Raw genomic sequence first — 54,877 nt, forward strand, 5'->3', positions numbered from 1 at the left:
TAGCCCGTGTACGACGTCGCGCAACGTGTCCAGCGCCAGTTCGTTCTCTCTCCTGACCGCCTCCAGCGACTCCAGCGCCGAGTCCTGCTCCGGCCCTGGCGGGAGCATCTCTCGTACTTCCAGTTCGAGCATGCCCAGGCGCATCGCCGAAGTGGCCAGGTGCTGCTGGGTGCCGTCGTGCAGGTCGCGTTCGATCCGCTGCCGCTCGCCCTCGAATCGTTCCAGCTCGGCGATGTTGGCCCTGGCCAACGACGCCACCTGCGCCTGCAGTTCTTCGGCCCGGGGCGAAAGCAATGCCATGGCCAGCGCTCCCTGCGCGTAGGCCGCCAGCGTCACCACGTACGGCGAGGCGACCACGATCAGCAGCCCCACCAGCGCCAGCAACGGCGCTTGTGAGGGCTCCCGCATCAGCGGCACATCCACGCCCGCCAGCACGAACACTGACACCATCGCCGCGAAGACCAAGACGGGCCCTACCAAGAGGGCGACGAAGGAGACCCAGCCGATCAGCATGTGCGCCAGCGCGAACGCGATCTCACGCCACAGCAACGGCTCCTGCAGGCCGGGGAGCCCGGCTCCCGGCGGGCGGCTGGGAATCGGCCGGAACCCGGCCAGCCGCACCCAGCGGCGCTCAGCGGTGGCGAGCCAGTGCACCCAGTAGGGAATGGTGCCGATGAAGGTGAAGGCCAACAAGGTCACGAGGCAAAGTGCGGCGCCGATCGCCAGATATTTCAGCGACATCCAGGGCCAGCGCGTGAACCAGAACCGCACGGGAGAGCTTCGCAACGCGGCCAGCGCCGCCGATTCGTACATAACGGGAGATGCTACGCATTTCGTGATCTACGAGCAGTGAGGGCACCAGGACTCTTCTGGGTGGGCTTTTGCCTACCTCGGCCCTCGACGTACCTGCAGTGACCTCGGGCGGAGCCGTACGGTGCGATGTAAATCACGACCTCCACACCTGCGGTCACACCAGTACGGTCACCGTGCCCGGCGACGCTCCCGGCAAGACCTCTGCCGGGACCGGATCGGTTTCGTACGATCACGGCTCCTGGCCCTGCGCGACAAACTCCAGAGCGAACCCTTCAAGATCGACGGCGGCAAGGTCGCCGGCAGCGACTTCACCGCCCTCGCCATCCAGTCCTCCGACATCTGGCCGCTCACGGCACGGCTCATCGCCGGCATCGCCGCAGGTGACCGCTCGGCCGTCACCGACGCAGTCCCCGACGTCTCCAACGCGATGCGTCGGAGACGTCGGCTGAGTTCAGCGAGCGTTACAACGCCAAGATGGGCCTGGCCACCGCCTGCAACCTGGACATGACGCCACGAGACTTCGAGCAGGTATGGGCGATCCACAAGCCCCTCGTACGCCAGTTTTCGAGAGCCGGGCCGATGAGCCCCGAATACAGCGAGTGCACCGGCTGGCCGTACCAGGCACAGTCAGGGGCAAGCCTGGCCGACCTGAAGGCGCGCATGGGACACGACAGCGACCGAGCGGCGCTGATTTACCAGCACGCCACACGCGACGCGGACCAGAGAATCGCCGATGCCCAGAGCGCCCGCGTAGAAGCCGAACAAAAGAAGATCGCCATAGGCTAATGGCACGTTAATGGCACGAACGCCGCTTCTCATGATCAGAGAAGCGGCGTTTTGGCTGGTGGAGCCTAGGAGATTCGAACTCCTGACATCCTGCTTGCAAAGACGCACGCAGATCATGCTCGACCTGCGAAGACGCAGCTCCACGCTCTGATCGCGTTCCCCGTGACTCCCCGCTGTTCCCCCCCGTTTCCCATCCCATCGGGCACGCAACGGGCACGCCGTGCGAGTAGGGGGTGTGCCTAGGACCTGCGTCTGTCTCCAAGCTCCTTCATCTGACGACCCGCGCGGTTGACCGTTTTGAGAATGGCTTGGATCTCGTCTCTGTGGAAGCCCATGCGCGTATGCAGGTCGGCGTCATCTAGGTGGATGCCGTTACAGACCTCGTTGAGCGCGTTGTTGATCAGGGAGACATCGTCGCGGCTCAGAATGACGACGATCTCATCCTCGGTTATTGCGTTGATCTCCACATCCGAAGCATCGCAGACCTGCCCTGTCCGATCTTCCCGGTTACTGTCGCCTTCGGAGCGGTCTTCTTCTCTGGGGCGGATGACGGGAATCGAACCGTGCTGTCAGCTCGGGCACTGCATCGATCACAGCTTGATGAGGCGCTGAGCTGAGTCCTGAGAGACCGTGGTTGACCCCTCGTCGCCCCTCCCAATGGCCCGCTGATGGCCCTGTGCTTGCGGCGGGTGGCCTCACCGCGGCCATGACAAAGTGAGCAGTGTGGACAGGCCGACGAACGATCAGGACATAGTGGGGATCTTGAGGGCGGTTCGGGTCGGCGACAGCGTCTCGGGGACAATCACGCAGGTGGGACGTCCTCACGGGGTCTCGGTGAGGCTCGACGGGCGGCTGGGTCTGGCATCGGCGGACATCGGGCCTTTGGACGTCTCCTGGTATCGCAGGTCGGATGAGGTCATACAGGTCGGCCGGCGCGTCACCGCCGAAGCGATCGATGTCGATGAGGAACGGGGAAGGATCGGCCTGTCCCTGGCCGCGACCGAGAATCCCAAACTCTGGGCATTCCTGAAAGGACTCCGCCCTGGCCAGGTACTCGGCGGCGAAGTGGCGGACGTGCAGCGGTTCGGTGTGTTCGTGGCGCTGGATGATGGGCCGCCCCATCCCATCTATCCAGGAGTAGGTTTCATCACGATCCCCGAGCTGTCCTGGCGACATTTCGATGAGGTCTCTGAGGTCGTCGAGGTAGGGCAGCGGGTCACCTGTTCCGTTCTCTGCTCCGATACCCACCAGGGCGAAGCCAGGCTCTCCCTTCGCGCACTTCAGCCTGATCCTTTCCAGGAGTTCGCCGACGCGGCTCGCGAGGGACAAGAGTTCTGCGGAACCGTAACCAAGCTCGTCCCGTTCGGAGTCTTCGTCAGAGTCGTAGAAGGCATCGAGGGCCTGGTGCCCTTGGATGAGCTCGTCTCCATGCCTGTCGAGGCTCCCGAACAGGTCGTTCAGGTCGGCGACCACGTCACGGTGACCATCATCAGCCTGGATCGCGACGCCCGCCGATTGCTCCTCTCCCGTAAGAAGGCTGGTTCTGATCCTCTGTCGCCTTGATGGCACCTGAACGGGGGACAGCGCGCTCCGGGACCGATACGAGCGCGCCGGCCTCTCTGAAAGGGTGGGGTACGTACAGACAGGTGCCCGCTATCCGGTGGGCCGGGGCTGAGGAACGAAGTCCTGGACCTTCGATCGCCCCCAGCCAGCGTCGATGCTCAGCCATGCTGTGGCGATCGTAGGGCTGCATCTGTGCGGCGGCGTGGCAACTCTGATCGGCGCGTTCGGTTGGTACGGCGGGGTCGGCGTGCGGTGCCCGGCCCGGTGTCCCGCCGCCGTCCGGGACCGGCCCCCAGGCCGCACGCCCGGACGGCGGGCGGGCGGAGGGCCGGGGGTACGGCGGCGCGCCGCGCCGCCGCTTGATACCTAAAAGAACAACTCGGCAGTGCACGGTCTATGACGAGACATGCGACCTTGGCGCTATTCAAAGCGATGTGCGTTACGGGACTGCCCACTTTCAAGCGGACCGACTGCCCTGGCTAGATGTTCTGTCCTGTGAGGGTGGGGACGCGACTGGCGGCTGGTAGTCCGTTCAGCGCCGTGTGGCCGCGGTGGTGATTTTAGGTGTGCAACCAGGTCGGCAAGGCCCGATGAAGAAGGCCACGGCAGCCGATCGCCCCAGCCCGGAAAGCGAGCACCGAAGTGAGCGGTCACCACGGCTCTAGCTCACTTCGACGCAGTTCCTGATCGAAACCATGCGTGCCATCGAGTACCAACTCTGCCATCCGTCCGTCACGCTCATATCACTCTCATCATGCTTGGAGTCATTCTCTACAGAGGAGTAGCTGAGTCCATGCTTGCACAAGGCTCTCCACCGCCAACTCCTCTCCGCTTTATGCCAGAGTGACCCGCCCCGTGATCCACCCGTTACTGAACTCGCTTACTGTGTCGATCGTTATCGAACGGAGAGGCGTGAAGATCATGAGCACATCCACCAACAGGAATGGGCCCGATGCTGATGGACTCGACTTGCCGCCTCACGAGTCACAAGATAGCCCGATACGCCAGCTGAGAAGGTTGGTCGGCGTTCTCCTCCTATGTATATGCATACTCGGAGCTTACTTACTTTATACAAATCAGGACCCCCCACCACGGGTGGCACGGGAGTGGAAGCCAGAGCCTTTTGATCCACCCGTACAATACGCGTTTATTCCCGATGATTCGAAATGCCCTAGCCAACCTTCCAATCCAACGGACGAAGAAGTCAAGTCTCCGTTGATAGCTTGCACCGAGTGGCGGTTGCGCGTCAATTACAAGCTCGGCAGAGGAAGGCAAGATATTGGCATCCCGCATGGGGCAGGCTGCGGCGGTTACCGAAGAGGAGTTAGCGTCAGCGATGACGATTGCACAAGCGACATCACGCTTTATGACGCGGCAAGCCAGGTACAGCTAAGTGATACCGAGGGCCGCAACGTCGCACTCCGAATCACTCGCGATGGCCACCGCATTGCTTATTTGAGCAAGAAATACATGCAGTTTATAAGTTGGGATCTGCCGACAGCACAGCTAAAGCCGATCTCCCCGCGCCTCGACGCCCAAGCACTAGATGACTTACGCAGCCTAGAAATCTCACCGGACGGTGAATTTTTTGCTGTGTCCTTCGCCGGGGACCAACCTCGCGTGCTTGTCACAGAGTTCGCCACTGGCCAGACCACCAGCATTCAAGGATTCTGTGCAATCCTCGGCATAAGCCAGGATGCAGCCCGGATAGCGGCACAACGAACGTGCTCCGACTCCAACGAGGCGAGCACAGTAACCATTTTGAAGCGCAATGGCGCCGCCATCAGCGAATGGAGAGCCGACTTCACCGGAAGCCTCTCCCCCGATGGCCAATCCATCGTTCAGATACAGGCCAACTTCGACGATGGCGATGAGTATATTGTCGCCCGCGACGCCATGACCGGCAAGGTTACCAAGAAGCTCAAGCTTCATCTTCTGTCGGAACCGAGCGATGCGACTGGCCACGCCTGGCTGACTAATGACGAATACATCGTCGAAGCCGATACTCCTGAGTCGAGCGAATCATTCGGCTATTATCGAGTCAATGTCAAATCCGGAACCTCGCACAGAATTCGCGATCTCGGGCTAAACCCTGGCGACACCGTTTCTCTGGGGAGCGTCCTGATTCGCGATTAAGACCGTTACCGACTTGCCCGGCTCTCCGTGGGGCCGGCAGATTCCTGGCGCACAGTTCTGCGTGCGTTCATTGGTGCGGCGGGGTGGCCGAGCGGGACCGGCTAGAGAGGCCGCACGCCCGCCCGGACCGCCGGGTCGCCCAGCGGGCGGCTGGCCTCTGTGGAGACATTGATCATCTGTGCATGTGTCGGCGCTTCGAGCTGGGCGGGTGGTAGAACGCTCCCTGTGGATGAGCGGCGGGATCGGTTGAGGGCTCTGGGTGAGTTGCTGCGGAGGCTACGGCGGGAGGCCGGCCTCACTGGCAAGGATCTCGCGGTGCGGGTACAGGTAGCACAGCCTACGATCTCTCGGATTGAGACCGGGCAGTTGCTTCCGACACCCGAGACGGTAGAGCGCCTGGTCGGTGCACTCGGCTTGGATGGTGCTGGTAGGGCCGAGCTCGATGCTCTTCTCCTTCGGCTTCGGGAGGAGATCTCCCAGTTGAAGGGTGGGCTCGCCGGCCGGGAGGCAGCGAACGCTGCACGGCTGAGGACGGGGCGGCAACTCGTTTGCTTCCAGGCGGCCATGATTCCTGCCCCATTGCAGACTGCTGAGTACGCGCGGTTGGCGCTCGCTGTGGGCCATCACGCCGAAGAGAGCGAGGTCGCCAAGGCCGCGTCTGTGCGGGTGGAGGCTCAGGCCCTGCTCTTCGATGCAGGCCGGGAGTTCTCGTTTCTGCTGACCGAAGGTGCCGTGCGAACGTGGCCAGGGCCGCCCTCGTTGATGCTGGCACAGCTTGATCGGTTAGCTCAGGTGTCCACGCTCTCGCATGTGAAGCTCGGGGTCGTGCCGTGGTCCGTGCAGGTGCCGGCGTTTCCACTGCACGGGTTCACGATCTATGACGGAGCTGTGAGCGTGGTGGAGAGCCTGACCGGGGATCTGACTATGACCGATCCCGCTGAGCTGGCCACCCATCTCCGGACGTTCGAGGCGTTCGCCGGTGTGGCGGTGTACGGGGACGAACTCCGCGAACTACTACGAACCATCGCCGACGACTACCGGGAGCTGGTCAAGCGGCTAGAGAAGTGACGCATTTATGCGTCGAATAGCTTGAGGTACTTCTAGGCTCGCTCATACTCTGACGCCATCCGATGTATAGCCCCCTAGACGACGGAGCTCCTTCATGTCGGCTTGGCGCTTCTCCCGCTACTTCCTCGGCTCCGCCCCATCCATCACGGAAGCGCGGCGCTTCGTCACCGCGCTCCTGCAAGGCTCCCCGACCATCGACGAGGCAGAGCTTGTCGTCAGCGAGCTGGCCACGAACGCGATACGACACTCCGCGAGCGGACGCTTCGGCGGCCGGTTCCTGGTCACCGTCCAAGCCCACCCGGACCGGCTCTGGCTCGGCGTCCTCGACGAGGGAGGGTCATCCTCGCCAGAGGTCTCCTGTCCGTCGATGGGAGCGGAGGGTGGGCGTGGCCTGCTGCTCGTTTCCGCTCTGGCGCTCGACTGGGGTGTGTGGGGTGATGACGGCGGCCGGACAGTCTGGGCAGTGCTGCGGTACCAGACGCAGACGGCCTCCTGCTCATGAGCCTCTGTCCGTCCCCGCATGTGCCGCAGCCACAGAGTGATTGCGCAAAGCTCAACTGGTACCCGTCTCGGTGGGACGAGCGGTGCCGCGTGATGGACTGGACCTGCTCCTGCCAGAGGGTCTACTACGAGCTGTGCCAGGCCGGCGGGTTGGGCTACGTCCGGCGCATCACCCAAGGTGGAGACCTGGCGGCCGCAGAGACCCGGCGAGTGCGGCTCGCCCAAGCCCACGCAATGTGGCACGCACTGCTCACGGGCCTGGCACGATGAGCCCGAGAGGCGTCCCCAAGCGGCGATCAGCGATTCGTGCAGTCAGTTCAAAAACTGGCGAACCACTACAATTCGTTCTGTCAAGGGGGATAGACGGCATACCGTCTAGGGGCCTAGACTCGCGTGCAGTGATCAAGGGGGGACCTGTGCCGTCGAGCGACGTGGAACGCATTGCCGCGATCGAAGACCCGTTCCAACTGCTGCGGGTCGCGACCGAACGCCTCAATGCTGCACAGCAGGAGGTCACCGAGCTGGCCCGGCTGCGCCGCCGCGTGATCCAGGACCTCCACGCCCAGGGTTTGTCGTACGCCCAGATCGCCAAGGAAGCCGGACTCACCCGAGGACGCATCCACCAGATCCGCCACACCGGGCCGGCCCCTGAGGGCGCCTTCCTCGGAACAGGCACCGTCACCCTGGCCATCCCCCTCAAGCGCGAGGCGAACAACGCCCGCCCCGTGGTCGCGATGGAGGACGTCACCGCCGCCAAGCGCCTGGAAGACCTCGTCCGCGGCTTCGACCTGGCGATGGATCTGGAACACGTCCCACTCAACGGCGAACTCAACCTCAACCGCCCAAACCTCCTGGTCCTCTGCGGCCCTCGCCTCTCCCCTGTCACCGGTGCGCTGTACGAGTCCGACCCGGTCCTGAAATGGGTCAAGGACGACGTCTGGACGCTGCATGACACCCGTACCGACACGATCTACCGCTCCGGCTCCGACAGCGAACCCGCCCGGCCCGTCGACTACGCCTACCTGGGACGGCTTGCACGGCCGGACAACAACGGCAGCCTGCTCATCTTCACCGGCATCCACCCACAGGGCTCGCTCGGCGTGGTGCAGCTCCTCCAGACCGAGATCGCCACTCTGTGGGGACAGGTCAGCGATAAGCGCTTCTCCACGGTGGTCAGCGTCGAGTACGACCCGTCCACCGGCGAACCCATCAAGGCCGAGCTGGCCAGCCCGCTCTACCGGCACGAAGAGGAGTAAGCCGTGCGGGTCACCTTCGCCACCCAAGCAGCCCCCGGCCGGGCGAACGAAGACTTCGTCGCCGCCACCCCGGACGCCGCCGTACTCCTCGATGGCGCAGGCACACCCCCCGGCTCCGACTCCGGCTGCTCCCATGGCGTGGCCTGGTACTCCCTCACCCTCGGCTCCACCCTCATCGCCTCGATCAGCAAAAGTCCCAGCCCCCTGCCCGAACTGCTGACCGAAGCGATCAAGACGGTCAACTCACTCCACGACGACACCTGCGACCTGACCCACCCCGGCTCCCCCTCGGCCACCGTCGTCATGCTCCGCCGCAGGAACGAGCTGATCGAATGGCTCGTCCTGGCCGACTCCGTTCTCGTCCTGGACGTCATCGGCGCCCCGGAGCCGGTGGTCATCTGCGATGACCGGGAAGCCCAGGTCGGCGCCCACTACAGGGCCGAGATGGACGCCCTCGACTCCGGCAGCGACGCACACGTCTCCGCCCATCGGCGTTACGTCGAGACCCTGCGCTCCTACCGCAACCGAGACGGCGGCTTCTGGGTGGCCGCCACCGACCCTCTCGCCGCCGACCAGGCCCTTACCGGCAACATGCCCGCCGACCGAGTCCGCACGGCCGCTCTCCTCAGCGACGGCGCCTCCCGCCTCGTCGACCGCTTCCACCTGGCCACATGGCGCGAAACCCTGGACGCACTCGACCAGCACGGGCCGGCGGACCTCATCTCCAGAGTCCGCGCCGCCGAGCACTCCGACCCGCACGGGGAGCGCTGGCCGCGCGGCAAGACCTACGACGACGCCACCGCTGCTCATGTCTCATTCACTGCGGCGGAATAGGCATGTGATGTTGTCGTGGAGGTTGAAGGCGGATGGCAGGACGCTGGTGGCCATGTGCTCCAAGCGCCACCCGTGAGCCTCGATCGCCTCGATGAGCGAACCGATCTCGGGCAGGCTCCTCCCCTGAGACGCCTTATCCAGAGAGGCGCTGAGCCGGGCGACGAAGACGCGCCGCCCCGCTGCATGGGCTTGCCCGGCATCCTCGACGATCTGCTGCTGGCTGGGGTTAGGACCACCACGAAGCACCATTAATGGCACACCTTTCTGTCATTCACGGAGAGCTGCCTCGATATAGATGCAACGGGCATAATCCCAGCACAGGGCCCAGAACATAGCGGAAATTTCGACCATTTCACCGCAGCGTTCCAATCGCCATTCCGAAAACTCGCCCCATGGCGTTTACCCCCCTAGACAGTTGGGGGAGACTCTGGCTATCGTCCTCTGCATAGCCCCCTAGACAGTCCTTCAAAGCGAACCAGTCGCAACTGTCTAGGGGGATAGACGAAGGAGGTGGTGGACGATGGCACTCCAGGGACCGATCCCGGTGACGTTCAACATGGTCTTCCCGTACGGCTGCTACATCGTCGGGGACGTCGAGCCGGTCAAGGACTTCGACGCCTCGACGAACGGGCGATTCGTCCAGGCCCGTGACAAGCAGACCGCCGAACTGGTCTGGCAGGTCTCGGTCATGGACGCGGACCCGTCGCTCAAGGCCGCACAGAAGACGCTGGCGGTGAAGATCCTCAGCCCGGTGCAGCCGGCTCCCCTGCCCGCGATGCCGGGGCTGCCGTTCACCCCGGTCGAGTTCGACCACATGACCGTCACCCCGTACGTCAACGCCAACGGCAGGCTCGCCTACTCGATCCGAGTCCGCGAGATGCGCGCTCCCCGGCCGGTGGGCAAGCCCGCCGCCACGAAGGACGCGGCCTGATGGGGCGGCGGGCACAGGCACGCCCGACAGGCGTGATCACCCTCAACACCAGCTCCGGCGCCGACGCCAAGAACCACGCCTACCCGCTGCGGACCCCCGTCCTGGCTCTGGCCTTCGGGCTGGTGCAGGTACAGGTCACCACAGGCTCGACGGACAAGGTCACGGCGGCCGACGTCGAGTTCGCGCGCAAGCTCGCCCGACAGGCCCAGGACTTCGCCAGGTGCGTGGAGCGCATCCACAGGCGCGGGGTGGCGGCATGACGGCTGCTCTCCGCCCCTACACCTACGTAACGCTGACGGTGGAGCCGAACACCGCACCGCGCCTCAACATCGCCTTCCACACCGCCGACCTGCACGTCCGCACCAGCGTGCTTCACAAGTCGCGGCCATACCTGGAGATCTCGTCCACCGAGGCCAACGTATCGATCTCCACCACCGGGGCCGGCCACGTCACCGGCGAGGACCTGCGTGTCGCTCGCGAGATCTTCAACGCCGCCGCTCGCTACCTCGCCGACTGCGAGCGACTGCACCTCGACGCACCGGCCGAGGGCTCCTCGGAAGCGGTGGCCTGACATGCAAGACGGGGCCGCAGGAAGCGGTCACTTCCGGCGGCCCCTCGATCTTCCACACACTCCACATGCTTGGAAGGACTCCAGCCTAATGTTCAAGAAGATGCCCGGCGAAGAGCCGTCCCGCATCGTTTCCACCACGCCAGACACGGCGGTCGTGTTCAGACCCGCCGTCGTCAGGACTCCCGCGATCATCACCTTTATCATCCTCGGCTGGCGCGCCGTGGTGAGCCTGGTCCTCACCGTGTGGCGGCATCCGGTCGCCGTGCTGGTCGTCATCGTCCCCTGCGCCTTGTCGGTGCTGTACGGCTGGCGCACCACACTGCTCCTCGTCACACCGGCACTCGTCGGGATCGTCAGCTGGGGCATGCTCGACCGGCCGACCTTCATGCGCTGGATCGGCTGGCGGCTGCTCGCCTGGTGGCGACTGGTCTCGGTGTACCGGCGGCACTGGCAACCGGTAATGATCGTCTCCGGCCTCGGCAGACACATCCGGGGACGTGACTACCTGCCCAAGCTGGGCAAGGTCACCTGCACCTCGTGGGCCGACCTGGTGACCGTCCGCATGCTCACCGGCCAGGCGGTCAAGGACTGGGCCGACCGTACGGACAACCTAGCCAGAGGGTTCGGCGCGAGTTCCTGCCGCATCTCGGTCATCGAAGGTGGGCGGCTCCGGCTCACCCTTCCACGGAACGACCCGCTCGCCACTCCCCTGCCTGCCGTCCCGATTACCGAGACGGCCTCGGTCGGTCCAGTCGAGATCGGCAAGCAGGAGGACGGGCAGCCGTGGCTGCTCAAGGTGCATGGCACTCACGTCCTGGTCGCCGGTGCGACAGGGGCCGGCAAGGGGTCGATCATCTGGTCTGCGATCCGTGGGCTGCTCCCGGCCGTACGGGCAGGGCTGGTCGAGATCTGGGCGCTCGACCCCAAGCTGATGGAGCTGTCCTTCGGCCGTACGCTCTTCGGCTCCCGGTACGCAGCAGACCCCAGCGACTGCGCGGACCTGCTCGATGACGCGGTCAAGGTCATGCAGTCCCGGGCCGCTCGCTTCGCCGGTCACCGCAGGTCGCACACACCCACCGTGGACGACCCGTTCGTCCTGGTCGTCGTGGACGAGGTGGCGTTCCTCACCGCCTACCAGCCGGACAAGGAGCTGCGACGCCGCATCTCCGCAGCGCTGGCCACACTCACCACCCAGGGCCGCGCGGTCGGTGTCGGAGTCCTCGCGGCACTCCAGGACCCGCGCAAGGAGGTCATGAACATCCGCAACCTGTTCCCCGACAAGATCGCCCTCCGCCTGGACGAGTCCGAACAGGTGGACATGGTCCTCGGCGAGGGCGCCCGTGACAGAGGAGCGCTGGCCGATCAGATCTCGCCCAGGCCCGAGGTCGGCGCGGGCGTCGGATACGTCCGGCTGGAGTCATCACCGGATCCCCTGCGGGTTCGTGCGGCCTACGTCTCCGATGCCGACATCCACGACATGGCCACCACGTTCGGAGAGGAGGTTCGTTGAACAGTTCACAGATCCGGGGAGATGCGGCCCGCCGCTCGGTTCCCCGAAAGATCCGGATGGCGCAACCGCTCGCCCGCGAGGTCGCCGAAGAGGTCGCCAAGCTCAACGGCGTCTGCGTCCGTCCCGTCGCACTGCGGCGGCTCGACCTGGTCACCGGCAAGGACGAGATCATCGACGTCCCTTGCGGGGCTACGCTGGAGAGCAAGTGCCCCTCCTGCGCCAAGCGCAACCGGCAACTCCGGATGGCACAGTGTCGCGAGGGCTGGCACCTCACGGAAGAACCCATCGTCACCCCCGATGCGGCCACCGAGGAACAACGCTGGCTGGTCGAGTTCCGGGCCGACATGCAGGCACGACGAGATGCGGCCGAACGCGCGGGCGAGGAAACTCACGACTGGGACGCTGTCCTCGAAGGTCTCGACGAGGAGATCAACGAAGCGGGCATGCGAGGTACTGTCGTGGGCCGGACGGCACCCAAGCGTGTCCGCTCGACGAGGCGGCGGCAGGACGCTCCGGACCTGCCAAAGCGCAAGATGGCCAGTACCACCCTTGGGCGCACCTTCGAGGCTGGCGACGGCAAGGTCTACCGGCCCTCCCTGTTCGTCACCCTCACCCTGCCCTCCTACGGCAAGGTCCGCGACGGCGTCCCGGTCGATCCGGAGACGTACGACTACCGGCGGGCCGCCCGCGACGCCCTGCACTTCTCCAAGCTGGTCGATCGCTTCGTGCAGAACCTCCGCCGCGTGGCGGGCTACGACGTGCAGTACTTCGCCACGGTGGAGCCACAGAAGCGGCTCGCACCACATCTCCACATGGCGATCCGCGGCACGCTCCCCAGGTCGGAGGTCAAGCAGATCGCCGCTGCCACTTACCACCAGGTCTGGTGGCCGCAGGCCGACGAGGTGCGCTTCGAAGGCGAGCACCTGCCCGTCTGGGAGGAAGAGGCCGGCTACCTCGACCCCGACACCGGTGAGGTCCTGCCCACCTGGGAACAGGCCCTCGACCACCTCGACGCCGAACCCCTGCACATGATCCGCTTCGGCGACCAGGTGGACGTCAAGGGCGTGCTCGCGGGCACTCCCGACGCCGACCAGTCCATCCGCTACCTGTCCAAGTACCTGACCAAGAGCCTCGGCGAAGGTCTCGACAACTCAGCGCAGAGGCACCACACCGCCCGTTTTGTCGAGGCGCTGCGGTACGAGCCGTGCTCACCGACCTGCCCGAACTGGCTGCGCTACGGCGTCCAGCCCAAGGGCGCCAAGCCTGGAATGGCTCCGGGCCGGTGCCGCAGCAAGGCCCACAAGCCCGAACACCTCGGCTACGCGGGCCGCCGCGTCCTGGTCTCCCGTAAGTGGTCGAACAAGACACTCGCCGAGCACAAGCAGGACCGCCGCACCTGGGTCCTGGAAGCCCTCGGCCAGACCGACGAACCGACCGACCAACACCGCTACGTCTGGCGACCGGTCAAACCCGGCGACCCGGACCTCGCCCCGGTCGGCATGCGACTACTGCGCAGCGTCGCCGAACGCCAGCGCTGGCGCGCCCACCTACGAGAACTGGAAGCCAGAGCAAGTGGACAAGATCTTTCGGCAACCGAGCATGAAGGGAGGGCCGCATGACCGATGTCTCAACCTGTCTCCTTCCCGAGTGGGCTCGGGGCCGCCTCCTCACGGTGGAGGAAGCCGCCGAACGCCTGAATACCTCCGTCCGCTTCCCACGCCGCTTGATCGAGGAGCGGCGCATCGCGTTCGTCCACCTCGGGCGAAACGTCCGCATCCCGGAGGCAGCCCTTGAGGCGTTCATCTCGGCCGGGCTCGTCGAGCCGATCAGCGCGCGGCGTGGGAGTGCTGCGTGATGGCCGACACCCCGGCGGAGAAGCCTCGCCAGTCGAGCAAGAGGAAGCCCGTCAAGCGGCGTTTCGGACGGGTACGGAAGTTGCCTTCCGGCCGCTTCCAGGTCCGCTATCAAGGTCCGGACGGGATCGATCGGCCGGCACCGCAGACGTTCGCCACCAAGACCGACGCGGAAGTCTGGCTCACCAGGATCGAAGCCCAGATTCTCGATGACGAATGGATCAACCCGGACGCCGGAAAGATTTCTTTCGGCAAGTACGCGACCGACTGGATCAAGGAACGCCCCAAGCTGCGCCCCCGCACGATCGAGCTGTACGACTACCTGTTCCGCAAGCACCTCAAGCCCACCTTCGGGGACAAGCCGCTCAGCGACATCAAGGAGCCGCATGTCCGGCAATGGCGGAAGAAGCTGCTCGACGACGGCGTCAGTGAGGTGACGCTCGCCAAGGCGTATCGGCTGCTCAAAGCGATTCTGTCCACAGCTGTGGACGACCAGGTCATCAAGCGGAACCCATGCCGGATCAAAGGCGCAGGCCAGGAGAAGTCACCCGAAAGACCGGTCCTCACGGTCGCCCAGGTGTACCGGATCGTCGAAGTGATCGAGCCTCGCTACCGCGCCCTGGTGCTCCTCGGCACGTTCGCCAGCCTGCGATGGGGTGAACTGACCGGCCTTCAGCGGCGAGACCTGCACCTCGACGCCGGAACCGTCAAGGTGGAACGGCAACTCATCCAGATCACCGGCAAGGGACTCACCTTCACCGACCCCAAGTCGGCAGCGGGCAAACGTACCGTCGCCATCCCGGACCTGATCACCGACGAGCTCAAGACTCACTTGAGGTACTTCGCCATGGATGGCGACGACGGTCTGATCTTCGTCGGCCCCGACAACGGCCCACTCCGCAACACCAACTTCAACCGCCGCGTCTGGGCCAAGGCACTCCAGGACGCCGACCTACCGCAGATCCACTTCCACGACCTCCGGCACACCGGCAACACCCTCGCCGCCAGCGCCGGCGCCTCCATCCGAGAGCTGATGGCACGCATGGGCCACTCCAGCACGCGCGCCGCCCTCATCTACCAGCACTCCACCGACGAACGCCAACGCGAGGTAGCCCGCAAGCTCGACGAGTTGGCAAGGGGAGCCCTCAACACATCGGGCACGCAACGGGCACGACCCCAGAACAAGGCCCACTAAAGATCAAAAGCCCAGGCCATTGACCTGGGCTTTTGTATGAGTGGAGCCTAGGAGATTCGAACTCCTGACATCCTGCTTGCAAAGCAGGCGCTCTGCCAACTGAGCTAAGGCCCCTTCGACGAAGATAGCTTACCGGGCCGACGAAGCCACCCGCGTCGCCCCAAGGTCCTCGCTCAGCACCAAGCCCGGAAAGTCCGCGATGGAGTCCAGGATGTGTGTGGCTCCGCCCTTGAGCAACCGTTCCCGGCTGTGCACCCCGGTCATCACCCCAGCCACCACGGACGCCCCGGCCCGGCGTCCGCAGAGCATGTCGCTCTCCGAGTCGCCGACGACCGCCACGTGCCGTACGTCCTGCACGCCGAGTCGCAGGACGGCGTGCAGGACCATGTCCGGCCAAGGGCGTCCGCGGCCGCCGGCGTCCTCCGGGGAGATGGCCAGGTCGACCTTGTCGTGCCAGCCGAGGACGCCGAGCACGCGGCTCAACGTCGTACGGCTGAACCCGGTGATCAGGGCGAGCTTGATCCCGGTGCCGCGGAGCTTGTCGAGCGCTTCCACGACTCCGGGGACGGGCACCAGTCCGGCACGTTCCAGCGCACCCTCGTAGGAGCGCTCGAACGTCAGGTTCGCCGCCTGGGCCTGGGCCTCGTTGCCGGGGAAGATGCCCCGGAAGACATCGATCTTGGGACAGCCCCGGGACCGGTGCACGTGAACCATGGCACGCGCGTACGCTCCGGTCCCGGGCACTATGCCCTGGGTGGCGATCGCCTCGGCGAAGGCGCGCTCGACCATGGCGATGTCACCGACTGTGGTGCCTGCCAGGTCCAGGCACGCCAGCTCGATGGGGACGACGTCACTCATCGCCTCGCCGGTCGGTTAGTTCTCGCTGCCGGTCGCCTCGGTCCAGAGATCGAGCTCGGCGCGGTCGGCCTGCACCTTACGCCAGATCAGCAACCCCCCAAGGGCGATCAGCGCCAGAACGAGCAGCTTCTTCACGGTGTGACCCCACTTCTTCGACGGTCTCACCTGCCGGGGTGAGACCCAACGGTTGACATGCAGCCTAGCAAGGGATGGCTGCGCTCCTTGTGTCGCGCACGAACCTGATGTGTGGCTTGTGCGTAGAACGAGCCTTCAGCCCGGCCTGGATCATCCCTTCGACCCCGGCCTTTATCCATCCCGTCCTGGGCAACCTGCCAATCACTTCGGACAACATCCCGATCATGCCAAATATCCGGACGTCCCGCGCGCTCGACATACCTCAGGGGGTATGTTACGTTTCCGTCGCCTTCTGATATACCCCCCTCGGGTAATTACGGAACCGAAGGGCGTCATACCGCCCAGCTCACGGCGATCCTGGACGCGTCCAACTGCCGGAAATGCCGCAGGACCTCGACTTCTCGGCCGACGGGCCGACGGGCTGCAATGGGTGTTCAACGCCTATGTCGTGGTCTTCGGCGGGCGGGCAGGCGGCTGTCCGACCTGTTCGGGGCGTGAAGGATGTTCGTCACCGACTGAGCGGCGCTGATCGGCGAGGTCCGTGATCGCTGGCACGGCCTCGGTAAAGATCGCCGGGTGCGCGGTGCAGGGCGTCGGCGGGGCGCTCATCGCCCCCGCCGCGATGACCCTGCTCATGACGCTCTTCGTCCACAATCCCCGGGAGCCGGGCAAGGCCATGGCTCTGTACGGCGCTGCGGCCCCCGCGGGCGGCCCCGCAGCGTGCACCTCGAGGGACGGGCCGGCAACGGACCGGTCGCGGCCAGGGCGGCCAGGCCGATCGGGATGTGGATGACGAACCCCCAGGGCCGGCTCAGCTACTCGGTGATGCGTCGAGGGCGCGGTGGCGGCAGGCGTGGCGGTGGCGGCAGGCGTGGCGGCGGCGACCTCGTGAAAGCCGTTTCGGTCGCGGCCGGGCTGGTCGTCCATGCCATCGTCGCCGGAAGCCGGATCGCCGGGCTCGCCGGGCTCGCCGGGCTCGGCGGGCTCGGCGGGCTCGGCGGAGTCGGCGGGCTCGGCGGAGTCGGCGGGGTCGTCCTGTTCGCGCCGTTCCTGGTCGTCCAGCGGACCGCCAGGCAGGTGCCCATGACCGTGGCCCTCATGACCTTCATGGTCGGCGTCACGCCGAGGCCGCCCGGCAGGTTCGGCGTGACGCCGACCCAAGCCGCTGATCGTGACCGGACTCGCCGCCCCGGCCACGGACGTGACGAGGCTGCGGTTCACCAGCGGCTTCACCACGAACATGCTGCCGGCCAGCCTGGTCGCCGAGGTGAGGCGTCACACGACCTACCACTCGACCTGGCCGTAATGACGGCCCGCAGCCACCTCGAAGGGCCGGCTCACCGACGGTTTCCAGACCGCCGTCGCCGACGCGGCTCATGCGCGAACCGGCCGTACGCGAAACAGTGAGCTGAATCTCACACCACTCCGAAATACCCTAGGGGGGTACCGTGTTAGAGTGTATGCGACAGGAACCGGAACAACGCCGAAGGAGACCGTAATGAGCACCGCCACCTACACCGTCAAGGGCATGACCTGCGGCCACTGCGTGAGCTCGGTGAAGGAGGAGGTCGGCGGCGTGGCCGGCGTCACCGGTGTCGAGGTCGACCTGGCCAGCGGCCTGCTCACCGTGACCAGCGAGAGCAAGGTCGAGTCCTCCTCGATCGCCGCCGCGGTCGAAGAGGCCGGATACGAACTTGTCGGGCAGTCGTGAACACGGCCGCCAAACTCGGCTCCTACGTCCTGGGGCTCGCCGTCGTCTTCGGCGGGGCCCTGGGCGTGGGGCGGGCGGTCGGCCCGGTGTCCCAGGAGCCGCCGCAGGAGAACCACGCCGCCATGACGGAGAGCCGGCAGCATGACGCGCCGAAGCAGGCGTCCAGTGATACCCCTGGGGGGCTGCAAGTGTCGCAGAACGGATACACCCTCAACCCGCTGACCCCGGTCGAGACCGGGAAGGCCACCGACTTCCGCTTCACGGTGACCGGGCCGAACGGCCGGCCGGTGACCGACTACCAGATCGAGCACGACAAGAAGCTGCACTTCATCGTGGTCTCCCGCGATCTGACCACGTTCCTCCACCTTCATCCGGAGATGACCCCCGACGGCATCTGGTCGGTCGGGCTGACGTTGCCGGAGGCGGGGGCGTACCGGGCCTTCGCCGACTTCGCCCCGACGGGCGGCGAGAAGCTGACGCTCGGCGCCGACGTCCAGGCCGCCGGCGACTACCGGCCGAAGCCGCTGCCCGAGGCGAGCCGCTCCTCGAAGGTCGGCGACTACACTGTGAGCCTCGACGGAGACCTGGTCCCCGGGCGGGCGAGCAAGCTCACCCTCACGGTGAGCAAGGACGGCAAGCCGGTCACCGACCTGCAGCCCTACCTGGGCGCGTACGGTCACCTGGTCGCCCTCCGCGCCGGTGACCTGGCCTACCTGCACGTGCACCCCGAGCAGAGCAAGAAGGCCGGGCCGCAGATCACCTTCTACGCCGAGGTGCCGAGCGTCGGCGACTACCGCCTGTTCCTCGACTTCAAGCACGGGGACGAGGTCCGTACCGCGGACTTCACCGTCCGCGCCACGCAGGGCGACGCGGACGCCGCGGAGCCGTCGGCCCCCCACGGCCACTGAGACGCTGAGACGCTGGGAAAGGAGAGATGATGTCTTCCCTCACCGAGGAAAAGGCCGTCGAGCTCACGATCGGCGGAATGACGTGCGCGTCCTGCGCCAACCGCATCGAGCGCAAGCTGAACAAGCTCGACGGCGTGACCGCGACGGTCAACTACGCGACGGAGAAGGCGAAGGTCACCTTTCCCGACGGGCTCGACCCCCAGTCGCTGATCAGCGAGGTCGAGAAGGCCGGGTACACCGCCGCGCTCCCGGTCGCCAAGGAGCGGAAGGGGCAGGAGGAGCAGGCCGAGCCCGCCGACGAGCTGCGGCCGCTGCGCGACCGGCTGATCGCCGCCGTCACGCTGAGCGTGCCGGTGATCGCGATGGCGATGGTCCCGGCGTTGCAGTTCACGAACTGGCAGTGGTTGTCGCTGGTGCTGGCCGCGCCGGTCGTGGTCTACGCCGGCTGGCCCTTCCACAAGGCCGCCTGGACGAACCTGCGCCACGGCGCCGCGACGATGGACACGCTGATCTCCATCGGCACGCTGGCCGCGCTCGGCTGGTCGTTGTGGGCGCTGTTCTTCGGCACGGCGGGCACGCCGGGCATGACGCACCCGTTCGAGCTGACCATCGAGCGCACCGATGGCTCGGGCAACATCTACCTGGAGGCCGCGGCGGGGGTCACGGCGTTCATCCTGGCCGGGCGCTACTTCGAGTCGCGTTCCAAGCGGCGGGCGGGGGCCGCGCTGCGGGCCCTGATGGAGCTGGGCGCCAAGGACGTCGAGCTGGCCGACGGGCGGCGGGTGCCGGTCGAGCAGCTCAAGTCGGGCGACACCTTCATCGTGCGGCCGGGTGAGAAGGTCGCCACCGACGGCGTGATCGAGGAGGGCACCTCCGCGGTGGACGCCTCGATGCTGACCGGCGAGTCCGTGCCCGTCGAGGTGCGGCCCGGCGACGCGGTCACCGGCGCGACGGTCAACGCGGGCGGCCGGCTGGTCGTGCGGGCCACCCGGGTCGGCGCGGACACGCAGCTCGCCCAGATGGCCAAGCTGGTGGAGGACGCCCAGACGGGCAAGGCCGAGGTGCAGCGGCTGGCCGACCGCGTCTCGGGCATCTTCGTCCCGATCGTGATCGCGCTGGCCCTCGGCACGCTGGGCTTCTGGCTCGGCACCGGCAACGGCGCGGGGGCCGCGTTCACCGCGGCGGTGGCCGTGCTGATCATCGCCTGCCCGTGCGCGCTCGGTCTGGCGACGCCCACGGCGCTGCTGGTCGGCACCGGCAGGGGCGCCCAGCTCGGCATCCTGATCAAGGGCCCGGAGGTGCTGGAGTCCACCCGCCGCATCGACACCATCGTCCTGGACAAGACCGGCACGGTCACCGAGGGCAAGATGACGCTGGTCGACGTGCACCTGGCCGAGGGCGAGAGCCGCGAGGAGGTGCTGCGGCTGGCCGGCGCCATCGAGCACGCCTCCGAGCACCCGATCGCCCAGGCCATCGCCAGGGAGGCGAAGTCCGACGCGACCGTGGAGGACTTCGCGAACGTCGAGGGCCTCGGCGTGCAGGGCATCGTGGACGGCCACGCGGTCCTGGTCGGCCGCCCGAGGCTGCTGGCCGAATGGTCGCAACACCTGCCCGCCGACCTGGCCGCCACCCTGGAGGAGGAGCAGGCCAAGGGCCGCACGGTGGTCGCCGCCGGCTGGGACGGCAAGGCCAGGGCGCTGCTGGTGGTGTCCGACGTGGTCAAGGAGACGAGCGCGGACGCCATCGCCAGGCTGCGGACTCTGGGCCTCACCCCGGTTCTGCTGACCGGTGACAACGAGGCCGTCGCCCGGCAGGTCGCGGACGAGGTCGGCATCGACGAGGTGATCGCCGAGGTGCTGCCCGCCGACAAGGTCGACGTGGTCAAGCGGCTGCAGGGCGAGGGCAAGGTCGTGGCGATGGTCGGCGACGGCGTCAACGACGCGGCCGCGCTCGCCCAGGCCGACCTGGGCCTGGCCATGGGCACCGGCACGGACGCCGCGATCGAGGCCTCCGACCTGACCCTGGTCAGGGGCGACCTGCTGGTGGCCGCCGACGCGATCAGGCTCTCCCGCCGGACGCTCGGCACGATCAAGGGCAACCTGTTCTGGGCCTTCGCCTACAACGTGGCCGCCCTGCCGCTGGCCGCGCTCGGCCTGCTCAACCCGATGATCGCGGGGGCCGCGATGGCCTTCTCCAGCGTCTTCGTGGTGAGCAACAGCCTGCGGCTACGCCGGTTCAAGTGATCGCTGGGCCCATCTGACGGCCGGTGCCATCGTGGCGCCGGCCGTCATGAACGCCAGGCCCAGCAGCAGCCAGCCCACGGTTCCCCCGTCGAGCACGAGCGCGGTGAGCACGACCGGGCCGAGCATCCTCGCCACGGCCGTGCCGGTGCCGAAGAAGCCCTGGTACTGGCCCTGCCGGTCGTCGGGGGCCAATCCGAACCCGATCTCCCAGGCCCCCGCGGCCAGGAGCATCTCCCCGGCCACCTGCAGGCCGGCCGCGGCGATCAGGAAGATCCAGCCGTACGGGCTGAGGGCGAACACCGCGCACGCGGCGAACATCACGAACCCGGCCCTGCGGACGGCCGAGGAGGCGTCCCGCAAATCGCGCACCCGGCGGGCCACGCGTACTTGGAAGAGCAGCACGCTGCCGGTGTTGAGCACGAGCAGCACCGAGACCATCCACGTGGGCGCGGACGTGCGCTGCGCGATCCACAGCGGCACCACGAGGCTGAGCAGCGGCATGTAGAACAGCATGACCGCGTTGATCAGCGTGACCAGCGCGTACGGCCGGTCCCTGAGCACGGCCAGCCGCGGCCCCGGCGCGGCGGGCGCGGGCCGCACGGCGGGCAGCGCGCGCAGGACCAGCGCGGCCACCAGGAAGCTCAGGGCGTCCAGCGCGAACACCGCGGTGTATCCGGCACGGGTGCCGACGGTCAGCGCGACGCCGCCCAGCGCGGCCCCGACGGCCATGCCGCCGTTGAGCGTGGACTGCAGCACCGCCCGCACGACCGTGCGGCGTGCCGGCTCGATCAGCCCGGCCAGCAGGGCCTGGCGGGCCGCCGACAGGCCGGTCTGCGCGGTCCCGTACAGGCAGGCGACCAGCACGAACAGCGCGAACGAGTGGACGAACACGAACGAGCCGGCCGCCACCGCGGTGGTGAGCGCGAGCAGCACCGCCACGCCGCGCGGCCCGCGCCGGTCGGCCAGGTGCCCGAGGGGCACCCCCGCCACCGAGCCGACCGCCCAGCCCAGGGTGAGGCCGAGGCCGATCTCGGTGGCCGACAGGCCCACGACCTTGGCGAAGTAGAGCGCCGAGGTGACCAGGTAGGCACCGTCGCCGATGGAGTTGGCGAGCTGCGCGGCGGCGAGGACGCGCTCGCGTCTCATGACTTGTACGACTCCGGGGTCATACGGGTGGCGACGCCCATCCGGTTCCAGGCGTTGATGGTGGCGACGGCCACGGTCAGCGCGGCCAGTTGCTGCTCGTCGAAGTGCGCGGCGGCCTGGGCCCAGACCTCGTCGGTGACGTCGTCGGTGGACAGGCGGGTGGCGGCCTCGGTGAAGGCCAGGGCGGCGCGTTCCTCAAGGGTGAAGAAGGGGGCCTCGCGCCAGACGGCCACGGCGTGCAGCCTGGCGTCGCTCTCCCCCGCCTGCTTGGCGTCGGAGCTGTGCATGTCCACGCAGTAGACGCAGCCGTTGATCTGGCTGGCGCGCAGCCGTACGAGTTCGAGGAGGGGCTTGGGGAGGGTGCTCTGGGCCACGAATCTGTCCAGGCCGGCCATCGCCTTGTATGCCTCGCCGGCGAACTTCCCGAGTTCCATGCGTTCGGTCATGTGCCTATCTTGGCCGCCCTCTTGTCCCGATATAAGCTCCAATTTCCGCCAAGTTGATTGGGCCAAATTGGACGTTCACATCAGCCTCCAAGGGCGCGGTGACCTGGCCGCACAGGTCTACCGGCAACTGCTCGACGCCATACTCGACGGCCGGCTGCGCTCGGGCGAGCGGCTGCCGCCGACCAGGGAGCTGGCCCGCCGCCTGGAGATCTCCAGGAACACGGTGGCGGTGGCCTACGACCGGCTGGTGGCCGACGGCTTCCTGGTCGGCCGGGCGGGGGCGGGCACGTTCGTGTCGGCCGAGCCGGTGCGCGGCCGAGCCGCGCCCAAGGGGGTGGTCAGGCCGCGCGCGTTCTGGCGGGAGCTCGGGACGCCCACAAGGGAGCTCGGGGCGCCGGTCTGGGTGCCGCCCGCCCGGTACGACTTCCGCGTCGGCCTGCCGGACGCGCGGCTGTTCCCGATGGAGACCTGGCGCAGGCTGGTGGCCAGGGAGCTGCGGGTGGGCCTGGCGACGTACGACCATCCGTCCGGCTATGAACCTCTACGTGAGGCTATTTCGCGGCATATCGGGATCAGTCGGTCGGTTCATGCGGGGCCCGGCGACGTCCTGATCACCAACGGCGCGCAGCAGGCCCTCGACCTCGTCGGACGCGTGCTGATCGAGCCCGGCACGACCGTCGCCGTCGAGGAGCCCGGCTACCCGCCCGCCCGCCGCCTGTTCGGCTCGCTCGGCGCCCGCGTGGTCGGCGTGCCCGTGGACGCCGAGGGCCTGGACGTGTCGGCCATCCCCCGCTCGGCGAGCCTCGTCTACGTCACGCCCTCGCACCAGTTCCCGCTGGGCACGCCCATGTCGCTGGCCCGCCGCGCCGCCCTGCTCGCCTGGGCGGAACGCCGCGCCGCCGTCGTGATCGAGGACGACTACGACAGCGAGTTCCGCTTCGGCGAACGTCCGCTGGAACCCCTCCAAAGCCTCGACCGGGCGGGCCGGGTCATCTACGTGGGCTCGTTCTCCAAGACCCTGCTCCCCATGCTCAGGCTCGGCTTCCTCGTCGCCCCCGCCTCGCTCGGCCCGGCCCTGCGTGCCGCGCGGCAGCTCTCCGACTGGCACGGCGACGTGCCCACGCAGGCCGCGCTGGCCCGCTTCATCGACGAGGGCCTGCTGGCCAGGCACATCAGGAAGGCGACCCGCGTGTACGCCACCCGGCACGACCTGGTCACCAGGACGCTGGCCGGGGACGACCGGCTGCGGCTGATCCCGTCCGCGGCGGGGTTGCACGTGTGCGCCTGGCTGGCCCCGGGCGTGTCGCTGCGTCCCGCGCCGGACGTGGCCGTCGAGCAGCTCGACGCGTACTGCGGCGAGAGCCCGGCGCAGCGGGGCCTGGTCCTGGGCTACGGCGCGATCGGCCCGCACGACATCGGGCCGGGCCTGCGCCTGCTCACCGACAGCCTGACCGGCCCGTAGAGCCGGACGCCGTCAGTAGTGCCGGCGGCTCCAGAACCGCCGCGCCCGCTCCCCCGACAGCTCCGGATCGTCCGGCGGCGACGGCTGCTGCACGATGACGACGGTCGTCTTGGCGTGGCGGGCGCAGTACATGCTGGTGGAGGGCAGCAGGATCCGGCTCAGCAGCCTGCGCCTGCCCCGGCCGAGCACCAGCAGGTCGCCCTCGCGGGCCAGGTCGACGAGATGGTAGCCGGGGTCGCCGACCTTGCTGACCGTCGCCACGCGCAGGTCGTCGGGCATGCCGCCGGCGACGTCCTCGAACACGCCCGTGATCACCTCCGCACAGCGGGTCTCCTCGCCCTGACGGATCGCGTGCTGCACGGGCAGCGCCTCGGGGAAGGGATGGACGGGCGCGCGACTGACGTGAACGGCCACCAGAGCCATCCGGTGCAGCCTGGCCGCGCCGATGGCCCAGGCGAGTGCCCAGCGCGAGGCCGGGGACTCGTCCACCCCCACGATCAGCCTCACACCGCCAGGCAGATCCTGTTCCACGGTGCCTCCTGGAAATGAAGTACGACCATAGTGCGCCAACCGGCGAGTTACCGGGAGGTGGCACTTTGCGAACTCTGGAGTCCTCCGCGAACCCGGGCGTAGCATGCGGGGGTGGAACGCGGGTGGGTGCAACCCCGTCCCGCCCTCGACCGGCGGCTCGACGGGGCGCTTACGCACAGGCTCACCACGCTCGTGGCCTCTACAGGCTACGGGAAGTCGATCGCGCTCGCCGGTTGGAGCCACGCCGTCGGCGCGGTGCTGCACCTGCTCGGGCCCGCCGACCGCGACCTGCCGACGCTGGCGGGCTCGGTGGCGTCGGCGCTGGCCGAGGCCGTCCCGGGGCTGCCCGCAGACTTGCTGGCCGCGGCCGGCGCGCCGCTCGGGCCCGGCGCCGACGAGCTGTCCAGGGCCGCCGCGCTGGCGGGCGCGCTGGCCGAGGCACTGGCCCGGCGGCTGACCAGAGGGCTCGCGCTGGTCTTCGACGGCGTCGACGCGATCATCGGCGCGCCCGGCTCGGTGCGTTACGTCGAGACGCTGGTCCGCGCCGCGCCCCGGCACCTCCACCTGGTCACCGCCTCGCGGGCGCCGCTGCCGTTCCCGACGGCCCGGCTGCGCCAGGACCACGAGGTGCTCGACCTCGACGCCACCGACCTCGCGCTCACCCCGTCCGAGACCGCCGCCTGGGCCCGCGAGCGGCTGGGCGAGCAGGGCGCGGGCATTGCCGCCAGGGTGCACGAGGCCTGCGCGGGCTGGCCCGCCGCCGTCCAGGCCGCCCTCGACACGCTGGCCCGCGAGGAGCCGGCGGGCTGGCCGCGCACCGCGGCGAGCCTGACCGCCGGCTCGGCCACGCTCGAACACCTGACGCTCGCCGCGTTCAAGGACCTGCCGCAGGGCATGCGCGAGCTGCTGCGCGCGGCGACCGTCCTGCCGGTGCTGACCGCCGGCCTGTCCGCCACGCTCGGCGCGCCGCCCGACACGCTCGCGGCCCTGACCAGCCGCGGCCTGTTCATCGAGGCCGACCAGGACGGCCACCGGCTGACCTCCACCAGCAGGCACGTCCTGGCCAGGCACGCCCCGCTCGACCGGCACGAGGCCCACGACGTGGCCGCGGTCGCCGCCCGCTGGTACGTCGAGCACGACCAGCCCGAGCTGGCCCTGCGCGCAGCGGTCGCGACCGCCCACCCCGAGCTCGCCGCGTCGCTGCTCAACTCCCACGGCCCCCGCCTGGCCGAACGCGGTGACGTGATCGCGGCGCTCGACCTGCTGCCCGAGCAGGCCAGGAGCTCCCCGCCGATGCTCAGGCTGGCCGGCATCGCCGAGCAGAACCGCGGCCACTGGACCCGCGCCCACGACCTGCTGGCCCGGGTGGCGGGCAGCCCCGCCTTCGACGCGTTCGTGGCCAGGCGGCTCGGCTTCATCGACCACCTGCGCGGCGACCTCGACGCCGCCATGGCCATGTACGCCAAGGGCCACGCGTACGGCTCGCCGCCCGCCGACGCCGCCATGTGCGCCGCCTCCATGGCCTCGGTGCTGTGGCTGAAGGGCGACCGGGCCGGCTGTGCCGAGCTGGCCGACCAGGCGCTGGAGCAGGCCGGCGGCCTCGGCGACCCGGGCGCGCTGGCGATGGCCAACACGGTGCTGGCCATGCTGGCCGCGCTCGACGGCGACCGCCGCGCCAACGACGCCTACTACCTGCGCGCCCTGGAGTACGCCGAACGCGCCGGGGACATCGTCCAGCTCATCAGGATCCGGGCCAACCGGGCCTCCCGCCATCTCGACGAGGGCGCCTACGCCGAGGCGCTGGCCGAGACGGAGGCCGCCGGCCGGCTGTGCGACCTGGTGTCGTTCGCGCCGTACGCCGCGCTCAACGTGGCGAACCGGGCCAAGGCGCTGGTCGGGCTCGGCCGGCTGGAGGAGTCGGCGATCGACGCCGCCGACGCGGTGGCCAGGTGGGAGGCGATGGGTTCGCGGCTGGTCAGCGTCGGGCTGGTCAGGCTGGGCGAGATCCACGCGCTGCGCGGCGACCGCGGCCAGGCGGCCGCCGTCTACCGCCGGGTGATCGCCGAGACCGGCCCGCTGGGCGAGGTGCAGACCCGCTCAAATGCGCTCAACGCGCTGGCCGAGCTGCTCGCCGAGGAGGATCCCGAGGAGGCCGCCAAGGTGGCCGAGCAGGCGCTCGTGCACGCCGGTGGCATCGCCGGGGTCACCGCGCGGGTGGCGGCGGCGCACGTGGCCGTGGCCGCCGGACGCCGTGAGGAGGCCGTCCGGCTGCTCGACGAGACCGAGCCGGTCGCCGTGGAGCGCAGGGACCACGCGGCCCAGGCGGTGATCTGCGAGCTGCGGGCCCGGCTCGACGGCGATCCGGCGCAGGCCGACGAGGCGGTGCGCAGGTGGGCGGCGCTCGGCGACCCGATCGGGCGGGCCAGGGCCGAGCTGGTGCGGGCGGCCCTGGCCGACCCGGTGAGCGGGGGCGAGGTGGCCGTACGCGTGCGCGAGCGGATGCACGCGATCGGCTGCCGGGCGCTCGACGACCGGATCGACGAGCTGATCGCCCGCGCGGCGCCCGTGACGGGGGCGACGGTGGTGATCGAGACCATGGGAACGTTCCGGGTGCTGCGCGGCGCGGTGCCGGTCCCGCGTACGGCCTGGCAGTCGCGCAAGGCCCGCGACCTGCTGAAGATCCTGGTCAGCCGCCGGGGCGGCGCGATCAGCAGGGAACGGCTCGTGGAGATCCTCTGGCCCGACCAGGCGGACGACACGGTCGGGCTGCGGCGGCTCAACGTCATGGTCTCCACGCTGCGCGCGGTGCTCGACCCGGCCCACGAGCGGCCCGCCGACGACCTGGTGGTCTCCGAGGAGGGCGCGCTGCGCCTGGACCTGGCGCACGCCGACGTCGACGTGGAGCGCTTCCTCGACCTGGCCGCCGGAGCCGTACGGCTGGAGCAGACCGGCCGGACGGCCGAGGCGCTGGAGCTGTGGACGGCGGCCGAGAGCGCGTACGGCGGCGAGTTCTGCGAGGAGGACCCCTACGCCGACTGGGCCGTGGGCCTGCGCGAACAGGCGAGGCTGGCCTACGTGCAGGCCGCCGCCAGGCTGGCCGCGGCGCGCACCCGCGAGCGGCGCTACGACGAGGCCGCCCGCCACTGGCTGCGCCTGCTGGAGCGCGACGGCTACGACGAACGCGCCCACCTGGGCCTGGTACGCGTGCTCGACCTGGCTGGACGGCGCGGCGACGCCCGCAGGCGCTACCACCTGTACGCCGAGCGCATGCGCGAGCTGGAGGTCGAGCCCGCGCCCTACCCCACCTGAACCAGACCTGAACCGTCCGGGGAGATGGTGCTCCGATGAGGACGGTCATCGTACGGCTGGTCGAGCCCGAGCAATCCGGCGGCCAGCTCCGCGGGCTGCTCGAAGAGGTGGGGGGCGAGCCGGTGCCGTTCAGCGGTGCCGACGCCGTGATCACCCTGCTGCTGAACGCGGCCGGCCTGAACCGCGATCCCGCCTGAACCTCGCGCGAACCTCGGCTCGCCACCATCTGTGGTGAGAGGAGGCACGATGAGCGAGCAGCTGGGGAGCGGATGGCCGTTCGTCGGGCGAGGGGGATCGATCGCGACCGTGCGCGAGGCGCTGCGGTCGGGAGCCGGCGTGATGATCGCCGGTGAGGCGGGCGTCGGCAAGAGCAGGCTGGCCGCGCAGGCGCTGGCCGGGCTCGACGGGTACGAGGTCGTGCGCGTGCTGGGCACGGAGACCGCGTCGATGATCCCGTTCGGGGCGTTCGCCCACGTACTGACGGGTCCGCCGCACGGTGGCGAGAACCTGCTGCGCTGGGCCGCGCGGCACCTGCGCAGGGGAGGCAGGGGAGAAGGAGAACTGCTGGTGAGCGTGGACGACGCCCACCGGCTCGACGCGGCCTCGGCCGCGCTGGTGCACCACCTGGCGGCGGGTGGGGAGGCCAGGGTGCTGGTCACGGTGCGTACGGGCGGCCCGCTGCCCGCGCCGGTGGCCGCGCTGTGGAAGGACGAGCTGCTGACCAGGATCGAGCTGCCGCCGCTCGGCCAGGACGAGGTCGGCCAGGTGCTGGCGGGCGCGCTCGGCGGCGAGGTGGCGGCGGGGACCGTACGGCGTCTGGCGGACGTCACCGGCGGGAACGTGCTCTACCTGCGCGAGGTCGTGCACGCCGGGCGGACGTCCGGCTGCCTGGCCGAGAGCGGCGGCGAGTGGCGCTGGCGGGGCGAGCTGTCGATGACGACCCGGCTGCGCGAGCTGGTCGGCGCCCGCATCGGCCACCTGGACCAGGACGAGCGGGAGGTGCTGGAGCTGGTGGCGTTCGGTGAGCCGGTGGGCGCCGAGCTGCTGCTCGCGCTGACCTCGTCACGCGCGGTCGAGCGGGTCGAGGCCCGCGGCCTGGTCGCCGTCGCCGGCGACGGCAGGCGCGAGCAGGTACGCCTCGGCCACCCCCTGTACGGCGAGGTGGTCCGCGGCGACTGCGGCACGTTACGGGCCAGGCGGCGGCTGCGGACGCTGGCCGAGGCCCTGGAGGCCAGCGGTCTGCGGCGACGCGAGGACGAGCTGCGCGCGGCCGTCTGGCGGCTGGACAGCGGGTCGGCCGCCGCGCCCGAGATGTTGTTGTCGGCCGCGGACCTGGCCTGGGCCAGGCGTGACCCGCGGCTGGCGGCCCGGCTGGCCAGGGCCGCGATCGAGGCGGGCGCGGGCGTGGCGGCCGTCGCGCTGCTCGGCCAGGTGCTGATGGTGCTGGGCGACCCGGACGCCGCTCTGACGGCGCTGCGGCAGGCGGCCAGGAACGCCGTCACCGAGGGCGAGCGCGCGCAGCACGCCTTCAGCCTGGGCATGAACCTCGCCTGGGCGGGCGCGGACGGCGAGGCGTGCCGGGTGCTCGACCTGGCGGCCGAGGCGCTGACCGATCCGGCCTGGCGGCAGGAGGCGCACGTCTACCGGGGCGTCGCCGACTTCTTCGCCGGGCGGCTGACCGGGGCCGCCGGGTCGCTGGCGCGGGCGCGCGCGTGCGAGCCGATGACCGTGCGCGGCGCGGCGCACGCGACCGGGCTGGAGGCGTGGATCGACGCCTACTCGGGCCGTGCGGAACGTGCGCTCGCCGTGGTCGAGCGGGCGCTCACGACCATGGACGACTGGGACGACGACGCCCCGCACGCGCTGCCGACCCTGCTGGACGCGCGCTGCGCCGCCCAGGTGTTCTCCGCCCGGCTGGACGAGGCCGAGCGGACGGCCGCGGAGGGCATGGAGCCGGCGGCGGCCGAACCGGCGGTGTCGGGGTTCGGGGCGTACCGGGCGATGGTCGGCAGGCTGCGCGGCGACGCGGCCGGCGCGGCCCGCTGGGCCAGGGAGGACGCGGCCCGGCTGCCGGCGCGGACGCCGTACCGGGGGCGGTGCCTGGCCGAGCTGGCTCATGCGCGGGCATTGCTGGGGGAGACGGCGGCGGCTCGGGCCGTGCTGGCCGAGGCCGAGGAGTCGGCCTCGCGGTGGGCGTTCACCCGGCAGCCGGTGCTCCAGGCGGCGGTCTGGGTGGCGGCCTCGGCGGGCGACCTGGACGAGGCGGTGAGCCTGTGCCAGTCGGCCGCCGGGCTGGCCGAGCAGCACGAGCAGTTCGGGCAGCTGATGTTCGCGCTGCACGACCTGGTGCGGCTCGGCGCGCCCGCCCTGGCGGCCCGGCGGCTGGCCGCGCTCGCCGAACGCGTGGACGGACCGCTGGCCGGGCTGTTCGCCCGGCACGCGCGGGCCGCCGGCGACCCCGCCGAGCTGCGGGACGTCGCCGCCGAGTTCGAGCGGCTCGGCCTGATCCTGTACGCCGCCGAGGCCCTCGCCCAGGAGTCGGCGGCCCACCGCCGGGACGGCCGGGGCACGCTGGCCAGGGGGGCGCAGACCAGGGCGTGGGCGCTGGCCAGGCGGTGCCCGGGGGTCTCGACGCCCGCGCTGGTCGAGCTGGCCACGCCGGAGCTCACGCCGCGCCAGCGGGAGATCGTCAAGCTGGCGGCGGCCGGGCTGACGAACCGGCAGATCGCCGACCGGCTGACGCTGTCCACCCGGACGGCGGCCAACCATCTCCAGGCGGCCTACGAGAAACTGGGCGTCAACGACCGCACCCAGGTGGGCCGCCTCCTGGCTGCGCTGTGAACCGGAGGCGATCGCAGGCGACGTCTGGTGGGGGCAGCCTCAGACGAGGCCCAGGAGGCCGTCGTACAGGGCCTGGCGGTCGGCGGCCGTCATGGCCTCGTACGGCGCGGCGGCCCGCCGGTTCGTGTCCGCCTCGATCGTGTCCCGCAGCGGTCCGTCCCTCAGGGCGACGATCCCGGCCGCGGTCAGCCCGGCCGCGCGCCAGGATTCGGCGTGCGCGTCCGCCCGGTGGTAGCGCAGCGCGGCGAGCCGGTTGAACAGCAGCAACCCGGCGGGGGCGCCGTCCGGCTCGTACGGCGGCGCCATCACCTCCAGAGCGCCGCCCGGCACGCGTACGGCCCGGTCGAGCACGCCGCCCGCCGACGCGGCGAGAGCGGTCACGTCATGGCCCGCCCAGACGCGGCCGGCCGCCTCGGCGTGCGCGGCGTACAGGCCGTCCACGAAGGCCCGGCCCTGAGCCGTCAGCCGCAGCGACCCGTCGGCGTCCCGTTCGAGCGCCCCTTCACGCACGTGGACGTCGACGCCTTCGGTCACGTCGCCGTACCGGTGGACGGCGGCGAGCGCGGCCGTGGTCACCGGGCGCAGGGGCAGCACGAAGCGCAGGTCGTTGAGCAGCCCGGCGGTCAGGCCGGAGCGTTCGACCAGGTCAAGGAGGGCTCTGCCGGCGGCGGCGTGCACGTTGACGTGGGCGGCGTCGATGACGGGCGCGATCGCCGCCGCAAACTCCCCCAGGCCCTGAAATTTCGGCATTGAGCGTCATTATGACGCTGATTCCGTAGCTCATCAGCAGGAAACCATAAGCGCCCGCCTCCAGGGTGAGGTCAACCGTCCGGCGCCCGCCGGTGTTCTCCCACCGCCCGGTTCCTCCCTCCCCTGGAGTCCCTGATGTCCCTCCGTCCTCGCTGGGCGGCCCTGCCCGTGCTGCTGGTCGCGGTGTTCATGACCACGCTCGACTTCTTCGTCGCGAACGTGGCCATGCCCTCGATCCGCGCCGACCTGCGCGCGGGCGACGCGGCGAGCCAGTTCGTGATCGCCGGGTACGGGCTGGCGTACGCGGCGGGCCTGATCGTCTCGGGACGGCTCGGCGACCTCTACGGGCCGCGCCGCCTCTTCGCCGCCGGGCTGGCCCTGTTCACGCTCGCCTCGGCGGCCTGCGGCGGCGCGCCGGACACCGCCGCGCTCGTGCTCGCCCGGGTGGCGCAGGGCGTCGCGGCGGCGCTGCTCGCCCCGCAGGTCCTCACGCTGGTCGGTACGCTGTTCCCGGGCGCGGACCGGGCCAGGGCGTTCGGCTGGTACGGCACGGTGGTGGGCCTGGCCGGGATGAGCGGCCAGGTCGTCGGCGGGCTGCTGGTGGCCGCCGATCCCCTCGGGCTCGGCTGGCGGGCGTGCTTCCTGGTCAACGTGCCGATCGGGCTGGCGGCGCTGGCGCTGACCAGGCGGCTGGTCCCCGGCGTCGCGGGGGCCGGGGCGCGCGCCGGGCTGGACCTGGCGGGGGCGGCGCTGGTCGCGGCGGGGCTGGTGGGCGTCGTGCTGCCGCTGGTCCAGGGGCGCGAGGAGGGCTGGCCGCAGTGGACGTGGCCGTGCCTGGGCGGCGCGGCGCTCACGCTGGCGGCGTTCGTCCGGCGGCAGCGGCGGCTGGCGGCGACCGGCCGGGAGCCGCTGCTGGACCTGGAGGTGTTCCGCGAGAAGGGGTTCGCGACCGGGCTGGCGGCGGTCGCGCTGCTGTTCGGCACCTCGGCGGGCCTGTCGTTCGTGCTCGCCCTCCACCTCCAGGACGGGCTCGGCCTCGGTCCCCTGGCCGCCGGGGCGGTGTGCACCGCGCTGAACGTCGGCTTCTTCCTGGCCTCACCGCGCTCGGCCCGGGTGCCGCGCCCGGTCGGCCCGCTGGCGCTGCTGCTGGGGCTCGGGCTGCTCTACCAGGCGGGGGAGTCGCCGTACCTGGTGGCGGGCGCGTTGCTGGTGGCGGGCGCGGGGATGGGCCTGCTCATGTCGCCGCTGCTCTCCTCGGTCCTCGCGTCCGTACGCCGGGAGCGCGCGGGCGCGGCGGCCGGGGTGCTGGGGACGGTCCAGGAGACCGGCGGCGTGCTCGGCGGCACGATCACCGGCGCGGTGTTCTTCGGCTCCCTGGACGCCGGCTGGCCCGCGGCCACCAGGGCGGCCCTGCTCGTGCTCATCGTGGGCGCCCTGGGCGTGCTGGCCCATTCGGCACGCCGCCCGCGGTGTCCCGAGCCGGCCCCGGCGATGTCCCTGGAACCGCACCGCTGACCGCAGGCCCGTGACGTCAGCCGTACCGGCCGGTCGTGGGCGGACGGAGGGCGACGGCCAGGTCGTCGGCGAGGCGCGGAAGTTCGTCGGGCCCCAGCGTGGAGACCGTCAGGCGCAGCGCGGGCGGCGTCCGAACGCGGTTGCGGGCGCCGGGCGCGGCGGCCCAGCCGAGCGCCAGCAGCCGGGTGACCGCGGTGGTCTCGTCGGCGACCGGGACCCAGACGTTGAGCCCGCTGCGGCCGTGCGCCCGTACGCCACGCGCGGCCAGCGCCTCGACCAGGCCGTCCCGGCGTCCGGCGTAGGCGGCGGCGACGGCCGCGGTGTCCACGGCCTGCGCGCGCCACAGGTGGGCGACCGCGCGTTGCAGCAGATGGCTGACCCAGCCCGCGGCCAGCCGCTGCCGTCCGCGCAGCCGGCCGAGCGTGACGGGATCGCCCGTGACCAGCGCCAGCCGCAGGTCAGGGCCGAACGCCTTGGCCGTCGAGCGGGTGAGCAGCCAGCGGGTCGTCACGCCGGCCAGGGGATGGAGGGGGAGGTCCACCAGGCTCGCCCCGTGGTCGTCCTCGATCAGCACCACGTCGGGCCGGGTGTCCAGCAGGGCACGCAGGTCCGCGGCCCGCGACGCGGTGACGGCCGCGCCGGTGGGGTTCTGGGCGCGGGCCGTGATCACCACCGCTCGTACGCCCGCCCGCAACGCCCGGTCGAGCTCGTCCGGCAGCGGGCCCTCGTCGTCCAGCCGCATGGGGACCGGCCGCAGCCCCAGGGCGGCGACCAGGTCGAGCAGGGCCGTCCAGCCCGGGTCCTCGACGCCGATCGGATCGCCGGGACGAAGGTGGGCGATCAGGACGCGTTCCACGGCGTCGAGGGTGCCCGAGGTGATCGCCAGCGGCGCGGCCGGCACGCCGTCGGCACGTAGGCGGGCGGCGGCCAGCGAGAGGAGCTCCTCGTCGTCGCCCGTGCCGTACATGGCCGGACGCTGCTCGTGCACCCTGGCCGCGGCGGCGAGCGCGTCGTGCAGCGGCGGCAGCAGAGCCGGGTCCGGATTGCCGTGGGACAGGTCGCGCGCGCCCGGCGGCACCTCGATGCGGATCTCCTCGCGGGTCGTGGTGGCCGGACGCGGCCTGACCCGGGTTCCGCGCCGGCCCGCGGTCTCGACGACCCCGCGCTCCCGCAACAGCCGGTACGCGGCCGCGGCGGTGTTCGGACTGACCTCGGCCATGGCGGCCACCTCGCGCACGGGCGGCAGGTGCGTACCGGGGAGGAGCAGCCCGGCGGACACGGCGGCCTCGACGCCCGCCGCGATCTCGCTGGCCGTCCCCCCAACGATCGTGTATGTTCCTGACACAAAAAACATTATGTACTAATACAAACCCCGACGGGAGGGTTTCACGTGCTCATCCATCCTTGGGACGCGGCACGCGACGACGACGAGTGGCGGGCCTGGCTGGCCACCCGCGACTTCGGCCAGCTCGCCGCCAACGGCCACGACGGCGGCCCGCCCGTGGTCGTCCCCACCCACTTCCTCTTCGACGGCGGCACGGAGGTGCTGCTCCACCTGGCCAGGCCCAACCCCGTGTGGGCGGCGATCGAGCGCGATCCGCTGGTCCTGCTGAGCGTGCACGACGACTACGCCTACATCCCCGGCGGCTGGCGGAAGGGCGACCCCGAGACCGGCGTGCCCACCAGCTATTACGCCTCCGTCCAGCTCACCTGCCGGGCCGAGACGGTGGACGACCCCGAGGCCAAGGCGGAGATCCTGCGCCGCCAGCTCGCCCACTTCCAGCCCGACGGCGCCCACGGCGTCATGGCGGCCGGCGAGGGTCCGTACCACCGGCAGTTGCCCGGCCTGCGCGGGCTGCGCCTGGCGGTGGTGGAGGTGCGCGCCAAGTTCAAGTACGACGGCCACTACCCTGCCGAGGCCCGCGAACGGGTGGCCGCCCTGCTGGCCGAACGCGACCTGCCGGGCGACGCCGGAGCCAGGGAGCAGCAGCTCAGGAGGATGGCAGGGCGCTGAAGCAGGTGCGCAGCATGCGGATGAGGGCCCGCTTCTCCCGGTGGGTGACGGTCAGCCCGTAGTGGTGCTTCACCGTGATCCAGGCCCTCACCCCGCGCCCGGACGACCGAGGTCGGCTCGGGCAGGACCAGGGGGAGCAGCAGCATGACAGCGATCACGGATTCAGCATGAGCAGCCCGCCGTCGCCACTCCCGGTATTTGACAGCTCGCGAAGAGTGATGTCGGCTGGGATCGCGACGCAAGGGGAGGTCTTACATGGAGGCGCCGGACGGCCCCGGCCGGGAGCAGGTGCTCGACTGGGTCGAGCGGGTGGCGGACTTCGTCTCCGAGGAGTGGGGTCTGGCTCCGATCACCGGCCGCGTCCTGGGCTGGCTCATGGTCTGCGACCCGCCCGCGCAGGCCGCGTCCGACATCGCCGACGCCATCGGCGCGAGCCGCGCGTCGCTGACGACGACCATGCAGCTCCTGACGTCGATCCGGCTCGTCCACAAGCTCCGCAGACCGGGGGAGCGCAACGTCTTCTACCGGATCGAGGACGACGCCTGGTCGAAGGTGCTGCGCCAGAAGCTGGCCGCGTTCACGGCGTTCGACGCGCTGGCCGAGGAGGGCCTGCGACTCGGCTGGACGGACGAGGCCCAGACCGCCCGCATCCGCTCCGCGCACGACTCCATCGCGGCCGTCGCCGCCGCTCTCGACAGCCTGTGGAAAACCGACGCGCCTGTGGATAACTAGCCTTCGGGGTCTGGATACTGGAAGACGTCGTCCAGAGGCACCCGGAACACCCTGGCGATCTGAAAGGCCACCTCAAGAGAGGGTGAATAGCGGCCCTGCTCAATGGCGATGACGGTCTGCCGCGTGACGCCGATCCGCTGGGCCAGTTCGGCCTGCGTCATCTCGCCGTGCGTGAACCGCAGAGTCCTGATGGAATTGGTGACCTTGGTCGGCTTGCCCATCCCTACAGGCCCCTCCGATAGGCGATGAGCCTCAGCGGGGTGGCTACCAGGGCGGACAGGACGAGTGCCGCGTAGATGGCGTTGGCGATCCAGAAGTGGTCGGCTTCCGCCATGGTCAGACCAAGGGGGACCATCATGGAGACCCCTAGGACAACGCCCCCGACATGTTGGGCGGAACGGTTGATTTCCCTGTCTCGCACGTCGCTCTGGTGACTCTCGCTGGGCTTCACGATCTCGACCACGATACGGCCCGCGATCGACAGGCCGATGCTTATGCCGATCGCCCACACCATCGGCGCGACGTAGGGGACGGCGCTGAGCGGACCGCCGCCGGCCCTGCCCAGGATGACGATGACGTAGGCCACGTAGGTGCCCACCGTCGCCACGAGATAGACCCAGGCGCCCTTTTCCTCGTACGACATCACAAGAAGGGAATGTAAAACGCTCTGTACATCATGTCAATGATTTCAGACTTCTCCACCGCTGTGGACAACCGTCCCCATCCTGTGGATAACTTTCCGCCAGAGAGCCCGTCCACAGGCCGCCGGTAGCACCGCCGCGGCGAAAGAGCCACCGCCGGGCGGACCCGTCCAGCATGCTTGCTCTTGTCCCAGGACAGGAGGCCCACCGTGCGCTACTTCCTTGAGGTTCCCCTCGACGACGGCGGCACCGTGCTCGTGGAGGTCGACGAGCGGCCCGGCGACGAGCCGCTCCCCGCCGGGCGGGCGCGCGCGGCCGTCGAACGCATGCCCGAGACGCTGGGCGCGGGGCTCCAGCGCGTCCAGACCTTCGCCACCGACGTCCTGCGCCGCATGCGATCATGCCCGGAGCCGCCGGACGTGATCGCGGTGGAGTTCGGGATGAAGCTCACCGCCAAGGCCGGCGTGGTCGTCGCCGAGTCGACGGGCGAGGCGCACCTCAAGGTCACCGCAGAATGGCACAAGCCGACCAGCTGACCGTTCGGCAGGCCCTGTTCACGGCTTGATGGCGGTGCCCTGTGCCGAGACGAGCCGCCAGCTCCCGTCGCCCCCGGACGCGTACACGTGCGTGTACCGGCTCCCGGCGCTGAACGTGCTGCCATCGGGGTTCGTGAAGTTCATCCCGGTACGCCCCACGACGATCCCCACCTGCCCGATGACCCGCACGATCGCCTCGTCCGGGAACGAATCGATCTTCGGGAACCGAAGGCTTCCAGAGGCCACCAGATCGAGCAGGACGCCCTTCCCGGCGACCGCCCCGTCCTCGACCCCCACCAGGACGAAGTCGTCCGTCAGCAGGTCGTTCAGGCGGTCGTGGTCGTTGGCCACCAGGGCGTCGAAGAAGCTCTGGTCCAGGTCGAGCAGGGTGGTGCGGGACGTGCTCATGGGTGTGGTCGTCCGTTCCGGTCGATGGGCGGGCGACGAGGGTAATCGTTGACGCCAGCGACAAGGTCAAACCGTCAGGCCACGAACCGCCTCAGAAGCAGCTCAAGCCGGCGGTCGTGGTGCTCCCGCGGCAGCCGCTTGCCCCTCGTGAGCGTGACCAGCCCGTGCAGCGCGGCCCAAAAGGTCTCGGCGAGCAGAGGCAGGTCCTCCTCACCGGCGTGCGGGCGAAGCCCCTCGACCAGCTCGCCGAACGCCGCATGCAGGGCCGCGGGAGCCTGCGGCGTCGCGAACGGCAGATCGACGCTCAGGTTGAAGATGACGTCGTAGAGCGCCGGACGCCGCTCGGCGAACGCCGTATAGGCCGCGCCGACGGCCGCGAGCGCGCTGCCGGCGTCCGGAGCCGCGGTGCGGGCCTCGCGCAGTTCCTCCGCGAGGACGGCGCATCCCTCGACGGCGACGGCCGCCATGATCGCGCCCTTGCCCTTGAAATGGCTGTAGAGCACCGGCTGGCTGTACTCGATGCGCTCGGCCAGCCGCCGCGTGGTCACCGCCTCCCAGCCCTCGGCCTCGGCCAGCTCGCAGGCGACGGTGATGATCAGTTTCTCGCGTTCCGCACGCTCGCGCTCCCGGCGCGCCTGGATCGTCATGCTCTCGACTCTAGCACCGCTAGCGCATCTGTCATCGTTCTGCTAGCGTCATCCTCGTTCCTAGCACCGCTAGCTTTCTGGAGACGGACATGCTCACCACCATTGCCTACGGCCTCGCCATCGTCCTCAACCTGATGGTCCTGTTGATCGGCGCTCGCTTCCTGTTCGTCCCGCGCGCCGCCGCCGCCGGCTACGGCGTCCCCGCCAAGCAGGACGGTGACAGCGCCTACCTGACCATCAAGGGCCTGCGCGACGGCGCGTACGGGCTGCTCGGCCTGGCCCTGCTGGCCTTCGCCGGCGCCCAGGCGGAGGCCTGGTACATGCTGATCGTCGCGCTGCTGCCCCTGGGCGACACCCTGATCGTGCTTCGCAACGGGGGCACCAAGGCGGTCGCGTTCGGCGTGCACTTCGCGACCGCCGTCGCCGTCCTCGTGAGCGCCGCCCTGCTCTTCGCCCTGTGACCGGCCGCCTGCCGAGCCGCTACCCCGCCGCTGCCGCCGTCCGCACGTCCCGATCGATCTCCCGCCGGGACGTGCGCAACGGCGAGCACCACATCACCACCGGACCGGCCAGCATCCCGGCGGAGAACACCAGAAGGGTGCCCCGCATGCCGATCCCACCGGCCAGCGCCCCGGCGAGGACCGCGCCGACCGGCGTGGCCGCCCAGGTGAGCCAGCGGGACGTGGCCGCCAGCCGGCCCTGCATCTCCTTGGGCGTCAGAAGCTGCCGCAGGCTGCGCTGGGTGCTCTGGAAGACGAGCGTGACGATGATCAGCAACGTCCACGAGACGCCCACCACGACCTGCCCCGCCGCCCCCGGCCCCACCAGCCCGATCGACCCGCTGCACAACGGGTACGCGAAGGCGGCCCCGAGCAGCACGCGCGGCATGCCGTACCGGTCGGTGAGCGGCCCCGCGATCGCCCCGGCCGCCAGCCCACCGGCCATGCTCACCCCGAACACCAGGCCGGTGGCCAGGCCCGACCAGCCGAGCTCCCGCACCACGTAGTTGACCTCCAGCGCGCTCAGCCCGGCGATGCAGAAGCTCACCGTGGCCATGTAGAGCACGAGCGGCCCGATCACGCGATGACGCACGACGTACCGCAGCCCCTCCCCGATCTGCGCCCGCAGCCGAGGGGCCCGCTCCCTCCGCTCCGGCCTGGCCTCCGGAGCCCGGATCAGCGCGAGCGCGAGCGCGCCGCCGAGGTAGGAGAGCGCGTCGGCGAGCACCGCCTTGGCCGGCCCGAACAGCGAGATCAGCACGCCGCCGACCGGCTGCCCCACCATCCCCGCCACCGTGACCGTGCTGGTGAGCTTGGCGTTCCCCGCCATCAACCGCTCCGGCCCGAGCAACGTCAGCGAGTACGTCTGGTAGGCCGGCGTGAAGAACACCTCACACGTCGCGACGACCAGCGCCACCCCGTAGAGCTGCCACAACGTGAGCCCTCCGGCCACGGCCGCCACCGGCACGGTCGCCATCGCCACCCCGAAGACCAGGAACGTGACGATCATCACCGGCCGCTTCCGCCACCGATCACTCAGAGCCCCCGCCGGCAACGACGCGAACAACACCGGCAACCTGCGCGCCGCCGTCAGCAGCCCGAGCTCCATGGGAGACGCATTCAGCAAAAGCCCCGCGACCAGCGGTAACGCCAGATAGGAGATCTCATTCCCGAGCGAACTGGTGGTCTGGCTGCTCCATAGAAGCACGAAATCCCGCTGCCGCCACAACGACCCAGACCCCGACATCCGCGAAATTCTGCCACCACTCGAACCGCATAATCCCCGAATTCACCTCGACCAGGCCCGGTCCTAAATCGCCAACCATGTGAAATCCGGCGCCGGCACGTCGAGAACCACACCGTCGCGAACGTGTCAGCATCGTGCCTGCCCACGCTCGTCGGTGACCACGAAGACGCCTCGCGGGCGATCGCCGTCCTCATCGACCGGCGGCAGGGCCGCCAGCTGTTCGACCTGGGACCGGATCTCGTGGAGCGCGCCCTCCCTGACGTCACCTCCGTAGAACAGGTAGAGCGTCCAGTTGAACGGCTTCGCCGGCCATCCCCAGCCGCCGGAGTAGGGGTCGTCCCCGATGATGCGTTCGGCGTCCGGCCTCTGAGCGAAGTCCAGCTCGATCCACCCGCGCACCGAGACGTACATCCCCACGCGACCGATCCTACGGACCGTCGAAGCTACTCGAACAGGAAGCGAGGGCATCATGAGCGCACGACGCAGCCGGGGAGACGGCGGCCTGCACTGGGACGAGGCACGGGAGCGCTGGATCGCCTCGGTGACGGTCGGCTACACCCCGGCCGGAAAGCGCATCGTCAAGAAGGCCGGCGGCAAGACCAAGACCGAAGCCCAGTGAAGCTCAAGGAGATCATCAGGGACTACGACGACGGCCTGACCACGGCGGCGCACAACTACACCGTGGGCGACGCCGTACGGGACTGGCTGGAGATCGGGTTGAGCGGTCGGGAGGCTTCCACGGTCACCAACCGTCGCATCCTGGCCGAGCAGCACGTGATCTCCGCGTTGGACGCTCGCGAGCTCCGCGAGCTGTCCGCCGACGACGTGGACCGCTGGCTGGCAGCCAAGGCGAAGGTCCTGAGCACGGAGACGCTACGGTGGTGACGGAGAAGGTCTACCGGAAGCAGCTCCACCCAGTGCTGCTGGAAGGTGCCGAAGCAATGGACCAGATCTTCCCCCAGGCTTAAGCACTGTTCATGACCGAGTCTCGGCGTCCGCGTTGGGCTTGTCTCCGGCCCGGGTCGCGCCGGCGGTCAGGACGAGCGCAGCGACAGCGCCATAGAGCGGGATCACGAACCCAGGCCCCTGCGAGCCCTCAGGGCAGTAGGGGGAGAAGAACGCAATGGTCGACAGCGCGTAGTAAGCGGCTGTCGCGAATGCTCCGCCCGCTCCTGTCCAGGCGAGGAGCCGGCGCCTCCGGGGCAGTGATCGCCGTGCGGCCACGGCCAGCACCACCAAGGTAAGGGGAAGGAGCGTGGCCATCGCGCTGAAGCCCAGGCCGAGCACATCACGACCCGTGTATCCACCCTCGGTGTCCAAATAGGCGCAGATGTAGATCTCTGTATCCACTGGCAACGAAGCCCAGTTAGGAAGGGTGGACAGAAGGATGGCACCCATCCAACACAACAGTGCGCGGTGCTTCATCACCCATATCCCTGGGACCCACAACCGCTCATCCTTCGGGCGGACCTCGGGACGGGGAGGCTCAGTGTTCCGGCTGTAACTCGTGACCTTCGAACGAGATACGACTTTAGTCACTCAGTTAGTCACCCGGGAGACCAAAAAGGCCACTTCCCTTGATGGGAAATGGCCTCGGAGCTGGGTGGGGCTACCAGGACTTGAACCTGGGACCTCTTCCTTATCAGGGAAGCGCTCTAACCGTCTGAGCTATAGCCCCGCACACCGAACCGTATCGCATTCGCCTGATGGAGGCGAACCGGTTGTTCGGACGAGAAAAGCTTACCGTGTCCGACGGGCTGCTCGTGCCGTACCAGCCATCCCGGTACGGCACGAGCCCCCGCCCGAACCTGCTATTCGGCCTCGCTGAACGTCACCTCAACGCCCCCGACCAGGTCGGACGCGATGTTGTAGATGACCGCGCCCAGCGTGGACAGAGCGGTGATCAGCACCACGTTCACGGCGCCGATCAGGGCGGTGTAGCCGAGGATCCGCACCGGCTCGAACCACGAGGCGATGTTGATCGGGATCGAGCTCTGTCCCTGCTCGCCCTTGCCGAGCTGGTTGACCAGGTCGACGAGCGAGTCGAACACCCCCAGAGCCGACAGCACGCCGTAAAGGACGGCGACTGCCACGAAGAGCACCACGAAGCAGACCAGTGACACCACGAAGCTGAACTTCATGGCCGACCACGGCTCGATGCGGCGCAGCACCAGGTGTGCCTTGCGGGGAAGCCTGGACCCCGCGTTGTTCGACGACTTCTTCTTGGGCATCTCGACGGCCGGAGGCGCCTCGGAGGTGAGCGACGGACGGAGGCGCACCGTCTCGTTGCCCTCCGCCTGCGGCTCGTCCTTGGAACGAGGCTGAGCAGCGGCGCCCGGCCTGGGCGTCTTGTCCTGCTCGCCGTCGACCGAATTGAAGATTTCCGGCTCGTTGGACTTCTTCGGCTGCTGTCCGTTACCCGACGCCGCCTGGGCTCTGGCGGTGCCACCCTGGGCGCTCATGATTTACTCTCCTCCCCCGTCTTCCTCATTCTCCACCGGAGTCTCCATCGACTCCGCGTTCCGGGCGAGGGCAACCACGCTGTCGCCTTCGGCGAGGTTCATCAATCGCACTCCCATGGTCTGGCGGCCGGACTGCTTGATCTCGCCGGCACTCGTCCGGATCACCCCGCCGGCGGACGTGATCGCGAAGACCTCGTCCTCTGGGTTGACCATGACGGCTCCGACCAGCTTGCCACGGGAACTCACGATCTTCGCAGTCAGCACGCCCCTACCGCCACGTCCTTGAACTGGATACTGCTCCACTGGCGTCCGTTTTGCGTACCCAGCCTTCGTGGCGATAAGCACGTCTTGACCGTCGGCGATGCGATTCATGGCGAGAAGTTCGTCTCCTTCGAGGAACCTCATGCCGATGACGCCGCTGGTCGCGCGGCCCATGGGCCGCAGCGCCTCGTCGGAGGCGGTGAACCTGATCGACTGCGCGCCCTTGGAGACGAGCAGCAGATCGTCGGTCTCGGAGACCAGGCGGGCGCCGATGACCTCGTCGTCCTCGCGCAGGTTGATCGCGATCAGACCGCCCGACCTGGGGGAGTCGTACTCGGACAGGCGCGTCTTCTTCACCAGGCCGCTGCGCGTGGCCAGCACCAGGTAGGGGGCGACGTCGTAGTCGCGGAGGTCGAGAACTTCCATGACTGTTTCGTCGGGCTGCATGGCCAAAAGGTTCGCGAGATGCATGCCACGGGCGTCACGCCCGGCATCAGGCAGCTCGTACGCCTTGACCCGGTACACCCGGCCCTTGTTCGTGAAGAACAGCAGCCAGTGGTGCGTGGTGGTGACGAAGAAGTGGTCGACGATGTCGTCCTGGCGCAGCTGGGCGCCGCGCACACCCTTGCCGCCCCGCTTCTGCGCCCGGTAGAGGTCGGTACGGGTGCGCTTGGCGTAGCCGCCGCGGGTGATCGTGACGACGATCTCCTCCTCGGCGATGAGGTCTTCGATCGACATGTCGCCGTCGTAGGCGATGATCTCGGTCTTGCGCTCGTCGCCGAAGCGGTTGACGACCTCGGCCAGCTCGTCGCCGATGATCTCGCGCTGGCGGGCCTCGCTGGCCAGGATCGAGTTGTACTCGGCGATCTGGGCCATCAGGGAGTCGTACTCGTCCTGGATGGACTGCCGCTCCAGGGCGGCCAGCTTGCGCAGCTGCATGTCCAGGATGGCCTGAGCCTGGACCTCGTCGATCTCCAGGAGCCCCATGAGGCCCTGCTGGGCGTGCGAGGCCGACTCCGAGGCCCGGATGAGGGCGATGACGTCGTCGAGCCGCTCAAGGGCCTTCAGCAGCCCGCGCAGGATGTGCGCGCGCTCCTCGGCCTTGCGCAGCAGGTAACGCGTCCTGCGGACGATGACCTCGACCTGGTGGGCCACGTAATGGCGGATGAACTGGTCGAGCCGCAGCGTGCGCGGCACGCCGTCGACCAGCGCCAGCATGTTGGCGCCGAAGGTGTCCTGGAGCTGGGTGTGCTTGTACAGGTTGTTCAGCACGACCTTGGCGACCGCGTCGCGCTTGAGCACGATCACCAGACGCTGGCCGACCCGCGAGGAGCTCTCGTCGCGGACGTCGGCGATGCCCGTGAGCTTGCCCTCACGCACCAGCTCCGCGATCTTCAGCGCCAGGTTGTCCGGGTTGACCTGGTACGGCAGCTCGGTGACGACGAGCGCCTGCCGCCCCTTGTCCTCCTCGACCTCGACCACCGCGCGCATGGTGATCGAGCCGCGCCCGGTGCGGTACGCGTCCTCGATGCCCCGGCGCCCGACGATCAGCGCCCTGGTCGGGAAGTCGGGCCCCTTGACCAGCCTGATCGAGGCTTCCAGCAGCTCCTCGTCGTCGGCCTGCGGGTTCTCCAGGTACCACCGGACCGCGGCCGACACCTCGCGCAGGTTGTGCGGCGGGATGTTGGTCGCCATGCCGACCGCGATGCCGCCCGAACCGTTGACCAGCAGCTGCGGGAACCGCGCCGGCAGGACGTCGGGCTCCTGCGACTTGCCGTCGTAGTTGGGGCGGAAGTCGACGGTGTCCTTGTCGATGTCGCGCAGCATCTCCATGGCGATGGGCGCGAGCTTGCACTCGGTGTACCGCATCGCGGCCGCCGGGTCGTTGCCCGGCGAGCCGAAGTTGCCCTGCCCGTCGACCAGGGGGTAGCGCAGCGACCACGGCTGGGCCAGGCGGACCAGCGCGTCGTAGATCGAGGTGTCGCCGTGCGGGTGGTAGGTGCCCATCACGTCACCGACGACGCGGGCGCACTTGAAGTAGCCGCGGTCGGGACGGTAGCCACCGTCGTACATCGCGTAGAGCACCCGCCGGTGCACCGGCTTGAGACCGTCGCGCACATCAGGCAGCGCCCTGGACACGATGACGGACATCGCGTAGTCCATGTAGCTGCGCTGCATCTCCGACTGGATGTCCACCGGCTCGATGCGCTCAGCCGGGGGAGTGGTGTTCACGTCCGTCACAGGTTCAGGTCCTTCTTAAACGTCGAGGAAGCGAACGTCGCGCGCGTTGCGGATGATGAAGTCACGCCGCGCCTCGACGTCCTCGCCCATGAGCACGCTGAACAGGTCGTCGGCCTGGGCCGCGTCGTCGAGCGTGACCAGGCGCAGCAGTCGCGTCGCCGGGTTCATGGTGGTCTCCCAGAGCTGGCCGGCGTTCATCTCGCCGAGGCCCTTGAAGCGCTGGACGTTGTCACGCGGGCGCGGGTCTGCCTTGCCCTGCGCGATGCCGTCGTTGATGACCGCGTCGCGCTCGGCGTCGGAGTAGGCGTAGGAGGCGTCCTCGCCCTTCCGGTCCCACTTGATCTTGTAGAGCGGCGGGCACGACAGGTAGACGTGCCCGGCCTCGATCAGCGGCCGCATGAACCTGAACAGCAGCGTCAGCAGCAGGGTGTTGATGTGCTGGCCGTCGACGTCGGCGTCGGCCATCAGGATCACCTTGTGGTAACGCAGCTTGGCGATGTCGAACTCGTCGTGCACGCCGGTGCCCAGAGCGGTGATGAGCGCCTGGACCTCGTTGTTCTTCAGGACCTTGTCGATCCGCGCCTTCTCCACGTTGAGGATCTTGCCGCGGATGGGCAGGATCGCCTGGAAGCGCGAGTCGCGGCCGCCCTTGGCGGAGCCGCCGGCCGAGTCGCCCTCGACGATGAACAGCTCGCACTTCTCCGGGTCGTTCCACTGGCAGTCGGCCAGCTTGCCGGGAAGGCCGCTGCCGGACTCCAGCAGCGACTTGCGCCTGGTCAGGTCGCGGGCCTGGCGGGCCGCAATGCGGGCGCGGCTGGCCTGCAGCGACTTGTTGATGATGTCCTTGGCCTCGCCGGGGTTGCGCTCGAACCAGTCGCGCAGATGGTCGTTGCATGCCTTCTGCACGAACGACTTGGCCTCGGTGTTGCCCAGCTTGGTCTTGGTCTGGCCCTCGAACTGCGGGTCGGACAGCTTGACCGAGATGATCGCCGTCAGGCCCTCGCGGACGTCCTCGCCGGAGAGGTTGTCGTCCTTGCCCTCCTTGAGGAACTTCTGCTCGCGCGCGTAGCGGTTGACGATGGTCGTCAGCGCCGCGCGGAAGCCCTCCTCGTGGGTGCCGCCCTCGGCGGTGTTGATCGTGTTGGCGAAGGTGTACACCGACTCCGCGTAGGAGTTGTTCCACTGCATCGCGATCTCCACTGCGATGCCGTCGCCCTCCTCCTCGAAGGAGATGATCGACGCGTGCGCCGCCTCCTTCTTGGCGTTGAGGTGCTTGACGAAGTCGGCCAGACCGCCCTCGTAGTGGTATTCGACCGTGCGGGGCTCGCCGTTGACGTGGTCGGGACGCTCGTCGGCGAGCGTGATCGTCAGGCCCTTGTTGAGGAAGGCCATCTCCTGGAAGCGGCGCGAGAGCGTCTCGTAGTTCCAGGTGGTGGTCTCGAAGATCCCGGGATCGGGCCAGAACGTGATCGTGGTGCCGGTCTCGTCGGTCTCCTCGCCCTTGGCCAGCGGGGCCAGCGCCTTGGAGTTGACGAGGTTCAGCCGCCAGTAGTGGCCGTTCTGCTTGACCTCGACGTCCATGGCGGTGGACAGCGCGTTGACGACGGCCGAGCCGACGCCGTGGAGGCCGCCGGAGACCGCGTAGGACTGGCTGTCGAACTTGCCGCCCGCGTGGAGCGTGGTCAGCACGACCTCGACGGCCGAGCGCTTCTCCACGGGGTGGATGCCCGTGGGGATGCCGCGGCCGTTGTCGATCACGCGCACGCCGCCGTCGGCCAGCAGAGTGATGTCGATCCTGGAGGCGAAACCGGCCAGCGCCTCGTCCACCGCGTTGTCCACGATCTCGTAGACGAGGTGGTGCAGGCCGCGCTCACCGGTCGAGCCGATATACATACCCGGGCGTTTGCGAACCGCCTCAAGTCCTTCGAGTACGGTGATTGAGCTAGCGTCGTAGGACAACTGCGAAATCCTCCTGCCGCGGACACGCGGCGGGGGAGGCCATCAACCTGATGCTGCCCCTGCCGTGCCCGTCACCGTCGTGAGTGCCCCGATGCGCGGTCACCCGGGGGAGTCGGCTTGCTGCCGGGGTGACACGCAAGCGGACGTGTCCGGAATCCTTTTTCATTCTACCGCTTCCCGGAGCCCGTGGTGGCAATACACGCGCCTGTGATGCGCCCTAGCTCGTTTTGCCCCCCACTCAAGCATCCCCCCTTCGGAAAGGGGGCTTATCGCGTCTGCGGCTGTCTGATCGCCCCCGGCGCCTAACCATAGGTGTCGCCGGGCCCCCTGCTTCCGGTCACCCGCAATCCCCCTGTGGGTCGGGGCGCGTTCTGCGGCCCCCTGACCTTGACCTTTGTCACCGATCCGTCACCCAGCTCTTCGTTCAGCCTGCGGATGAGGGTGCGCGCGAGCAGTCTGACCTGCGTCGCCCATGCCGTGGAATCGGCCGCGATGAGCACCTCGCCCTCGTCGAACGACTCCGGCCGGGTGTGGGCGGCCAGGTCGGGGCCGACGATCTCCTTCCACCGGCCGAACACCGCGCCGACGGCCGCCGACCGCTCCCAGCCCCGGTCGGCCAGCAGGTCGGCGATGGCCCGGCCGAAGAGCTGCGGATCGCCGGCCTCCCGGCGCGGGCCGGCCTTCCGCCTGGGCTCGCGGCGCGGGAGCTGCCCGCGCTTGGCCGCGTCGGCCTTGGCCTGCGCCAGCTTCTCCCTCGCCATGGCGGCCCCCCTGGCCGCCGCGTTGTGCTGCTCATCGGACACGGGTCACGCTCCCCTCAGCGACGTCGAAACGGGCTCCCGCCAGCTCCTTCGGCACGTCGTCGGGCACGGCGGCGGTGATCAGCACCTGTTCGGCCGGCGCGACGATCTCAGCCAGCCTGCGCCTGCGGTGGCTGTCCAGCTCGGCGAACACGTCGTCGAGGATCAGCACCGGGTCGCCGCCGTCGGCCCGCAACAGGTCGTAGGCGGCCAGGCGCAGCGCCAGCGCGAACGACCACGACTCGCCGTGGCTGGCGTAGCCGCGGGCGGGCAGGTCGCCGAGGCCCAGGATCAGGTCGTCGCGGTGTGGGCCGACGAGTGTGACCCCCCGTTCCAGCTCGGCCTGGCGGACCTCCAACAGCCGGTCGCGGAGCTGCTGTTCAAGGGTTTTCCCCAAGTCTGTGGATAACGTCTGCGCATCGGGAGATCCCCGCTCACCGGCGACTTCGTCCTCCGCGCCGTCCCCACCTGTGGACAACGTGCTGCGGTAGGCCAGCGTCGCGGGGGCGCTCGTGGGGGCCAGCGCAGAGTAGGCCCCGGCGACCAGCGGGCGCAGCGCCTCGATCAGTTCGAGCCGCGCCTGCAACAGCTCCGCGCCGTGCCGGGCAAGGTGGGCGTCCCACACCTCCAGAGTGCTCAGCACGTCGCCGGCGCCCGCGGCGGCGAACGCGGTGTCGCTCTCGGCCCGCCGGGCGCTCCTGCTGCCTCTGCGGGCCTGCGCGGCCGTGCGCAGCAGGGCGCCGCGCTGCTTCAGCACCCGGTCGTAGTCGGCCCGGACCCCGGCGAACCTGGGGGCCCTGGCCACCAGCAGGTCGTCGAGGAATCGGCGGCGCTCGGACGGGTCGCCCTTGGACAGCGCCAGGTCCTCCGGCGCGAACAGCACCGTGCGCAGCAGGCCGATGACGTCGCGCGGCCTGGACACGGGGGAGCGGTTGAGCCGCGCCCGGTTGGCCTTGCCCGGGTTGATCTCCAGCTCGATCAGCGCCCGCCGATCGTCCCTGTGGACGGCGCACCGCACGATGGCTCGCGCGGCACCCTGACGCACCAGCGGCGCGTCGTTGGCCACCCGGTGGCTGGAGTGCGTCGCGACATAGCCGAGGGCCTCGACCAGGTTGGTCTTGCCCTGGCCGTTGGGCCCCACGAGAGCCGTGACGCCCGGTTCCAGACCGAGCTCCACGGACGCGTAGGACCTGAAGTCGGTCAGCGAGAGGTGGGCGACATGCACCCCACGAAGGTTAGTGCGCCGCGGGGGCCGCCCGCGTCACCGGCGTGCCGTCCTGTGGAAAACCCCGGGCTTCCCCTGGCCGCCTGTGGACTACTCGGCTTCGCGCGGCGGGGTCACGTCGGCGCCGGGCGAGTCGGCGCCCTTGCCGGTGCTGCCCTCGGTCGAGGTGATCGCGTGGCCGCCGAACTGGTTGCGCAGCGCGGCGACGACCTTCATCGCGGGGGAGTCGTCCTGGCGCGAGGCGAACCGCGCGTAGAGGGCGGCGGTGATCACCGGCAGCGGCACGGCGTGGTCGACGGCCGCCTGGACCGTCCACCGGCCCTCGCCGGAGTCCTGTGCGTAACCGCGGAGCTCGTCGAGGTGCTCGTCGTCGTCGAGCGCCCGGACCATCAGGTCGAGCAGCCACGAACGGATGACGGTGCCGGTGCGCCAGCTGCTGAAGGAGCCCCTGACGTCCTTGACGACGTCGGACGCCTCCAGAAGCTCCCAGCCCTCGGCGAAAGCCTGCATCATGCCGTACTCGATGCCGTTGTGGACCATCTTCGCGAAGTGGCCGGCACCGACGTCACCGGCGTGGACGAAGCCGTCCTCGCCCTCGGGCTTGAGCGTCTCGAAGATCGGCATGAGCCGGTCGACGTCGGCCTGCTCGCCGCCGCACATGAGGGCGTAGCCGTTCTGCAGCCCCCACACGCCGCCGCTCACGCCGCAGTCGACGAAGCCGATGCCCTTCTCGCGCAGCTCGGCGGCGTGCTTCTGGTCGTCCACATAGTGTGAATTGCCGCCGTCGACGACGATGTCGCCCTCGTCGAGCAGCTCGCCGAGCTCATCGACCGTCTGCTGGGTGGGCTTGCCCGCGGGAACCATGACCCAGACCGCACGCGGCGCGGACAGCCGTTCGACCAGCTCCTTCAGGCTGGCCACGTCGCTGATGCCAGGGTCGCGGTCGTAACCGACCACCTCATGGCCGCCGCGGCGCAGCCGCTCGGCCATGTTGCCGCCCATCTTGCCCAGTCCCACCATGCCGATCTGCATGACGCTCCTCTACCCCCTTGTCAGGCTTCCATCATCCCCGATGACGGGATCAGCCCGACAGGCGGATGGGCATGATCAGATAACGGTAGTCCGTACCTGCGCCTTCGTCCACAGGCTTGCCCCCGGTGAGGATGGCGGGCTTGGTCGAGGTCGTCATCTGCAGGCGTGCGATGTCGGAGTCTATGGCCCCCAGCCCCTCAAGCAGGAACTGGTGGTTGAAGGCGATGTTCATCTCCTCGCCCTCGTAGTCCACAGGCAGTGCCTCGACGGCCTGCGCCTCGTCGCCGCTGCCGGCCTCCAGCACGACCTCTCCGCTCCTGAACGCCAGGCGGACGGGGGTGTTGCGCTCGGCGACCAGGGCCACGCGCTTGACCGCCTCGACGAACGGGCCTGTGGACAGGTCGGCGCGCGCGGAGAACTCCGTCGGCAGCAGCGAGCGGTACTTGGGGAACTCGGGGTCGAGCAGCCGGGTCGTCGTGCGCCGGCCCGCGCTGGAGAAGCCGATCATGCCCTCGCCGGTGCCGCCGGCCGAGCTGAGCGCGATCTCCACCTCGGCGCCGGTGGTGCCGAGTGCCTTGGCGGTGTCGGCGAGCGTCTTGCCCGGGATCATCGCGATGGCGGCGAAGTCGGGCTGGCCCGGCTGCCACTTGAGCTCGCGCACGGCCAGCCGGTAGCGGTCGGTGGCGGCCAGGGTGACGGTGTCGCCCTCGATCTCCATGCGCACGCCCGTGAGCATCGGCAGCGTGTCGTCCCTGCCCGCCGCGACGGCGACCTGGCCGACGGCCGAGGCGAACACGTCACTGCCCACCCGTCCGGCGGCCGGCGGCATGGCCGGGAGCGACGGGTAGTCCTCCACAGGCATGGTCAGCAGTGTGAAACGCGCGCTGCCGCACGTGACGACGGCCTTGGCGCCTTCCACCACGAAGTCCACAGGCTGTGCGGGAAGCGCGCGGGTGATCTCGGCGAGCAGCTTGCCCGAGACCAGGACGACGCCCGCCTCACCGGTCTGGAGTTCGAGCGTGACCTCGGCGGAGACCTCGTAGTCGAACCCCGACAGCTTGAGCTGCTGTCCCTCCGTCACCTCCAGCCGCATGCCGGCGAGTACGGGCACCGACGGGCGCGCCGGGAGGCTGCGTGCCGTCCATGCCACCGCCTCAGCGAGGACGTCTCGCTCGATTCGGAACATCACGGTGATCAGCCTCCTGGGTTCGTCGTTGATTCAAGTGTTCACTCTCCCGCACCTCGGTTCGGGGAGAACCCCTCTATGGGTCTTTGATTTTCTTAGTAAGAGAGATAAGAGGTCATCACACTAGGGGCTGTGGGAACTGTGGACAACTGAAGTCCTCGCAGGTCAGCACCCGTATTTTCATCCACCGAGGGTGTGGGTGACGCCTGGGGGAAACTTCGCCGCCTGGGGATGAAGATTCGTTGCCCACAGGCCGTCCCCAGATCATGGTGTGTTCATCCACCGGTTATCCACGAGGTTTCCACAGGTTGTCCACGGGGTAAGCGGGGGCCTTCTGGAGTCCCAGATCGACTGTTCACAGGCCGTCCACACGTTATCCACGAGTCATCCCCAGGTTCTCCTCAGGATGTCCCCAGATTCGTCCCCAGCCCTTGTGGGCGGATTTTTCCCGGCATTGGTGGTCGTACCGACGGGCCGATTTTGCGTTTCCGCTGGTCCACAGTGTTTTCCACAGGCTGTGTACGACCATCAAGATCCACGCTTGCTCTGTTTGATACGCATTGTCAGCTCGTTGACCTGGTTGTACATCGACCTGCGCTCGGCGATGAGCGACCGGATCTTGCGCTCGGCGTGCATCACGGTGGTGTGGTCGCGGCCGCCGAACTGCTGCCCGATCTTCGGCAGCGACAGCTCGGTCAGCTCGCGCGCCAGGTACATGGCGATCTGCCGGGCGTTGACGAGCGCGCGGCTGCGCGAGGTGCCGCACAGGTCTTCGATGCTGATGCCGAAGTAGTTGGCGGTCTCGGTCATGATGGCCGCGATCGTGATCTCGGTGTCGGACTCCGAGGTGATCAGGTCCTTCAGCACGACCTCGGCGAGCTGCAGGTCCACACCCTGCCTGTTGAGGCTGGCGAACGCGGTCACCCTGATCAGGGCGCCCTCCAGCTCGCGGATGTTGGTGGAGATCCGGCTCGCGATGTACTCCAGCACCTCGGGCGGCGCGGCCAGGCCCTCCTGGATGGCCTTCTTCCGCAGGATCGCGATGCGGGTCTCCAGCTCGGGCGGCTGGACGTCGGTGATCAGGCCCCACTCGAACCGGTTGCGCAGCCGGTCCTCCAGCGTGATGAGCTGCTTGGGCGCCCGGTCGCTGGAGATGACGATCTGCTTGTTGGCGTTGTGCAGGGTGTTGAAGGTGTGGAAGAACTCCTCCTGCGTCTGCTCCTTGCCCTCCAGGAACTGGATGTCGTCCACAAGCAGGATGTCGATCGCCCGGTAGCGGCCGCGGAAGCCGTCGGCCTTGTGGTCGCGGATGCTGTTGATGAAGTCGTTGGTGAACTCCTCCGAGCTCACGTATCTCACCCGGGCGCCGTCGTACAGGCTCTGCGCGTAATGCCCGATCGCGTGCAGCAGGTGCGTCTTCCCCAGGCCGGAGTCGCCGTAAATGAAGAGCGGGTTGTACGCCTTCGCGGGGGATTCGGCCACCGCCACGGCCGCGGCGTGCGCGAACCGGTTGCTGGCACCGATGACGAATGTCTCAAATGTGTACTTCTGGTTGAGTCTGGCCGGTTCGCTGGGCTTGTTGCTCTTCGCTTCCCAGCGATTCGGCGCCGGCTCCGGCGCTTTCTCCACAGGCGGTGTGTACGGCTGCACCTGTTCAAAAGAGAACGAAGGCTGTGGATATTCGGTGGACGCGGGTGGCTGCTCAGGCTGTGGAGAATAGAACTGCGGGGGCTCGGATGCCTGGTAGTGCTGGGGTTGCACCGGCTGTGTGTAACGCGGCTGGCTATCCACACTCTGGGGATAGGGCATATTCACAGGCTGTTGATGGGCGTCTGGCAAAGGCTGCTCAGGGGCCGTGGTGTCGATCATCACGGCCAGCCGCATCGTCATCCCGAGTTCCTGCGACAGCGCGTGGGCCACCAGCGGGCGCAACTTGCCCTCGATGAGGTCCTTGAGGAAGTCGTTGGGGACGCCGAGCACGATCGTGTCGTCCGCGAGGGCGATCGGACGGACCATCGACAGCCAGGTGCGCTGCTGGATGGGCACGTTCTCGTTGAGGAAGTTGCCCAGGGCCCTCGCCCATACCGTGCCGAGGTCGACACCACTCATGGTGCGGCTCCCCTCCTTCCTCTCGCGGCCCCCCGCGATCGTTTATCCACATGTCCGTGGCCGCCCCGAGCGGTCGGCGACCCCTTCGTCCACAGCGTGGCGGCAGGGCTTCGTACCCAGGTCCTCCACAGGAGATCCACAGGCTGTGCACGGTGTTTCAGGTGGTCCAGAAGGGCCGACAGTATCCATGTGCACAGCTGTGTTCAAGACGTTGTCCACAGCCTAGTGGCACCCGGATGCACAAACTGTGGACGTGGGCCCGGCGGTGGAAAAGTCGCCTGTGGATCAGTGGATAACCCGTTCGGTTTGACCTGGGAGGCCGTTGGCCCGTAACGTACGACGGTCGGCTTGCCACGCGACGGCTATTTCGCGTGCCCTCGCTCCCACGGCAAGCCAGCCATGTGTGTATAAGCGCCCCTGGGCGCACCTTCAAGGAGCCCACCCGTGAGCAAGCGTACTTTCCAGCCGAACAACCGTCGCCGCGCGAAGACCCACGGCTTCCGGCTGCGGATGCGCACCCGGGCCGGTCGCGCCATCCTCGCCGCCCGTCGCCGCAAGGGCCGCGAGAAGCTGTCGGCCTGATCGACCCGCGCCCGAAGTCCGGCCCGTCGGTGTACCTCGCCGACGGGCGTTAGGCGTATACGGTGCTGTCCCGTCAATCCCGCATGCGGCGCGGGGACGAATTCGAAGCGGCGGTCCGGCGCGGAAAACGCGCCGGTCGTCCCACTCTGGTGGTGCATCTCAACTTTTCTGGGGAAGAGACACCTCTGGTTGGTTTCGTGGTGAGCAAGGCCGTTGGTGGCGCGGTGACCCGGAACAAGGTCAAACGACGGCTCCGACACCTGATGCGCGACCGTCTCGACCGGCTGCCGCGAGGTAGCCTGCTGGTGGTACGCGCCAATCCACCGGCCGCGTCCGCGTGCGTCGAGCAACTGGCCGCCGAGCTCGACGCCGCGCTGGATCGTTTGCTCAGGCGGCGCGAGTCCTCGACGGGTGGACACAGATGACGGAGCAGCCGCAAGGGATGCCGGGCCTCGCCGCCCGGGCGCTGATCATCCCCATTCGGTTCTACCGGGCGTTCATCAGCCCGATGCTCGGTCCACGCTGCCGGTTCTACCCGTCGTGCAGCGCGTATGGGCTCGAGGCGATTGCCGTACATGGGGCATTGCGCGGCACTTGGCTGACTGTCCGGCGCATCGGGCGGTGCCACCCATTCCATCCCGGAGGTATAGACCCGGTGCCCCCACGCCCGGTCCGGTCCCACGAAACGCAAGGGAGCTAGCTCGGTGGAGCTGTCCTGGCTCAATTGGCTGTACACGGCCGTCGCCCAAGTCATCACCTGGATCCACCAGGTCTACAGCACTTTCCTCGACCCCAACAGCGGGTTGACCTGGGCGCTGACCATCGTCACGCTGACCGTCTGCATGCGGATCCTCATCTTCCCGCTGTTCCTCAAGCAGATGCGGTCTTCGCGGAAGATGCAGGAGCTGGCACCGAAGGTCCAGGAGCTCCGCAAGCGCTACAAGAACGACAAGCAGCGCATGAACCAGGAGGTCATGGCGCTGTACCAGGGTGCGGGCGCCAACCCCCTCGGTGGCTGCCTCCCCGTCGTGGCGCAGTTCCCGATCTTCATCTCGATGTTCACCGTGCTGCGGGCCATCGCCGCCGACCAGGCCAAGTTCGGCATGTCGCAGGAGCTGGTCGACAGCGCCAAGCACGCGCTGATCATCAACGCGCCCCTGCCGGCCACGTTCTTCGAGGCTCCTGACATCGCCCAGAAGATCGTCATCGGCTTCTTCGTGGCGATCAGCTCGCTGACCACGTTCCTCACCGTCCGGCAGAGCGTCACCCGCTCGATGGCCCAGATGCCGGACAACCCCATGGCGCAGCAGCAGAAGATCCTGATGTACATCTCGCCGCTGTTCGCCTTCTTCAGCCTCAACTTCCCGCTGGGCCTGATCCTCTACTGGGTCACCACCAACCTGTGGACGCTGGGCCAGCAGCAC

Annotated in this window: 58 protein-coding genes, 2 tRNA genes and 1 pseudogene (2 of these 61 only partly in view); 32 read left to right on the plus strand and 29 right to left on the minus strand. The window is 69.1% G+C overall.

Annotated features, from left to right (window positions below):
* Positions 1-813 carry the 5' portion of a sensor histidine kinase gene (locus AB0J97_RS02310; protein ID WP_364083439.1) on the minus strand. It extends 387 nt beyond the left edge of the window, so the window shows 813 of its 1,200 coding nt (coding positions 1-813); the start codon lies at positions 811-813; the stop codon falls past the left edge of the window.
* A gap of 474 nt (positions 814-1,287) precedes the next feature.
* Between AB0J97_RS02310 and AB0J97_RS02315 the strand changes: the two genes are divergently transcribed.
* Entirely contained in the window at positions 1,288-1,599 is a 312-nt protein-coding gene (locus tag AB0J97_RS02315; RefSeq protein WP_364083442.1) for a hypothetical protein, read from the plus strand.
* Positions 1,600-1,838: 239 nt separating this feature from the next.
* On the opposite strand, the gene AB0J97_RS02320 is transcribed toward AB0J97_RS02315, so the two are convergent.
* Entirely contained in the window at positions 1,839-2,066 is a 228-nt protein-coding gene (locus tag AB0J97_RS02320; protein WP_364083445.1) for a hypothetical protein, read from the minus strand.
* A gap of 286 nt (positions 2,067-2,352) precedes the next feature.
* On the opposite strand from AB0J97_RS02320, the gene AB0J97_RS02325 reads away from it, so the two are divergent.
* Positions 2,353-3,162, plus strand: a complete 810-nt coding sequence (locus AB0J97_RS02325) for a S1 RNA-binding domain-containing protein (RefSeq protein ID WP_364084228.1) — start codon at positions 2,353-2,355, stop codon at positions 3,160-3,162.
* A gap of 479 nt (positions 3,163-3,641) precedes the next feature.
* On the opposite strand, the pseudogene AB0J97_RS02330 reads toward AB0J97_RS02325, so the two are convergent.
* Positions 3,642-3,743, minus strand: a pseudogene (locus AB0J97_RS02330) (IS481 family transposase); the annotation flags it as partial.
* Between the two features lie 514 nt (positions 3,744-4,257).
* Between AB0J97_RS02330 and AB0J97_RS02335 the strand changes: the two are divergent.
* The 5 genes from AB0J97_RS02335 (at position 4,258) to AB0J97_RS02355 (ending at position 8,957) form a co-directional block, all read left to right on the plus strand.
* The gene (locus tag AB0J97_RS02335; RefSeq protein ID WP_364083448.1) at positions 4,258-5,298 is read left to right on the plus strand and encodes a hypothetical protein; all 1,041 of its coding nucleotides are present in this window, start codon (positions 4,258-4,260) and stop codon (positions 5,296-5,298) included.
* A 225-nt stretch (positions 5,299-5,523) separates the two neighbouring features.
* Positions 5,524-6,366 carry a Scr1 family TA system antitoxin-like transcriptional regulator gene (locus AB0J97_RS02340; RefSeq protein WP_364083451.1) on the plus strand — a complete coding sequence of 281 codons (843 nt, stop codon included), beginning with the start codon at positions 5,524-5,526 and terminating at the stop codon, positions 6,364-6,366.
* Positions 6,367-6,460: 94 nt separating this feature from the next.
* Complete coding sequence (locus AB0J97_RS02345) at positions 6,461-6,868, plus strand: ATP-binding protein (protein WP_364083454.1); 408 nt, start codon at positions 6,461-6,463, stop codon at positions 6,866-6,868.
* Positions 6,869-7,298: 430 nt separating this feature from the next.
* Positions 7,299-8,123: a sigma-70 family RNA polymerase sigma factor gene (locus tag AB0J97_RS02350; protein WP_364083457.1), complete on the plus strand. Its 825-nt coding sequence runs from the start codon at positions 7,299-7,301 to the stop codon at positions 8,121-8,123.
* A 3-nt stretch (positions 8,124-8,126) separates the two neighbouring features.
* The gene (locus tag AB0J97_RS02355) at positions 8,127-8,957 is read left to right on the plus strand and encodes an integrase (RefSeq protein WP_364083460.1); all 831 of its coding nucleotides are present in this window, start codon (positions 8,127-8,129) and stop codon (positions 8,955-8,957) included.
* Here AB0J97_RS02355 and AB0J97_RS02360 read toward each other — a convergent pair.
* Positions 8,937-9,206: a hypothetical protein gene (locus AB0J97_RS02360; protein ID WP_364083463.1), complete on the minus strand. Its 270-nt coding sequence runs from the start codon at positions 9,204-9,206 to the stop codon at positions 8,937-8,939. The two genes, AB0J97_RS02355 and AB0J97_RS02360, sit on opposite strands and share 21 nt — an antisense overlap.
* Before the next feature lie 271 nt (positions 9,207-9,477).
* Between AB0J97_RS02360 and AB0J97_RS02365 the strand changes: the two genes are divergently transcribed.
* From AB0J97_RS02365 to AB0J97_RS02395, 7 genes are all read left to right on the plus strand, one after another.
* Positions 9,478-9,888 (plus strand): plasmid replication, integration and excision activator, encoded by a 411-nt coding sequence (locus AB0J97_RS02365; RefSeq protein ID WP_364083466.1) that lies wholly within the window; start codon positions 9,478-9,480, stop codon positions 9,886-9,888.
* Complete coding sequence (locus AB0J97_RS02370; RefSeq protein ID WP_364083469.1) at positions 9,888-10,148, plus strand: hypothetical protein; 261 nt, start codon at positions 9,888-9,890, stop codon at positions 10,146-10,148. Before AB0J97_RS02365 ends, AB0J97_RS02370 begins: the two co-directional genes overlap by 1 nt.
* The gene (locus AB0J97_RS02375; RefSeq protein ID WP_364083472.1) at positions 10,145-10,459 is read left to right on the plus strand and encodes a hypothetical protein; all 315 of its coding nucleotides are present in this window, start codon (positions 10,145-10,147) and stop codon (positions 10,457-10,459) included. The genes AB0J97_RS02370 and AB0J97_RS02375 overlap by 4 nt, the downstream gene beginning before the upstream one ends.
* An 88-nt stretch (positions 10,460-10,547) precedes the next feature.
* Positions 10,548-11,969 (plus strand): FtsK/SpoIIIE domain-containing protein, encoded by a 1,422-nt coding sequence (locus AB0J97_RS02380; protein ID WP_364083475.1) that lies wholly within the window; start codon positions 10,548-10,550, stop codon positions 11,967-11,969.
* Between the two features lie 56 nt (positions 11,970-12,025).
* Positions 12,026-13,588: a replication initiator gene (locus AB0J97_RS02385; protein WP_364083478.1), complete on the plus strand. Its 1,563-nt coding sequence runs from the start codon at positions 12,026-12,028 to the stop codon at positions 13,586-13,588.
* Positions 13,585-13,824, plus strand: a complete 240-nt coding sequence (locus tag AB0J97_RS02390) for a helix-turn-helix domain-containing protein (RefSeq protein WP_364083481.1) — start codon at positions 13,585-13,587, stop codon at positions 13,822-13,824. The genes AB0J97_RS02385 and AB0J97_RS02390 overlap by 4 nt, the downstream gene beginning before the upstream one ends.
* Positions 13,824-15,017: a site-specific integrase gene (locus AB0J97_RS02395; RefSeq protein WP_364084231.1), complete on the plus strand. Its 1,194-nt coding sequence runs from the start codon at positions 13,824-13,826 to the stop codon at positions 15,015-15,017. The genes AB0J97_RS02390 and AB0J97_RS02395 overlap by 1 nt, the downstream gene beginning before the upstream one ends.
* A 41-nt stretch (positions 15,018-15,058) precedes the next feature.
* Here the strand turns inward: AB0J97_RS02395 and AB0J97_RS02400 are convergent.
* The 4 genes from AB0J97_RS02400 to AB0J97_RS02415 all read right to left on the minus strand — a co-directional run bounded on the left by AB0J97_RS02400 (position 15,059) and on the right by AB0J97_RS02415 (position 17,252).
* Positions 15,059-15,131 (minus strand) — tRNA-Ala (locus AB0J97_RS02400).
* 15 nt (positions 15,132-15,146) lie between these two features.
* A complete protein-coding gene (locus tag AB0J97_RS02405; protein WP_364083484.1) occupies positions 15,147-15,875 on the minus strand; it encodes an HAD-IA family hydrolase in 729 nt (242 codons plus the stop codon).
* A 15-nt stretch (positions 15,876-15,890) separates the two neighbouring features.
* Complete coding sequence (locus tag AB0J97_RS02410) at positions 15,891-16,010, minus strand: DLW-39 family protein (RefSeq protein WP_020542320.1); 120 nt, start codon at positions 16,008-16,010, stop codon at positions 15,891-15,893.
* Between the two features lie 441 nt (positions 16,011-16,451).
* Positions 16,452-17,252, minus strand: coding sequence for a hypothetical protein (locus AB0J97_RS02415; RefSeq protein WP_364083487.1), 801 nt, complete (start codon positions 17,250-17,252; stop codon positions 16,452-16,454).
* A 256-nt stretch (positions 17,253-17,508) separates the two neighbouring features.
* Here AB0J97_RS02415 and AB0J97_RS02420 point away from each other — a divergent pair, with 256 nt between their 5' ends.
* Genes AB0J97_RS02420 through AB0J97_RS02430 form a run of 3 tightly spaced genes read left to right on the plus strand, consistent with a single transcriptional unit; the run spans position 17,509 to position 20,872 of the window.
* Positions 17,509-17,721, plus strand: a complete 213-nt coding sequence (locus AB0J97_RS02420) for a heavy-metal-associated domain-containing protein (RefSeq protein WP_364083489.1) — start codon at positions 17,509-17,511, stop codon at positions 17,719-17,721.
* Entirely contained in the window at positions 17,718-18,629 is a 912-nt protein-coding gene (locus AB0J97_RS02425) for a hypothetical protein (protein WP_364083492.1), read from the plus strand. The genes AB0J97_RS02420 and AB0J97_RS02425 overlap by 4 nt, the downstream gene beginning before the upstream one ends.
* A gap of 29 nt (positions 18,630-18,658) precedes the next feature.
* Positions 18,659-20,872: a heavy metal translocating P-type ATPase gene (locus tag AB0J97_RS02430; RefSeq protein WP_364084234.1), complete on the plus strand. Its 2,214-nt coding sequence runs from the start codon at positions 18,659-18,661 to the stop codon at positions 20,870-20,872.
* On the opposite strand, the gene AB0J97_RS02435 is transcribed toward AB0J97_RS02430, so the two are convergent.
* Positions 20,855-22,018 carry an MFS transporter gene (locus AB0J97_RS02435; protein ID WP_364083495.1) on the minus strand — a complete coding sequence of 388 codons (1,164 nt, stop codon included), beginning with the start codon at positions 22,016-22,018 and terminating at the stop codon, positions 20,855-20,857. The genes AB0J97_RS02430 and AB0J97_RS02435 overlap by 18 nt on opposite strands.
* Positions 22,015-22,464, minus strand: coding sequence for a carboxymuconolactone decarboxylase family protein (locus tag AB0J97_RS02440; protein WP_364083498.1), 450 nt, complete (start codon positions 22,462-22,464; stop codon positions 22,015-22,017). The genes AB0J97_RS02435 and AB0J97_RS02440 overlap by 4 nt, the downstream gene beginning before the upstream one ends.
* A gap of 67 nt (positions 22,465-22,531) precedes the next feature.
* On the opposite strand from AB0J97_RS02440, the gene AB0J97_RS02445 reads away from it, so the two are divergent.
* Positions 22,532-23,926 (plus strand): PLP-dependent aminotransferase family protein, encoded by a 1,395-nt coding sequence (locus AB0J97_RS02445; protein WP_364083501.1) that lies wholly within the window; start codon positions 22,532-22,534, stop codon positions 23,924-23,926.
* Between the two features lie 12 nt (positions 23,927-23,938).
* On the opposite strand, the gene AB0J97_RS02450 is transcribed toward AB0J97_RS02445, so the two are convergent.
* Positions 23,939-24,457 (minus strand): universal stress protein, encoded by a 519-nt coding sequence (locus tag AB0J97_RS02450; protein WP_357693261.1) that lies wholly within the window; start codon positions 24,455-24,457, stop codon positions 23,939-23,941.
* 111 nt (positions 24,458-24,568) lie between these two features.
* On the opposite strand from AB0J97_RS02450, the gene AB0J97_RS02455 reads away from it, so the two are divergent.
* The 3 genes from AB0J97_RS02455 to AB0J97_RS02465 are packed head-to-tail and all read left to right on the plus strand — an operon-like array spanning position 24,569 to position 30,607.
* On the plus strand, positions 24,569-27,766 hold the full coding sequence (locus AB0J97_RS02455; RefSeq protein WP_364083504.1) for a BTAD domain-containing putative transcriptional regulator: 3,198 nt from the start codon (positions 24,569-24,571) through the stop codon (positions 27,764-27,766).
* Between the two features lie 35 nt (positions 27,767-27,801).
* Complete coding sequence (locus AB0J97_RS02460) at positions 27,802-27,963, plus strand: hypothetical protein (protein WP_185844989.1); 162 nt, start codon at positions 27,802-27,804, stop codon at positions 27,961-27,963.
* 49 nt (positions 27,964-28,012) lie between these two features.
* A complete protein-coding gene (locus AB0J97_RS02465) occupies positions 28,013-30,607 on the plus strand; it encodes a LuxR C-terminal-related transcriptional regulator (RefSeq protein WP_364083508.1) in 2,595 nt (864 codons plus the stop codon).
* Positions 30,608-30,646: 39 nt separating this feature from the next.
* On the opposite strand, the gene AB0J97_RS02470 is transcribed toward AB0J97_RS02465, so the two are convergent.
* Complete coding sequence (locus AB0J97_RS02470; RefSeq protein ID WP_364083511.1) at positions 30,647-31,357, minus strand: hypothetical protein; 711 nt, start codon at positions 31,355-31,357, stop codon at positions 30,647-30,649.
* A 135-nt stretch (positions 31,358-31,492) separates the two neighbouring features.
* On the opposite strand from AB0J97_RS02470, the gene AB0J97_RS02475 reads away from it, so the two are divergent.
* Positions 31,493-32,872, plus strand: a complete 1,380-nt coding sequence (locus AB0J97_RS02475) for an MFS transporter (protein WP_357693269.1) — start codon at positions 31,493-31,495, stop codon at positions 32,870-32,872.
* Between the two features lie 16 nt (positions 32,873-32,888).
* On the opposite strand, the gene AB0J97_RS02480 is transcribed toward AB0J97_RS02475, so the two are convergent.
* A complete protein-coding gene (locus AB0J97_RS02480) occupies positions 32,889-34,217 on the minus strand; it encodes an aminotransferase class I/II-fold pyridoxal phosphate-dependent enzyme (protein ID WP_364083515.1) in 1,329 nt (442 codons plus the stop codon).
* A 45-nt stretch (positions 34,218-34,262) separates the two neighbouring features.
* Here AB0J97_RS02480 and AB0J97_RS02485 point away from each other — a divergent pair, with 45 nt between their 5' ends.
* Positions 34,263-34,886 (plus strand): FMN-binding negative transcriptional regulator, encoded by a 624-nt coding sequence (locus AB0J97_RS02485; protein ID WP_364083518.1) that lies wholly within the window; start codon positions 34,263-34,265, stop codon positions 34,884-34,886.
* Positions 34,887-35,141: 255 nt separating this feature from the next.
* Positions 35,142-35,618 (plus strand): transcriptional regulator, encoded by a 477-nt coding sequence (locus tag AB0J97_RS02490; RefSeq protein WP_364083521.1) that lies wholly within the window; start codon positions 35,142-35,144, stop codon positions 35,616-35,618.
* Here the strand turns inward: AB0J97_RS02490 and AB0J97_RS02495 are convergent.
* Positions 35,615-35,839, minus strand: a complete 225-nt coding sequence (locus AB0J97_RS02495) for a helix-turn-helix transcriptional regulator (RefSeq protein ID WP_357693278.1) — start codon at positions 35,837-35,839, stop codon at positions 35,615-35,617. The genes AB0J97_RS02490 and AB0J97_RS02495 overlap by 4 nt on opposite strands.
* A gap of 2 nt (positions 35,840-35,841) precedes the next feature.
* Positions 35,842-36,261, minus strand: a complete 420-nt coding sequence (locus tag AB0J97_RS02500; protein ID WP_364083524.1) for a hypothetical protein — start codon at positions 36,259-36,261, stop codon at positions 35,842-35,844.
* 207 nt (positions 36,262-36,468) lie between these two features.
* On the opposite strand from AB0J97_RS02500, the gene AB0J97_RS02505 reads away from it, so the two are divergent.
* Complete coding sequence (locus tag AB0J97_RS02505) at positions 36,469-36,795, plus strand: CU044_2847 family protein (RefSeq protein ID WP_364083527.1); 327 nt, start codon at positions 36,469-36,471, stop codon at positions 36,793-36,795.
* An 18-nt stretch (positions 36,796-36,813) separates the two neighbouring features.
* On the opposite strand, the gene AB0J97_RS02510 is transcribed toward AB0J97_RS02505, so the two are convergent.
* Complete coding sequence (locus AB0J97_RS02510) at positions 36,814-37,203, minus strand: nuclear transport factor 2 family protein (protein WP_364083530.1); 390 nt, start codon at positions 37,201-37,203, stop codon at positions 36,814-36,816.
* 74 nt (positions 37,204-37,277) lie between these two features.
* A complete protein-coding gene (locus AB0J97_RS02515) occupies positions 37,278-37,850 on the minus strand; it encodes a TetR/AcrR family transcriptional regulator (RefSeq protein WP_364083533.1) in 573 nt (190 codons plus the stop codon).
* A gap of 89 nt (positions 37,851-37,939) precedes the next feature.
* Here AB0J97_RS02515 and AB0J97_RS02520 point away from each other — a divergent pair, with 89 nt between their 5' ends.
* Entirely contained in the window at positions 37,940-38,311 is a 372-nt protein-coding gene (locus tag AB0J97_RS02520) for a DUF4267 domain-containing protein (RefSeq protein WP_364083536.1), read from the plus strand.
* 19 nt (positions 38,312-38,330) lie between these two features.
* Here the strand turns inward: AB0J97_RS02520 and AB0J97_RS02525 are convergent, their stop codons facing one another.
* Both AB0J97_RS02525 and AB0J97_RS02530 read right to left on the minus strand, forming a co-directional pair.
* Positions 38,331-39,596: an MFS transporter gene (locus tag AB0J97_RS02525; protein ID WP_364083539.1), complete on the minus strand. Its 1,266-nt coding sequence runs from the start codon at positions 39,594-39,596 to the stop codon at positions 38,331-38,333.
* A gap of 126 nt (positions 39,597-39,722) precedes the next feature.
* Complete coding sequence (locus tag AB0J97_RS02530) at positions 39,723-40,013, minus strand: hypothetical protein (RefSeq protein WP_364083541.1); 291 nt, start codon at positions 40,011-40,013, stop codon at positions 39,723-39,725.
* A 52-nt stretch (positions 40,014-40,065) separates the two neighbouring features.
* Between AB0J97_RS02530 and AB0J97_RS02535 the strand changes: the two genes are divergently transcribed.
* Both AB0J97_RS02535 and AB0J97_RS02540 read left to right on the plus strand, forming a co-directional pair.
* Entirely contained in the window at positions 40,066-40,215 is a 150-nt protein-coding gene (locus AB0J97_RS02535) for a hypothetical protein (protein ID WP_364083544.1), read from the plus strand.
* Entirely contained in the window at positions 40,212-40,481 is a 270-nt protein-coding gene (locus AB0J97_RS02540; protein ID WP_364083547.1) for a hypothetical protein, read from the plus strand. Before AB0J97_RS02535 ends, AB0J97_RS02540 begins: the two co-directional genes overlap by 4 nt.
* Before the next feature lie 90 nt (positions 40,482-40,571).
* Here the strand turns inward: AB0J97_RS02540 and AB0J97_RS02545 are convergent, their stop codons facing one another.
* The 10 genes from AB0J97_RS02545 to dnaA form a co-directional block, all read right to left on the minus strand.
* Positions 40,572-40,994, minus strand: coding sequence for a hypothetical protein (locus tag AB0J97_RS02545; RefSeq protein WP_364083550.1), 423 nt, complete (start codon positions 40,992-40,994; stop codon positions 40,572-40,574).
* Positions 40,995-41,200: 206 nt separating this feature from the next.
* Positions 41,201-41,274: transfer RNA gene (locus tag AB0J97_RS02550), tRNA-Ile, on the minus strand.
* Positions 41,275-41,407: 133 nt separating this feature from the next.
* Entirely contained in the window at positions 41,408-42,058 is a 651-nt protein-coding gene (locus tag AB0J97_RS02555; protein ID WP_357693295.1) for a DUF3566 domain-containing protein, read from the minus strand.
* A gap of 3 nt (positions 42,059-42,061) precedes the next feature.
* Positions 42,062-44,560 (minus strand): DNA gyrase subunit A, encoded by a 2,499-nt coding sequence (gene gyrA, locus AB0J97_RS02560; protein ID WP_364083553.1) that lies wholly within the window; start codon positions 44,558-44,560, stop codon positions 42,062-42,064.
* 15 nt (positions 44,561-44,575) lie between these two features.
* Complete coding sequence (gene gyrB / locus AB0J97_RS02565) at positions 44,576-46,519, minus strand: DNA topoisomerase (ATP-hydrolyzing) subunit B (protein ID WP_364083556.1); 1,944 nt, start codon at positions 46,517-46,519, stop codon at positions 44,576-44,578.
* 302 nt (positions 46,520-46,821) lie between these two features.
* On the minus strand, positions 46,822-47,322 hold the full coding sequence (locus AB0J97_RS02570) for a DciA family protein (protein WP_352324557.1): 501 nt from the start codon (positions 47,320-47,322) through the stop codon (positions 46,822-46,824).
* Complete coding sequence (gene recF / locus AB0J97_RS02575) at positions 47,312-48,544, minus strand: DNA replication/repair protein RecF (protein WP_364083559.1); 1,233 nt, start codon at positions 48,542-48,544, stop codon at positions 47,312-47,314. Before recF ends, AB0J97_RS02570 begins: the two co-directional genes overlap by 11 nt.
* A gap of 90 nt (positions 48,545-48,634) precedes the next feature.
* Positions 48,635-49,576: a phosphogluconate dehydrogenase (NAD(+)-dependent, decarboxylating) gene (gnd, locus tag AB0J97_RS02580; RefSeq protein ID WP_364083562.1), complete on the minus strand. Its 942-nt coding sequence runs from the start codon at positions 49,574-49,576 to the stop codon at positions 48,635-48,637.
* Between the two features lie 49 nt (positions 49,577-49,625).
* Positions 49,626-50,765, minus strand: a complete 1,140-nt coding sequence (gene dnaN, locus AB0J97_RS02585; RefSeq protein ID WP_357693304.1) for a DNA polymerase III subunit beta — start codon at positions 50,763-50,765, stop codon at positions 49,626-49,628.
* Positions 50,766-51,290: 525 nt separating this feature from the next.
* Positions 51,291-52,871 (minus strand): chromosomal replication initiator protein DnaA, encoded by a 1,581-nt coding sequence (gene dnaA / locus AB0J97_RS02590; protein ID WP_357995194.1) that lies wholly within the window; start codon positions 52,869-52,871, stop codon positions 51,291-51,293.
* A 444-nt stretch (positions 52,872-53,315) separates the two neighbouring features.
* Between dnaA and rpmH the strand changes: the two genes are divergently transcribed.
* The 4 genes from rpmH to yidC all read left to right on the plus strand — a co-directional run.
* On the plus strand, positions 53,316-53,453 hold the full coding sequence (rpmH, locus tag AB0J97_RS02595) for a 50S ribosomal protein L34 (RefSeq protein WP_043614899.1): 138 nt from the start codon (positions 53,316-53,318) through the stop codon (positions 53,451-53,453).
* 62 nt (positions 53,454-53,515) lie between these two features.
* Positions 53,516-53,878 carry a ribonuclease P protein component gene (gene rnpA / locus AB0J97_RS02600; RefSeq protein WP_357693308.1) on the plus strand — a complete coding sequence of 121 codons (363 nt, stop codon included), beginning with the start codon at positions 53,516-53,518 and terminating at the stop codon, positions 53,876-53,878.
* A 17-nt stretch (positions 53,879-53,895) separates the two neighbouring features.
* Complete coding sequence (gene yidD / locus AB0J97_RS02605) at positions 53,896-54,153, plus strand: membrane protein insertion efficiency factor YidD (protein ID WP_352322972.1); 258 nt, start codon at positions 53,896-53,898, stop codon at positions 54,151-54,153.
* A gap of 4 nt (positions 54,154-54,157) precedes the next feature.
* Positions 54,158-54,877 carry the 5' portion of a membrane protein insertase YidC gene (yidC, locus tag AB0J97_RS02610; RefSeq protein ID WP_357693310.1) on the plus strand. It continues 204 nt past the right edge of the window, so the window shows 720 of its 924 coding nt (coding positions 1-720); the start codon lies at positions 54,158-54,160; its stop codon lies off the right edge, out of view.

This window comes from Nonomuraea sp. NPDC049607 (assembly GCF_040675375.1).
Taxonomy (GTDB): Bacteria; Actinomycetota; Actinomycetes; order Streptosporangiales; family Streptosporangiaceae; genus Nonomuraea.

What these genes read in the sequence shown, in the direction of transcription:
- AB0J97_RS02360 (WP_364083463.1), bottom strand. Translation starts at nt 9,206, where the DNA reads ATGGTGCTTCGTGGTGGTCCTAACCCCAGCCAGCAGCAGATCGTCGAG.
- AB0J97_RS02475 (WP_357693269.1), top strand. Translation starts at nt 31,493, where the DNA reads ATGTCCCTCCGTCCTCGCTGGGCGGCCCTGCCCGTGCTGCTGGTCGCG.
- AB0J97_RS02515 (WP_364083533.1), bottom strand. Translation starts at nt 37,850, where the DNA reads ATGACGATCCAGGCGCGCCGGGAGCGCGAGCGTGCGGAACGCGAGAAA.
- dnaA (WP_357995194.1), bottom strand. Translation starts at nt 52,871, where the DNA reads ATGAGTGGTGTCGACCTCGGCACGGTATGGGCGAGGGCCCTGGGCAAC.
- AB0J97_RS02315 (WP_364083442.1), top strand. Translation starts at nt 1,288, where the DNA reads ATGGGCCTGGCCACCGCCTGCAACCTGGACATGACGCCACGAGACTTC.
- AB0J97_RS02545 (WP_364083550.1), bottom strand. Translation starts at nt 40,994, where the DNA reads ATGGGTGCCATCCTTCTGTCCACCCTTCCTAACTGGGCTTCGTTGCCA.
- AB0J97_RS02465 (WP_364083508.1), top strand. Translation starts at nt 28,013, where the DNA reads ATGAGCGAGCAGCTGGGGAGCGGATGGCCGTTCGTCGGGCGAGGGGGA.
- AB0J97_RS02365 (WP_364083466.1), top strand. Translation starts at nt 9,478, where the DNA reads ATGGCACTCCAGGGACCGATCCCGGTGACGTTCAACATGGTCTTCCCG.
- AB0J97_RS02555 (WP_357693295.1), bottom strand. Translation starts at nt 42,058, where the DNA reads ATGAGCGCCCAGGGTGGCACCGCCAGAGCCCAGGCGGCGTCGGGTAAC.
- AB0J97_RS02435 (WP_364083495.1), bottom strand. Translation starts at nt 22,018, where the DNA reads ATGAGACGCGAGCGCGTCCTCGCCGCCGCGCAGCTCGCCAACTCCATC.
- AB0J97_RS02370 (WP_364083469.1), top strand. Translation starts at nt 9,888, where the DNA reads ATGGGGCGGCGGGCACAGGCACGCCCGACAGGCGTGATCACCCTCAAC.
- AB0J97_RS02405 (WP_364083484.1), bottom strand. Translation starts at nt 15,875, where the DNA reads ATGAGTGACGTCGTCCCCATCGAGCTGGCGTGCCTGGACCTGGCAGGC.
- AB0J97_RS02535 (WP_364083544.1), top strand. Translation starts at nt 40,066, where the DNA reads ATGAGCGCACGACGCAGCCGGGGAGACGGCGGCCTGCACTGGGACGAG.
- AB0J97_RS02490 (WP_364083521.1), top strand. Translation starts at nt 35,142, where the DNA reads ATGGAGGCGCCGGACGGCCCCGGCCGGGAGCAGGTGCTCGACTGGGTC.
- AB0J97_RS02380 (WP_364083475.1), top strand. Translation starts at nt 10,548, where the DNA reads ATGTTCAAGAAGATGCCCGGCGAAGAGCCGTCCCGCATCGTTTCCACC.
- AB0J97_RS02520 (WP_364083536.1), top strand. Translation starts at nt 37,940, where the DNA reads ATGCTCACCACCATTGCCTACGGCCTCGCCATCGTCCTCAACCTGATG.
- AB0J97_RS02500 (WP_364083524.1), bottom strand. Translation starts at nt 36,261, where the DNA reads ATGTCGTACGAGGAAAAGGGCGCCTGGGTCTATCTCGTGGCGACGGTG.
- yidD (WP_352322972.1), top strand. Translation starts at nt 53,896, where the DNA reads ATGCCGGGCCTCGCCGCCCGGGCGCTGATCATCCCCATTCGGTTCTAC.
- AB0J97_RS02395 (WP_364084231.1), top strand. Translation starts at nt 13,824, where the DNA reads ATGGCCGACACCCCGGCGGAGAAGCCTCGCCAGTCGAGCAAGAGGAAG.
- AB0J97_RS02430 (WP_364084234.1), top strand. Translation starts at nt 18,659, where the DNA reads ATGTCTTCCCTCACCGAGGAAAAGGCCGTCGAGCTCACGATCGGCGGA.
- AB0J97_RS02415 (WP_364083487.1), bottom strand. Translation starts at nt 17,252, where the DNA reads ATGTTCGTGGTGAAGCCGCTGGTGAACCGCAGCCTCGTCACGTCCGTG.
- AB0J97_RS02510 (WP_364083530.1), bottom strand. Translation starts at nt 37,203, where the DNA reads ATGAGCACGTCCCGCACCACCCTGCTCGACCTGGACCAGAGCTTCTTC.
- AB0J97_RS02385 (WP_364083478.1), top strand. Translation starts at nt 12,026, where the DNA reads ATGGCGCAACCGCTCGCCCGCGAGGTCGCCGAAGAGGTCGCCAAGCTC.
- gnd (WP_364083562.1), bottom strand. Translation starts at nt 49,576, where the DNA reads ATGCAGATCGGCATGGTGGGACTGGGCAAGATGGGCGGCAACATGGCC.
- AB0J97_RS02470 (WP_364083511.1), bottom strand. Translation starts at nt 31,357, where the DNA reads ATGCCGAAATTTCAGGGCCTGGGGGAGTTTGCGGCGGCGATCGCGCCC.
- AB0J97_RS02390 (WP_364083481.1), top strand. Translation starts at nt 13,585, where the DNA reads ATGACCGATGTCTCAACCTGTCTCCTTCCCGAGTGGGCTCGGGGCCGC.
- AB0J97_RS02495 (WP_357693278.1), bottom strand. Translation starts at nt 35,839, where the DNA reads ATGGGCAAGCCGACCAAGGTCACCAATTCCATCAGGACTCTGCGGTTC.
- AB0J97_RS02345 (WP_364083454.1), top strand. Translation starts at nt 6,461, where the DNA reads ATGTCGGCTTGGCGCTTCTCCCGCTACTTCCTCGGCTCCGCCCCATCC.
- AB0J97_RS02460 (WP_185844989.1), top strand. Translation starts at nt 27,802, where the DNA reads ATGAGGACGGTCATCGTACGGCTGGTCGAGCCCGAGCAATCCGGCGGC.
- AB0J97_RS02525 (WP_364083539.1), bottom strand. Translation starts at nt 39,596, where the DNA reads ATGTCGGGGTCTGGGTCGTTGTGGCGGCAGCGGGATTTCGTGCTTCTA.
- AB0J97_RS02440 (WP_364083498.1), bottom strand. Translation starts at nt 22,464, where the DNA reads ATGACCGAACGCATGGAACTCGGGAAGTTCGCCGGCGAGGCATACAAG.
- AB0J97_RS02420 (WP_364083489.1), top strand. Translation starts at nt 17,509, where the DNA reads ATGAGCACCGCCACCTACACCGTCAAGGGCATGACCTGCGGCCACTGC.
- AB0J97_RS02375 (WP_364083472.1), top strand. Translation starts at nt 10,145, where the DNA reads ATGACGGCTGCTCTCCGCCCCTACACCTACGTAACGCTGACGGTGGAG.